The sequence below is a fragment of the Streptomyces sp. PR69 genome (assembly GCF_026420845.1).
GTDB lineage: Bacteria > Actinomycetota > Actinomycetes > Streptomycetales > Streptomycetaceae > Streptomyces.
Genome location: NZ_JAOWCB010000003.1, coordinates 286122 through 342832, shown reverse-complemented (window position 1 = coordinate 342832; position 56711 = coordinate 286122). Strand labels below are relative to the sequence as shown.

At 72.3% G+C, this 56711-nt stretch carries 48 protein-coding genes and 2 pseudogenes (2 of these 50 cut by a window edge); 21 read left to right on the top strand and 29 right to left on the bottom strand.

The window, feature by feature from the left end; translation table 11 throughout:
* The 7 genes from metK to OF819_RS04790 form a co-directional block, all read right to left on the bottom strand.
* Nucleotides 1-701, bottom strand: the 5' portion of a protein-coding gene (gene metK, locus OF819_RS04820) for a methionine adenosyltransferase (RefSeq protein WP_267242064.1). It extends 529 nt beyond the left edge of the window; only the first 701 of its 1230 coding nucleotides appear in the window; its start codon is at nt 699-701; its stop codon lies beyond the left edge, outside the window.
* A gap of 241 nt (nt 702-942) precedes the next feature.
* Nucleotides 943-1677, bottom strand: coding sequence for a class I SAM-dependent methyltransferase (locus OF819_RS04815; RefSeq protein WP_267242063.1), 735 nt, complete (start codon nt 1675-1677; stop codon nt 943-945).
* Entirely contained in the window at nt 1674-2294 is a 621-nt protein-coding gene (locus OF819_RS04810; RefSeq protein ID WP_267242077.1) for a TIGR04282 family arsenosugar biosynthesis glycosyltransferase, read from the bottom strand. Before OF819_RS04810 ends, OF819_RS04815 begins: the two co-directional genes overlap by 4 nt.
* 233 nt (nt 2295-2527) lie before the next feature.
* A complete protein-coding gene (locus OF819_RS04805; RefSeq protein WP_267242062.1) occupies nt 2528-3196 on the bottom strand; it encodes a glycosyltransferase family 2 protein in 669 nt (222 codons plus the stop codon).
* On the bottom strand, nt 3193-4272 hold the full coding sequence (locus tag OF819_RS04800; protein ID WP_267242061.1) for an NAD-dependent epimerase/dehydratase family protein: 1080 nt from the start codon (nt 4270-4272) through the stop codon (nt 3193-3195). The genes OF819_RS04805 and OF819_RS04800 overlap by 4 nt, the downstream gene beginning before the upstream one ends.
* A 109-nt stretch (nt 4273-4381) precedes the next feature.
* The gene (locus OF819_RS04795; RefSeq protein WP_267242060.1) at nt 4382-5731 is read right to left on the bottom strand and encodes a 6-phospho-beta-glucosidase; all 1350 of its coding nucleotides are present in this window, start codon (nt 5729-5731) and stop codon (nt 4382-4384) included.
* A 28-nt stretch (nt 5732-5759) separates the two neighbouring features.
* Nucleotides 5760-7541: a hydroxysqualene dehydroxylase gene (locus OF819_RS04790; RefSeq protein WP_267242059.1), complete on the bottom strand. Its 1782-nt coding sequence runs from the start codon at nt 7539-7541 to the stop codon at nt 5760-5762.
* 153 nt (nt 7542-7694) lie between these two features.
* Between OF819_RS04790 and OF819_RS04785 the strand changes: the two genes are divergently transcribed.
* Complete coding sequence (locus tag OF819_RS04785) at nt 7695-8150, top strand: YchJ family protein (RefSeq protein WP_267242058.1); 456 nt, start codon at nt 7695-7697, stop codon at nt 8148-8150.
* Nucleotides 8151-8156: 6 nt separating this feature from the next.
* On the opposite strand, the gene OF819_RS04780 is transcribed toward OF819_RS04785, so the two are convergent.
* Nucleotides 8157-8603 (bottom strand): hypothetical protein, encoded by a 447-nt coding sequence (locus OF819_RS04780; RefSeq protein WP_267242057.1) that lies wholly within the window; start codon nt 8601-8603, stop codon nt 8157-8159.
* A 218-nt stretch (nt 8604-8821) separates the two neighbouring features.
* Between OF819_RS04780 and OF819_RS04775 the strand changes: the two genes are divergently transcribed.
* Nucleotides 8822-9043: a hypothetical protein gene (locus OF819_RS04775; RefSeq protein WP_416370469.1), complete on the top strand. Its 222-nt coding sequence runs from the start codon at nt 8822-8824 to the stop codon at nt 9041-9043.
* 28 nt (nt 9044-9071) lie between these two features.
* On the opposite strand, the gene OF819_RS04770 is transcribed toward OF819_RS04775, so the two are convergent.
* Nucleotides 9072-9347, bottom strand: a complete 276-nt coding sequence (locus tag OF819_RS04770) for a hypothetical protein (RefSeq protein WP_267242056.1) — start codon at nt 9345-9347, stop codon at nt 9072-9074.
* 232 nt (nt 9348-9579) lie between these two features.
* The gene (locus OF819_RS04765) at nt 9580-10746 is read right to left on the bottom strand and encodes a helix-turn-helix domain-containing protein (protein WP_267242055.1); all 1167 of its coding nucleotides are present in this window, start codon (nt 10744-10746) and stop codon (nt 9580-9582) included.
* 375 nt (nt 10747-11121) lie between these two features.
* Here OF819_RS04765 and OF819_RS04760 point away from each other — a divergent pair, with 375 nt between their 5' ends.
* A complete protein-coding gene (locus OF819_RS04760; protein WP_267242054.1) occupies nt 11122-11772 on the top strand; it encodes a hypothetical protein in 651 nt (216 codons plus the stop codon).
* Nucleotides 11773-11799: 27 nt separating this feature from the next.
* Here the strand turns inward: OF819_RS04760 and OF819_RS04755 are convergent, their stop codons facing one another.
* Complete coding sequence (locus tag OF819_RS04755) at nt 11800-12864, bottom strand: ATP-dependent DNA ligase (protein WP_267242053.1); 1065 nt, start codon at nt 12862-12864, stop codon at nt 11800-11802.
* A gap of 52 nt (nt 12865-12916) precedes the next feature.
* On the opposite strand from OF819_RS04755, the gene ligD reads away from it, so the two are divergent.
* A complete protein-coding gene (gene ligD / locus OF819_RS04750) occupies nt 12917-13930 on the top strand; it encodes a non-homologous end-joining DNA ligase (protein ID WP_267242052.1) in 1014 nt (337 codons plus the stop codon).
* Between the two features lie 529 nt (nt 13931-14459).
* Here the strand turns inward: ligD and OF819_RS04745 are convergent.
* Together OF819_RS04745 and OF819_RS04740 are read right to left on the bottom strand one after the other, a co-directional pair.
* Nucleotides 14460-16408 (bottom strand): annotated as a pseudogene (locus OF819_RS04745) (OmpL47-type beta-barrel domain-containing protein).
* A 92-nt stretch (nt 16409-16500) separates the two neighbouring features.
* The gene (locus tag OF819_RS04740; protein ID WP_267242051.1) at nt 16501-18990 is read right to left on the bottom strand and encodes a ThuA domain-containing protein; all 2490 of its coding nucleotides are present in this window, start codon (nt 18988-18990) and stop codon (nt 16501-16503) included.
* Between the two features lie 195 nt (nt 18991-19185).
* On the opposite strand from OF819_RS04740, the gene OF819_RS04735 reads away from it, so the two are divergent.
* Both OF819_RS04735 and OF819_RS04730 read left to right on the top strand, forming a co-directional pair.
* On the top strand, nt 19186-20154 hold the full coding sequence (locus OF819_RS04735) for a multicopper oxidase domain-containing protein (RefSeq protein ID WP_267242050.1): 969 nt from the start codon (nt 19186-19188) through the stop codon (nt 20152-20154).
* A gap of 129 nt (nt 20155-20283) precedes the next feature.
* Nucleotides 20284-20544, top strand: coding sequence for a WhiB family transcriptional regulator (locus OF819_RS04730; protein WP_267242049.1), 261 nt, complete (start codon nt 20284-20286; stop codon nt 20542-20544).
* A 777-nt stretch (nt 20545-21321) separates the two neighbouring features.
* On the opposite strand, the gene OF819_RS04725 is transcribed toward OF819_RS04730, so the two are convergent.
* The 5 genes from OF819_RS04725 to OF819_RS04705 form a co-directional block, all read right to left on the bottom strand.
* The gene (locus tag OF819_RS04725) at nt 21322-22299 is read right to left on the bottom strand and encodes an acyl-ACP desaturase (RefSeq protein ID WP_267242048.1); all 978 of its coding nucleotides are present in this window, start codon (nt 22297-22299) and stop codon (nt 21322-21324) included.
* A gap of 138 nt (nt 22300-22437) precedes the next feature.
* Complete coding sequence (ddaH, locus tag OF819_RS04720) at nt 22438-23214, bottom strand: dimethylargininase (RefSeq protein WP_267242047.1); 777 nt, start codon at nt 23212-23214, stop codon at nt 22438-22440.
* Between the two features lie 153 nt (nt 23215-23367).
* Nucleotides 23368-25017 (bottom strand): ABC-F family ATP-binding cassette domain-containing protein, encoded by a 1650-nt coding sequence (locus OF819_RS04715; RefSeq protein ID WP_267242046.1) that lies wholly within the window; start codon nt 25015-25017, stop codon nt 23368-23370.
* A 393-nt stretch (nt 25018-25410) separates the two neighbouring features.
* Nucleotides 25411-25827, bottom strand: coding sequence for an SsgA family sporulation/cell division regulator (locus OF819_RS04710; protein ID WP_267242045.1), 417 nt, complete (start codon nt 25825-25827; stop codon nt 25411-25413).
* Between the two features lie 158 nt (nt 25828-25985).
* On the bottom strand, nt 25986-26282 hold the full coding sequence (locus OF819_RS04705; protein WP_267242044.1) for a YciI family protein: 297 nt from the start codon (nt 26280-26282) through the stop codon (nt 25986-25988).
* 63 nt (nt 26283-26345) lie between these two features.
* Here OF819_RS04705 and OF819_RS04700 point away from each other — a divergent pair, with 63 nt between their 5' ends.
* Nucleotides 26346-27047 (top strand): endonuclease V, encoded by a 702-nt coding sequence (locus OF819_RS04700; RefSeq protein ID WP_267242043.1) that lies wholly within the window; start codon nt 26346-26348, stop codon nt 27045-27047.
* A 249-nt stretch (nt 27048-27296) separates the two neighbouring features.
* Here the strand turns inward: OF819_RS04700 and OF819_RS04695 are convergent, their stop codons facing one another.
* On the bottom strand, nt 27297-28487 hold the full coding sequence (locus OF819_RS04695; protein ID WP_267242042.1) for a saccharopine dehydrogenase family protein: 1191 nt from the start codon (nt 28485-28487) through the stop codon (nt 27297-27299).
* 94 nt (nt 28488-28581) lie between these two features.
* Here OF819_RS04695 and OF819_RS04690 point away from each other — a divergent pair, with 94 nt between their 5' ends.
* From OF819_RS04690 to OF819_RS04670, 5 genes are all read left to right on the top strand, one after another.
* Nucleotides 28582-28965, top strand: a complete 384-nt coding sequence (locus OF819_RS04690; RefSeq protein ID WP_267242041.1) for an MmcQ/YjbR family DNA-binding protein — start codon at nt 28582-28584, stop codon at nt 28963-28965.
* A gap of 125 nt (nt 28966-29090) precedes the next feature.
* A complete protein-coding gene (locus OF819_RS04685; RefSeq protein ID WP_267242040.1) occupies nt 29091-30269 on the top strand; it encodes a CaiB/BaiF CoA transferase family protein in 1179 nt (392 codons plus the stop codon).
* The gene (locus OF819_RS04680) at nt 30266-31408 is read left to right on the top strand and encodes an acyl-CoA dehydrogenase family protein (protein WP_267242039.1); all 1143 of its coding nucleotides are present in this window, start codon (nt 30266-30268) and stop codon (nt 31406-31408) included. Before OF819_RS04685 ends, OF819_RS04680 begins: the two co-directional genes overlap by 4 nt.
* Before the next feature lie 47 nt (nt 31409-31455).
* Nucleotides 31456-32670: an acetyl-CoA C-acetyltransferase gene (locus OF819_RS04675; RefSeq protein ID WP_267242038.1), complete on the top strand. Its 1215-nt coding sequence runs from the start codon at nt 31456-31458 to the stop codon at nt 32668-32670.
* 56 nt (nt 32671-32726) lie between these two features.
* Nucleotides 32727-34928, top strand: a complete 2202-nt coding sequence (locus OF819_RS04670) for a 3-hydroxyacyl-CoA dehydrogenase NAD-binding domain-containing protein (protein ID WP_267242037.1) — start codon at nt 32727-32729, stop codon at nt 34926-34928.
* A 28-nt stretch (nt 34929-34956) separates the two neighbouring features.
* On the opposite strand, the gene OF819_RS04665 is transcribed toward OF819_RS04670, so the two are convergent.
* From OF819_RS04665 to sph, 3 genes are all read right to left on the bottom strand, one after another.
* Nucleotides 34957-35682 (bottom strand): MerR family transcriptional regulator, encoded by a 726-nt coding sequence (locus tag OF819_RS04665; protein WP_267242036.1) that lies wholly within the window; start codon nt 35680-35682, stop codon nt 34957-34959.
* Between the two features lie 217 nt (nt 35683-35899).
* Nucleotides 35900-36808, bottom strand: a complete 909-nt coding sequence (locus tag OF819_RS04660; RefSeq protein WP_267242035.1) for a cation diffusion facilitator family transporter — start codon at nt 36806-36808, stop codon at nt 35900-35902.
* 149 nt (nt 36809-36957) lie between these two features.
* Nucleotides 36958-37971 (bottom strand): sphingomyelin phosphodiesterase, encoded by a 1014-nt coding sequence (gene sph, locus OF819_RS04655; RefSeq protein ID WP_267242034.1) that lies wholly within the window; start codon nt 37969-37971, stop codon nt 36958-36960.
* A gap of 194 nt (nt 37972-38165) precedes the next feature.
* Between sph and OF819_RS04650 the strand changes: the two genes are divergently transcribed.
* The gene (locus tag OF819_RS04650; protein ID WP_267242033.1) at nt 38166-39113 is read left to right on the top strand and encodes an oxygenase MpaB family protein; all 948 of its coding nucleotides are present in this window, start codon (nt 38166-38168) and stop codon (nt 39111-39113) included.
* Here the strand turns inward: OF819_RS04650 and OF819_RS04645 are convergent.
* Entirely contained in the window at nt 39076-40140 is a 1065-nt protein-coding gene (locus OF819_RS04645; RefSeq protein WP_416370468.1) for a LacI family DNA-binding transcriptional regulator, read from the bottom strand. The genes OF819_RS04650 and OF819_RS04645 overlap by 38 nt on opposite strands.
* 300 nt (nt 40141-40440) lie before the next feature.
* Here OF819_RS04645 and OF819_RS04640 point away from each other — a divergent pair, with 300 nt between their 5' ends.
* Nucleotides 40441-41742, top strand: a complete 1302-nt coding sequence (locus OF819_RS04640; protein ID WP_267242031.1) for a M14 family metallocarboxypeptidase — start codon at nt 40441-40443, stop codon at nt 41740-41742.
* A gap of 188 nt (nt 41743-41930) precedes the next feature.
* Here the strand turns inward: OF819_RS04640 and OF819_RS04635 are convergent, their stop codons facing one another.
* Nucleotides 41931-42926, bottom strand: coding sequence for an NAD(P)/FAD-dependent oxidoreductase (locus OF819_RS04635; protein ID WP_267242030.1), 996 nt, complete (start codon nt 42924-42926; stop codon nt 41931-41933).
* 52 nt (nt 42927-42978) lie between these two features.
* On the opposite strand from OF819_RS04635, the pseudogene OF819_RS04630 reads away from it, so the two are divergent.
* Nucleotides 42979-43175: pseudogene (locus OF819_RS04630) on the top strand (oxidoreductase); the annotation flags it as partial.
* Between the two features lie 306 nt (nt 43176-43481).
* Nucleotides 43482-45119, top strand: a complete 1638-nt coding sequence (locus OF819_RS04625; RefSeq protein WP_267242029.1) for an ABC-F family ATP-binding cassette domain-containing protein — start codon at nt 43482-43484, stop codon at nt 45117-45119.
* A 337-nt stretch (nt 45120-45456) separates the two neighbouring features.
* Here the strand turns inward: OF819_RS04625 and OF819_RS04620 are convergent, their stop codons facing one another.
* Together OF819_RS04620 and OF819_RS04615 are read right to left on the bottom strand one after the other, a co-directional pair.
* On the bottom strand, nt 45457-47832 hold the full coding sequence (locus tag OF819_RS04620) for a Tex family protein (protein ID WP_267242028.1): 2376 nt from the start codon (nt 47830-47832) through the stop codon (nt 45457-45459).
* A 108-nt stretch (nt 47833-47940) separates the two neighbouring features.
* On the bottom strand, nt 47941-48804 hold the full coding sequence (locus tag OF819_RS04615) for an SCO6745 family protein (protein ID WP_267242027.1): 864 nt from the start codon (nt 48802-48804) through the stop codon (nt 47941-47943).
* Nucleotides 48805-48943: 139 nt separating this feature from the next.
* On the opposite strand from OF819_RS04615, the gene OF819_RS04610 reads away from it, so the two are divergent.
* A complete protein-coding gene (locus OF819_RS04610; protein WP_267242026.1) occupies nt 48944-49930 on the top strand; it encodes a GlxA family transcriptional regulator in 987 nt (328 codons plus the stop codon).
* A gap of 30 nt (nt 49931-49960) precedes the next feature.
* Entirely contained in the window at nt 49961-50623 is a 663-nt protein-coding gene (locus OF819_RS04605) for a DJ-1/PfpI family protein (protein WP_267242025.1), read from the top strand.
* Between the two features lie 82 nt (nt 50624-50705).
* On the opposite strand, the gene OF819_RS04600 is transcribed toward OF819_RS04605, so the two are convergent.
* Nucleotides 50706-51449 (bottom strand): enoyl-CoA hydratase/isomerase family protein, encoded by a 744-nt coding sequence (locus tag OF819_RS04600; RefSeq protein WP_267242024.1) that lies wholly within the window; start codon nt 51447-51449, stop codon nt 50706-50708.
* Between the two features lie 73 nt (nt 51450-51522).
* On the opposite strand from OF819_RS04600, the gene OF819_RS04595 reads away from it, so the two are divergent.
* Nucleotides 51523-52122 carry an HdeD family acid-resistance protein gene (locus OF819_RS04595; RefSeq protein ID WP_267242023.1) on the top strand — a complete coding sequence of 200 codons (600 nt, stop codon included), beginning with the start codon at nt 51523-51525 and terminating at the stop codon, nt 52120-52122.
* Between the two features lie 164 nt (nt 52123-52286).
* Nucleotides 52287-52793 carry an ATP-binding protein gene (locus tag OF819_RS04590; RefSeq protein WP_267242022.1) on the top strand — a complete coding sequence of 169 codons (507 nt, stop codon included), beginning with the start codon at nt 52287-52289 and terminating at the stop codon, nt 52791-52793.
* Here the strand turns inward: OF819_RS04590 and idi are convergent.
* Together idi and OF819_RS04580 are read right to left on the bottom strand one after the other, a co-directional pair.
* The gene (idi, locus tag OF819_RS04585; RefSeq protein ID WP_267242021.1) at nt 52759-53352 is read right to left on the bottom strand and encodes an isopentenyl-diphosphate Delta-isomerase; all 594 of its coding nucleotides are present in this window, start codon (nt 53350-53352) and stop codon (nt 52759-52761) included. The genes OF819_RS04590 and idi overlap by 35 nt on opposite strands.
* A gap of 190 nt (nt 53353-53542) precedes the next feature.
* A complete protein-coding gene (locus OF819_RS04580; protein WP_267242020.1) occupies nt 53543-54484 on the bottom strand; it encodes a cation diffusion facilitator family transporter in 942 nt (313 codons plus the stop codon).
* Between the two features lie 428 nt (nt 54485-54912).
* Between OF819_RS04580 and OF819_RS04575 the strand changes: the two genes are divergently transcribed.
* Nucleotides 54913-56711: the 5' portion of a DUF5941 domain-containing protein gene (locus tag OF819_RS04575; RefSeq protein WP_416370472.1), read on the top strand. 340 nt of this gene lie beyond the right edge of the window; only the first 1799 of its 2139 coding nucleotides appear in the window; it begins with the start codon at nt 54913-54915; its stop codon lies off the right edge, out of view.

Here is a 56711-nt window from a genome sequence, read left to right as displayed (position 1 = left end):
TCCTCGGCGAGCTGGTGGAGCACGGGCTGGACGACGCAGTCACGGATGTCGGGGATCAGCAGCGAGTCCAGGTCGATGCCGGGAGCGTGCTGCGAGGAGACGACGACGGTGTCGAGTTCGACGGCGCGGTCCCCGTCGTAGGCGATGGTGACCTGGGTCTTGCCGTCGGGGCGCAGATAGGGGACGGTCCCGTTCTTGCGCACTTCGGCGAGTCGGGCGGAGAGCCGGTGGGCGAGGGTGATGGGCAGCGGCATCAACTCGGGCGTCTCGTCGCACGCGTAGCCGAACATCAGGCCCTGGTCGCCGGCGCCCTGCTTGTCCAGCTCATCGGCTTCCTCACCTGCGGCGGCACCCTCCACCCGGGACTCGTACGCCGTGTCCACGCCCTGGGCGATGTCGGGCGACTGCGCGCCGATGGAGACCGAGACGCCGCAGGACGCGCCGTCGAAGCCCTTGGAGGAGGAGTCGTAACCGATCTTCAGCACGGTCTCGCGGACCAGGTGCTGGATCTCGGCATAGCCCTGGGTGGTGACCTCTCCGGCCACATGGACCTGACCGGTGGTGATCAGGGTTTCCACGGCCACCCGCGAAGCGGGGTCCTGCGCCAGCAGCGCGTCGAGGATCGCATCGCTGATCTGGTCGGCGATCTTGTCGGGATGGCCCTCGGTGACGGACTCCGAGGTGAACAGTCGTAGGGACACGGAACCTCCAAGTGCGGCGCGGGGTGTGCCGGATAGTCCTGCGGGCACCTTGCGCGCGGTGGCTGCAGGGGGGCTCAAAGCCGGCTATACACCTCGCGACCCGCCGTGCGGACGTACGAAGGGGCCGCGCACGTTCCTGCGCAGCCGGCCGGCGGCCCCCGCTGGAGGAGGACCGCCGACTCCAGGTCGCCCGGATGGCCGAGGCGGGCGATCGAGCGCATGGCGAGTGCGGATGCGGGTGCTACGCCCCCCAGGGCATAGGACCCGCAGAGGAAGACACCCGCCGCAGCGCCACGAACGCGCGGCCGCCCGCCTCCCACCGGGCCACGCGGTGTTCCGGCGGGGTCGCCCACCCCGTGTCGCGGGCGTAGCGGAGCAGCGCCGGAGCGCCCACGCGGGCCCAGGGGAACGCCGCGCCCTGGGCGTGGCCGCCGTCGGAGACGCGGACCCGGGCGCGTTCGTCGACGTCCTGGGGCGCCGTCTCCGCGAGCAGCACCCCGTCGGGGGCGACGAGTGAGGCCACGCGCTCAAGGAGGGCCCGTGGGTCGCCGCCGATGCCGATGTTGCCGTCGATCAGGAGGGCGGTGCCCCAACGGCCCTCCCTCGGCAGGGGGTCGAACACAGAGCGGCGCAGCGCGAGGCCGCCGAGGCGCACCGTGCGCTCCACCGCCGCGGGGGAGACGTCGATGCCGAGCGTCGGCCGGCCCAGCTCGGCGAGCGCCGCGACCAGCCGGCCGGGGCCGCAGCCGATGTCGAGGACCTTGCCCCGGCAGCGGTGCAGCACGGTGAGATCCGCGGCGTCCGGGGCCGCGCACCACCGCTCCACCTCCAGCGGCAGCAGCCGGCCGTCGGCCCGCCGCAGATACAGCGGCCCGCGGCCGGTGCGCAGCGCGTCCGCGTACGGGTCGGCCTGCCAGGCGTCGGTCTGTCGGGTGTCGGTCTGTCGGGTGTCTGCCTGTCGGGCGGGCGCGGTCATCGCACCCCGCTCGGCGTCCCCGCCAGCCCGGCGAGCGCCGCGGCGAACCGCGTCCACGGGGCCTCGGCGGCCACCAGCCACGCGTCGTGGGGGGTGTCGACGTCCCGCAGGACGGGCAGCTCGCCCACCGTGAGGCCGGCGCGCACCAGCCGCTCCCGCTGTACGGCCCCGGTGTCGGCTGTCGACATCGGCACCCCCAGCAGCAGCTCCGGGGCCGGCCGGGCCAGGCCCAGCGCCCAGAAGCCGCCGTCGGCGGCCGGGCCGAAGCAGGCGCCGCGGGCGGCCGCCCGAAGGCCCTCGGTGAGCAGTTCGCAGGTGATCTGCGGGGTGTCCATCCCGACCAGGAGGGCCGGTCCTTCGCACTGCCCGAAGGCGTGGGCGAGCCTGACGTCCAGGCTGCCCGGGCACTGCGGCACCACCTCGAAGCCGCCGGGCAGCCAGTCGCCCGGCTGCCCGTCGAGGACGAGGACCCGCCGCGCCGCCGGGGTGGCGCGCACCGTCTCCAGCGTGTCGGCCAGCGCCGCCTCGGCCAGCCACGCCGCCTCGCGCGCCGAGAACTGTGCCGTCAGCCGGGTCTTCACCCGCCCCGGCACCGGCGCCTTGGCGATGACCAGCAGGGCGCCGGCCGCCCGACCGTCGGCTGCCTGCCTCCCGGTCGTCTGCTCGTTGGCTGCGTGCGCTTCGGTCGTCTGCTCGTTGGCTGCGTGCGCTTCGGTCGTCTGCTCGTTGGCTGCGTGCGCTTCGGTCGTCTGCTCGTTGGCTGCCTGCACTTCAGCCGTCTGCCCGTCGGCCGCCTGCACTCCGGCCGTCTGACCGCCGCCCGCCTGCCTCCCGGCTGCCTGACCCCCCGTCACCGGACCACGTCTCCCGGCTCCGCCAGGACCGCGCGCATGTCGTGCACCGCCTGCCAGGTGCCCCGCCAGGTCCCGGTGACCTTCGACCTGCCCGCGCGGGGCAGATACGGCACATCCCGCTCCGTGACCCGCCAGCCCGCGTCGGCGGCGCGCACCACCATCTGCAGGGGATAGCCGCTGCGCCGGTCGGTCAGCTCCAGGGACAGCAGGTCCGTGCGGCGAGCGGCCCGCAGCGGACCCAGGTCGTGCAGCCGCAGCCCGGTGCGGCGGCGCAGCATCCGGGAGAGCGCCAGATTCCCGGCGCGGGCGTGCAACGGCCATGCGCCCCGCCCCCGCGGCCGCCGCCGCCCCAGCACCAGATCACTCTCGCCGTCCGCCACCTGCCGGACGAAATCCCGCAGCAGGCCCGGATCGAGCGAGGCGTCGCAGTCGCAGAAGCAGACGACGTCCGCGTCAGCCGCCAGCAGCCCCGCATGGCACGCCGCCCCGAAGCCGCGCCGCCCCTCGTACACCACGCGCGCGCCGAGCCGGTGCGCGATCCTGTCGGAGCCGTCCGTCGAACCGTTGTCGACGACGATCGCCCGCCAGCCGGCCGGGATCCGTTCCAGCACCCAGGGCAGCGCCTGAGCCTCGTTGAGACAGGGCAGCACCACATCCGCCGTCATGCCGGGGTCTCCGCCGTACGACCCGGTTCGCCGCGCAGGGCGCTCGCCGCGAACTCCGCCATGCCCTCGGCGAAGCCGACCCGCGCCTTCCAGCCCAGGTCCGCGGCGAGCAGGGACGAGTCCGCGGTGATATGCCGTACATCGCCCAGCCGGTACTCGCCGGTGATCTCCGGCGCGGGCCCGCCGTACGCGCGCGCCAGCGCCGCCGCCATCTCGCCGACGGTGTGCGGGACGCCGCTGCCGGTGTTGTACGGGGTGAGCACTCCGGGCGCGCGCCCGCGCAGCGCCTCCAGGGCGGTGGCGTTGGCCTCCGCCACATCCCGGACGTGGACGAAATCCCGCCGCTGCCGCCCGTCCTCGAATACGCGGGGGGCCTCGCCGCGGGCCAGCGCGGACCGGAAGAACGAGGCCACGCCCGCATACGGGGTGTCCTTGGGCATCCCGGGGCCGTACACATTGTGGTACCGCAGGGCTACCGCCCGGCCGCCCGTGGCGCGGGCCCACGCCGCCGCCAGATGCTCCTGGGACAGCTTGGTCGCCGCATACACATTGCGCGGGTCGGCCGGCGCGTCCTCGCCGACCAGTCCGGGTGTCAGCGCCGCTTCGCACCCCGGGCACCGCGGCTCGAACCGCCCCGCGTCGAGGTCCGCGGCCGCCCGCGGGCCCGGCCGCACCGGCCCGCAGCGCGCGCAGTCGTAGCGGCCCTCGCCGTAGATGACCATCGAACCCGCCAGCACCAGCTCCGCCACCCCCGTCTCGGCCATCGCCGCCAGCAGCACCGCCGTGCCCAGGTCATTGCAGCCGACATACGCGGGCGCGTCGGCGAAGTCCCTGCCGAGCCCTACCATGGCCGCTTGGTGACACACCGCGTCCACACCGCGCAGCGCCCGCAGGACCGTCGCCGGATCCCGTACGTCCCCGTGGATCTGCTCGGCGGCGGGGTGCGGCGGAGGGGGCTCGGGATGGGCCGAGGGGAGCAGGGCGTCGAGCACGACCGGATCGTGCCCGCGTGCCGCCAGGGCCGCCACCGCCTGCGAGCCGATGAAGCCCGCGCCTCCTGTGACAAGTACACGCATATCGCTGACGCTACGGGTCCGGGCCCCGCAGGGCGGCGTCGCACGCCGACCCGTCACAGGTACGTAAGGACTCGGCTGCTGCGGACGGGTGAGATCGCCGTCGGCTGTGTCAGCCGCCCGCGGCCAGATGGGCCAGCTCGCGATGCCCGGCGGCATAGGCGTCGACGAGCCGCCGCGCTGTCGTCACCGAGTCGATGAGCGGATGCAGCGCGAACGCCTTGACCGCGCTCACCCGCGACCGGTCCGCCACGGCCGTGAGCACCTCACGCTCGACCGCCTTCACCGCGGTCACCAGCCCCGCCGCGTGGTACGGCAGCGGATCGACCGACACCGGATGCGCGCCGTTGGCGTCCACCAGACACGGCACCTCGATCACCGCGTCGTCGTCGAGCACCGGCAGAGTGCCGCGGTTGCGCACATTGAGGATCAGGGTGCTGCGCTCGTCGCGTGCGATCGCCCGCATCAGCGCGAGCGCGACCTTCTCGTAGCCGCCGGACTCCAGATCCTGCGCGGCGCGTTCCCCGGCCCCGGCGGCCGCGCGGTTCGCGGCCATATAGGTGGCCTCGCGTTCGGCGAGGGTGTCGCGCCAGGCCGCCAGCGCGGGCGTGTCCGGCCGCCGCATCCGCTCGTAGAAGCCGGACTGCTGGTCCAGCAGAAACGCCCCGCGGGTGCGCTTCGCCTCCTGATAGGCGCGCACCGTCTCCCGGTTGAAGTAGTAGTAGTGGAGATACTCGTTGGGGATCGCGCCCAGTGACCGAAGCCACTCGGACCCGAAGAGCCGGCCCTCCTCGAAGGACCCCAGGGCCTTGTCGTCGGCGAGCAGCCGGGGCAGCTCATCGCGCCCGCCGACACGCAGCCCGCGCAGCCAGCCGAGATGGTTGAGGCCGGCGTAATCAATCCACGCCGTGTCCGGATCGGCCCCCAGGACGCGCGCGACGCGCCGGCCGAGGCCCACCGGCGAGTCGCAGATGCCGATCACCCGCTCCCCGAGAATCCGTGACATGGCCTCCGTCACCAGGCCCGCCGGATTGGTGAAGTTGATGACCCAGGCGTCCGGGGCGAGTGCGGCCACCCGGCCGGCGATCCGCACGGCGGCGGGCACGGTGCGCAGCCCATAGGCGATCCCGCCCGCGCCGACCGTCTCCTGCCCCAGCACCCCCTCGGCCAGCGCGATCCGCTCATCCGCCGCCCGGCCCGCGAGCCCGCCGACCCGGATCGCCGAGAACACGAAGTCCGCGCCGCGCAGGGCCTCGTCGAGATCGTGCGCGACGGCAACCTCGGGCGCGTCGGCGTGCCCGGAGGCCTGTTCGGCGAGGACCCGCGCCACCGCCGCGACCCGGTCCGCGTCCACATCGTGCAGGGTGACCCGGGTGACCCGGCCCTCGCCGCGGTCGCCGAGGAGCGCCCCGTAGACCAGGGGCACCCGGAACCCTCCGCCGCCGAGAATGGTGAGCTTCATGCCTCCGTACGCTACCGGCAGCCGGCCGTCAGCCCAGGTCGAAGATATTGCGCAGCCCCAGCCGGTAGCGGAAGCGGTCATGCCGTTTGGCGGCTTCCAGCTCCCGCGGACGGTAGAGGGGGGTGACCGTGCAGCGTTCGGCCGGTGATCCGGTCCGCTCCAGCAGCGCGTTGACCGCCTGGCGCGCCGAGGCGTTCGCCCCCTCCATCGTCGCCAGATCGATGTCGACGGCCACATAGTCCCCGGACAGGTAGAAGTTGGGGATGCGGGTCTTGGCGGAGGGCCGGTTGTGGAAGGTGCCGACCGGATGGATGAGCAGCTCGTCCTCGTTCGTGGGGTTCGGGGTGCCCAGGCCGTCCACGCCCGGGTCGAGGTACCACGAGTGCAGCGCGCTGTCCTTGAGCACCGGCTTTCCGGTGTCGTTGACGGCGGCCTTGAGCTGTGCCCACACCTCGCGGGCGACCTCGGCGCGGGTGCACTGCTTGGCCGTCCTGCCGTACAGGATGCCGGGCCTGTCCCACTCGGAGATGTCTGCCGACAGACAGTCCACGGCCGTGCCGTCGCCGTAGTCCGCCGCGAAGGCGCGGCCGGGCCAGTGCCGGGCCTGGGCGATCGCGGTCAGCGACCAGGGGGAGTCGATGCAGTTGAAGTGACCGCGCACGGTCGGCGGCACCTCGGTCAGATAGAACTGAATGCCCGTCATCCAGTCCGTCTGCAGCAGGTCGCAGCGGCCCAGCTGGGGGTCGGCCGCCCGCAGCGCCGCGCCCCAGGTGCGCCGGGCGCCTTCCACGGGCATCGCCGAGATGTAGTGGTCGGCGGTGACGGTACGGCGTACGCCGCCGGGGTCGTCGACCGCGACGCCGGTCACGCGCCCGTCCCCGTACAGCACCTCCCGCACCGTCCAGCCGATTCTGAACTCCACGCCGAGCGAGAGCAGATGCGCGGCCCAAGGGTCGATCCACGCCTCGTTGGTGGGCGCGTTCAGCAGCCGGTCGGGCGGGCCGTCCGCGCCGAGGCCCAGGGCGTTGAAGACGAAGGCCTCGCCGAGGGCGCCGACCGTGCGGGTGCTGGCCTCCTCGGCCTTGGTGGCCACGATGTTGCGGGTGACTCCGACGGCCAGGATGCGCTGGTAGTCGTACGACATCTCCGCGGCACGGGTGAAACCCCACCAGGGCGTGCGCTCCCAAGGCCCGTTGCGGCGCTCGTCACAGCTGGTGAGGAAGACCAGAGCGCGATTGACGAAGTACGCCGTCTCATGGAAGGGGAGGTGGAAGGCGGTGTCGAGGACCGCCGTCAGGGCGCGGCGGAGCTCTTCCGGGGTCAGCTCCTCCGGCCGGTGGCCGGGGTAGGGGATCGGCAGCCGGATGTCCTCACGGCCGCCCGACCTGGCGAACATCATCTCGCCGGGGGAGACCAGGTTGTCCCACACGCCGTGGGCGTTGCCGGGGAAGGGGATGCGCCGCATCGTGTCCGGCAGATTGTGGTAGATGCCGGGGATGAAGCGGAAGCCGTGCTCGGCGGGCAGCGGCCGTCGGCCGCCCTTCGCGCTGCCGGGGACGTCCATGCTGCGCGCCTTGCCGCCCAGCGCCCGCCGCTCGTACACGGTGACGTGGAAGCCGCGCTCGGCGAGTTCATGTGCGGCGGTCAGCCCCGCGACCCCGCCCCCGAGCACCGCTGCGGACGGGCGGCCGGCCTTCCGGGGCAGTCCCCGCTCCCTGGCCTGCGCGGCGCCTGCGCCCGCCGTGCCGAGCGCCGCCGTGCCGCCGGCCGCCGCGGCCCCCGCTATGAACGTGCGTCGTGTGCTGCCCACCCGTAGCCTCCCCGTGCGCGTAAGGTCATGCTCATGACAGTCGCAGTTGTTTACCGGCGGTAACGCGGTGTCCGGCGCAGGAGCATACGGTTGACCCGCGCGCCCCGGAAGGCACACGTGGGCCCCCGCGGCTCAATGGCGGAAAATGGAGCCATGTCTCGACGCAGCCGCCTCCGCCCCGGACGCACCCGCCCCCCGGAGCACGCCGCCGAATCGCCCTGCCCCTGCGGACTGCCGGAGTCATACGGGAAATGCTGCGGACGATTCCACTCGGGCGAGTCGGCCGCCCCCACCGCCGAGGCTCTGATGCGCTCCCGCTACAGCGCCTTCGTCGTCCGCGACGCGGCGTATCTGCTGCGCACCTGGCATCCGCGCACCAGGCCCGAGCAGCTGGAGCTTGACCCGGGCATCCACTGGACCGGCCTGGAGATCGAGGGCGTCGAGGACGGCACCGCCTTCCACACCGCCGGGACCGTGACCTTCCGCGCCCGCTTCCGGCACCACGGCAAGCGGGGCGCGCTGCATGAGCGCAGCTCCTTCGAGCGGCATGAGGGCGCCTGGGTGTATGTGGACGGGATCTTCCTGAACCCCGCGGACGACGCCGGCTGACCGCCGTCAGGCCCCGGTCGTGGACCCCGGGCGGACGATCATCAGCACGGTGACCGTGGCCCACAGCAGGTTGAACACCCCGGTGTACATGGCCAGCCGGCCCGCGACCGCCGCGCCCGGATCATCGAGCACCGCGCTCTGGCCGGGCAGGATCAGCGCCCCGAGGACCACGGCCGCGACCGCCGTCAGCGCCATGGACGCGATCAGCCAGGCATCGCCCAGCACGCCCATGTTCTTCGCGGTGGCCAGCCCGAAGACCGGCACCGTCACCCCTACGACGGCGTAGACCCGGCAGATCCGGTGGAGATTGCGTACGACCCCGAGCGCCTGGCCGTCCTCGGGTGAGCCCTGAACCCGGCGGGCCGCGGGCGGAAAAGCGCTGGCGGCGACCGCCACCGGCCCGATCGCGACGATCGCCGCCAGGACGTGGACGGCGAGCAGGAACGTGGTCATACGGGTGGACTCTCCTCGTCTGTGCCGCCGCGTGCGGGCACTGCGGGGACGACGCTAGGCGGGCGGCGCGGGGCCGGACCACTGGCGTGAATGCCAACTGTCAACGGATTCGCGCCAGTGCGGCATGCCGGGACACCGGGACACCGGTGTCCCGGCCCCGGCCGAATCGCGCCGGTCAGGCGGTTGGCGGGAACAGGCGGCATGGCTGTGCACGGGCCGTGCACACCGTCGCCTTACTCGCTCTGGACGGCGTCATCGCCTTCGGCCTCGCCACCCCGCTGGAGGCCTTCGCCCTGGCGCGGCTGCCGGACGGCCGTGCCGCCTGCCGGGTGCTCGTCTGCTCACCGCCCGGCGAGATCGACGCCGGGACCTTGACCCGGGTCGGCGCCAGCCCGCACGCCTGTCGCCGTGCCTTCGGGTCGTCGTCGGCGGTGGCGTAGGCGGCGCGCAGGCGGGGTGTGGCGGAGGTCACACCCCGTAGGGGGTGCTGCCGGAGCGCCGAGGCCGGACCGTCAGGCCCGGGTTGTAGGCGGCGAGGACCTTGTTGGCGGCGGCCAGGGCCGACAGGGCGCGCTCGCGGGCGGCCCGGGACTCGGCGGACAGCGGGTCGGGCAGCCGGTGCACCTCACGTGCGGCGCACTCCGCGTCGACCTCGGCCTGGAGCACGTGGATCGGCATACAGGCCCCGATCATCGCGGCGACGCGATCGGGGATCGGCACGGGGACGAGGGGCGACGCGGTCACATGAAGTCCTTCGGGGTCTCGCTCTGCTGTGGCCGGCTCCGGGCGGTACGGGCCGCCGGCCTCGCCGGACGCAACCGCCCCGAGGTGGTCAGGGGAACGGCTCGTACGGGAGACGGCGCACAGCCGGGCTCGCTGCACCCCCCACAGCCAGGCAGCACCGTCGGCCCACCATACGCGACCCCGGGCCCCGTACCCCAATCGATCTAGTCCGCGCAGCCGCAGCGGCGTCCCGTCACCGCCGCTGGGTCGCCCGCAGCGCCGCCTCCATGGCGAACCGCCGCTCCGGGTCCGCCAGTTGATCGCCGAAGAGGGACTCAAGGCTGCGCATCCGGTAGCGCACGGTCTGCGGATGGACATCGAGCAGCTCGCCCATGCGCACGGCCGTGCCGCGGGTGTCCAGCCAGACCCGCAGGGTCTCAATGAGCCGGCCCCGGCGTGCGGGCGTCAGCCCGGCGATCGGGGCCAGCTCCCGCTCGGCCAGCCGGACGAGCAGGGCCGGGTCGGAGTGCAGCCACAGCGGTACGAGATGGTCCGCGGCGTGGACCAGCGGGCCCGCCTCGATGACGCCCGTGTCGACCAGCTCCAGCGTGCGGCGCGCCCAGCGCAGCGAGTGAGGGGCCTCGGCGGTCGCGACGGTGAGGCCGACGGCGGCGCGGGCGCCGAACAGCGCGGTGTCCAGCATGCGCCGCCGGCCGGGGCCGAGGGGCCCCGGGATCAGCAGATACGGCTGGGGGTCGTCGAGATCGGTGAGGACATCGTTGTCCAGATCCGACCGCTCCAGCTCGGCCGGGGCGCGCAGCGCGACCGGGGTCACCTGGTCGGGCAGCGGCCAGGCGGACTGCTCCGCCAGCTCCGCGACCGCCGCGCCGGGCGCCGGCGGCCCCGCGAGCAGCAGATGCAGCAGCCGCCGGCGCAGCACCTCGGACCGCTCTCCGGCCTGTGCCCGCACCTCCAGATAGCCCTCGCGGGACAGCGCCTCCAACTCCTCGACATAGGCGAACAGGGCGTCCGCGAAGCTCAGCATCATCGTGGGGGAGAGGTGGTGGCTGCGGCCCACCTTCTTGGCCCGGCGCAGCGCGATACGCGCCCCGAGCCGGTACGCGCCCTGGAGTGATTCCAGGCTGCGCCCCTCGTATGCCTCGAACCTGCCGAACCTCCGGCACATCTCATCGCGCAGGGGAGACGGCGCCGAGGGCTCGGCGACCCGGTCGACGAAGGCGGAGATGGACTGCTCGACGCCGACGCGGATGCCATGGCCGTAAGGGCCGTCGAGCAGCCGGGCGTACTCGGGATAGGCGTGGACGACCTCGATCCCGATCTCCTTGATCAGGCTGGGCAGTTCCGGACGGATGAGCGCGGCGAACTCCGGGGGCAACGGGCCGAGTGCGTGTGAGGGCATGGGGGTCTTCCCGGGACTGGCAGGCGGGGCGGCATCGGCGCCGAACATAGACCAAGTCCGTACCAGTGCACACCGGTTGGGAACGCGGGGCAGGCCGCGAGGGAGCGCATCCGGACATGACCGTTCCACCGGCGTGCCGCCGGATTGCGCACCCTTTGACAAAGCGGCCGGAAGAATTGCTTATCTGAAGCGAGGAAGTTCCGCACTCCGGAAAATCTTGAACGGCGGCATTGTGCAGCAAAGTTTCCCGCAAGTAACGTCACGGATCGTCACGGCGCGCATGTGACCGAAACGCCACAGCGGAATACCGCAATGCCGCGGCGCCCTGAGCCGTTCGCGTCGCGCAGCCATTCCGACCCATCGGAGGAACGTCCCGTGGATACGTCCAGAAAGCAGCCGTTAGGAACGCTCGCGGCAGTCACCGCCGCCGCTGCCGCCGCCCTCGCCCTCGCCGCGGCCCCCGCCTCCGCGGCGCCGTCCGAGTGGACCGTCGGACCCGGCTCGCCCACCGCCTACACCGCCCTGTCCACGGACACCGTGCTGTCCGTCAACGGCTTCGATCTCGCCTGCCCCACGGCCGACGCCGCCGGGAAGCTGTTCGACGCGACCGGCAACCCAGCCCATGTCGGCGACATTGACGAGGCGCGCTTCGGCAGCGACTCCCAGCCCTGCGTCAGCCCTGTGGGCCCGGTGACCCCCGTCGCCGACACCGACCCCGGCTGGCGCATCCAGGCGGTGACACATGAGGCCGAGGCCGGTGTCACCACCGGGTTCATCGAGGGGATCAGCGCGCATATCACCATCGTCACCTGCGACTTCGATGTCACGGGCGAGGTCGCGGTGAGCTACGTCAACGCCACCGGCACGCTGAGCATCTCCAATGACGACACCCGTCAGCTCACTGTCTCGAACGCCACGCCGGGCTGCATCGCCCTGGTGGAGGACGGCGACCACCCGACCTTCACGGGCTCCTACGTCCTGGACGCGGACGGGGTGCACCCCACCATCACCGGCACCGGCACTTAAGCAGCCCCGGCCGGCCGCGGGGGCGGGTCAGGGTGCTGACAGCACCTCGGCGAGGTCATAGCCGACCGGCTCCTCCAGCTGCGCATAGGTGCAGCTCTCCGGCGTACGGTCCGGCCGCCAGCGGCGGAACTGGGCCGTATGCCGGAACCGGTCCCCCTCCATGTGGTCATAGGCCACCTCGACCACCCGCTCCGGCCTCAGCGCCACCCAGGACAGATCCTTCTTGCCCGACCAGCGGCTCGGCGCACCCGGCAGCCGCGCCGTCTCATGGGCGCTCTCCTGGGTCCACGAGGCCCAAGGGTGCTCCGAGGCGTCCGCCATCCGCAGCGGCTCCAGCTCGGCCGCCAGCTCCTCGCGCCGCTTCATGGAGAACGCCGCGCACACGCCCACGTGCTGGAGCCTGCCCCGGTCGTCGTACAGTCCGAGGAGCAGCGAGCCGACCACCGGGCCGCTCTTGTGGAAGCGGTAGCCCGCCACGACCGCGTCCGCGGTCCGCTCATGCTTGACCTTGAACATCAGCCGGGCGTCCGGCCGGTACGGCAGATCCAGCGGCTTGGCCACGATCCCGTCCAGGCCCGCCCCCTCGTACTGCTCGAACCACCGGGCCGCCACGGCCTCGTCCGTCGTGGCGGGCGCGAGATGGACCGGCGGACGCGCCCCCGCCAGCACCTCCGCCAGCCTGGCCCGGCGCTCTGCCAGCGGGGTGTCGAGCAGGGACTCATCGCCCAGCGCGAGCAGATCGAAGGCGATGAAGCTGGCGGGCGTCCGCTCGGCGAGCATCCGCACCCGCGAGTCCGCCGGATGGATGCGCTCGGTGAGCCGGTCGAAGTCCAGCCGTCCGCCGTGCACGATCACGATCTCGCCGTCCAGCACACAGCGGGGCGGCAGCTGCTCCGCCAGGACGGCGGCCAGCTCGGGAAAGTAGCGGGTGAGCGGCTTCCCGGTGCGGGAGCCGAGCACGACCTCGGCCCCGTCCCGGTGGACGATCGCCCGGAAGCCGTCCCACTTCGCCTCGTACTGCATGCCGGGCGGAATCGTCTTCACCGACTTGGCCAGCATCGGCTTGACCGGAGGCATCACGGGCAGATCCATAAGCAGATTGTCCAATATGCGATAAATGTCGGCACGGCATACGCTGACGCCCATGGCCGGAGCCGTGGAACTGGAGGTGGGGGAGCGGACCGTACGCGTCTCCAACCCCGACAAGATCTACTTTCCGGAGCGCGGCTACACCAAGCTCGACATGGTCCGCTACTACCTCGCGGTCGGTGACGGGATCACCCGGGCCCTGCGCAACCGCCCCACCACCCTGGAGCGCTACCCCGAAGGAGTGAACGGCGAGTCCTTCTTCCAGAAGCGCGCCCCGAAATACCTCCCCGACTGGATCCCCACCGCGCACATCACCTTCCCCAGCGGCCGCTCCGCTGACGAGATGTGCCCGACCGAGCCCGCGGCCGTCATCTGGGCCGCCAACCTCGGCGCCGTCACCTTCCACCCCTGGCCGGTACGGCGCGACGACACCGACCACCCCGACGAACTGCGCCTCGACCTCGACCCACAGCCCGGCACCGACTACGCGGACGCCGTCCACGCCGCCCATGAGCTGCGCGCCGTCCTCGACGAACACGGACTGCGCGGCTGGCCCAAGACCTCCGGAGGACGCGGCCTCCATGTCTTCGTGCCCATCGAGCCCCGCTGGACCTTCACCCAGGTGCGGCGCGCCGCGATCGCCTGCGGCCGGGCGCTCGAACGCCGGATGCCGGACCGGGTCACCATCAAATGGTGGAAGGAGGAGCGCGGCCAGCGGATCTTCGTCGACTACAACCAGACCGCGCGGGACCGCACTATCGCCTCCGCCTACTCCGTGCGCCCCCGCCCCCACGCGCCCGTCTCCGCGCCGCTGCGGTGGGACGAGGTCGACGACGCGGTGCCGGAGGACTTCGACATCACGACCATGCCCGCCCGCTACGCCGAAGCGGGCGACGTCCACGCGGACATGGACGACACCCGCTTCAGCCTGGAGAGCCTGCTGGAGCTGGCCCGCCGGGACGAGGCCGAACACGGCCTCGGCGATCTGCCGTACCCGCCGGACCACCCGAAGATGCCGGGCGAGCCGAAGCGGGTCCAGCCGAGCCGGGCCCGACGCGACGAGCCCTGAACACCGGGGGCTCCGCCCCCGGACCCCCGCGCCTCAACCTCCCCCAGACTCCTCCCCCGGCTACCTCCCCCAGACTCCGTCCGGGGGGACCCCCACGGAGGTGCCCCCAGGGGTACCCCCACGAGGCTGGGTTTCCGGCTCTTGCGCCTCAAGCGCCGGCGGGGCTGGAATGTGCTGCCCCTTGCGCCTCAAGCGCCGGCGGGCTGGGTTTCCGGCCCCCGCGCCTCAAGCTCCCCCAGTTACGGCTGGGAGGTACCGCCAGGCGGGGCTGAATGTGGGCTGCCAACGTCGGCGGGGCTGGGATGTGGCGCAGCTGAATCCCAGCCCGTTGGGGGCACCTCCGTGGGGTGCCCCTGGGGGAGTTGGAGGACACGGCCTTCAGGCCGTACTGGGGCGGCGGCGCGAAGCTGCCGCCCGCCGGGGGTGCGGGGCGCCAGCCCCGCACCCCCTCCCCCCCCGGAGGGGGTCTGGGGGCTTAAGCCCCCAGCGGGCCCGCCCCAGGGCGGGGAAAAGACCCGCCCCGCGGCGACTACAGCTCCTTGATCCGGATGTCCCGGTACGAGATCACGTCCGCCGTGCCATGCACCTGCAATCCGATGTACCCCGTCGCATACCTCCGGCCGTCCGTCCCGGGATCCCCCGCCCGCGGCGGATAGAACCGCTGACCACGGTCATTGTCGAACTCATTGACCAGCACACCGTTGCGGTAGACCTCATAGCGCTGGCCTGCCACCCGGATCTCATAGTCGTTCCAGGTGCCCTTGGGCGTCACCCCGGCGCCCCCGAGCCCCACCCGGTCGAACCCGTACACCGAACCCGTCTTGTACATATCGCCGTCAGGCCGGTCGAGCACCTGCACCTCGTGGCCGTACTTGATGGCGACCCACTCGGGACGCGGCTCCTCCGGATGGCCGTGGACATAAGGGAAGCGCACAAACACCCCGCTGTTGGCGTTGGCGTCGCCCGCCGCGTCGTCACGCCACTGGAGCCTGAGGGAGAAGTCCCCGTACTGGCGCTGCGGGAACCACAGCATCCCGAGCCCTTGCTCGGTCACGCCGCTGGTCATCGACCCGTCGGCGTTCAGCGCGAAGGAACCGCCGCCGACGTGCTGCCACTTCGCGAACGACGACGCGGTGCCGTCGAACAGCGCGCGGTAGCCGGTGTGCTGGCCCGGTTTGCCGATGCCGGAGTCCTTGGCCGCCCGGTAGACCGCCCGGTGCTCCCGCTGGTCGAGCACCCCGTCCGCGAGCAGCCGGTCGAGCACCTCGTCGACATGCTTGAGGAACAGGGCGTGCGAGGACCAGTCCTTCTCGTCCTCGATCAGCTCATTGACCGTGCAGCGGCGGTTGGTCATCCGGTTCGGCACCCCCGAGTCGACCGTGCCCACGATGACGGTGAGCCGCTCGTCGTACTCGGGGCAGTGGGGCGCGGGCACGCCCCCGCCCTCGGCGACCGTGAAGGAGACCTTCCGCGGCTCGGAGGTGTTGCCCGCCTTGTCGGTCGCCCGGTGCAGCACCGAGTGGTAGCCGACCCGATCGACGACGACCGGCGTCGTGTACGCCAGATAGGGGCCGCCGTCGAGCGAGTACTCGACCCTCTCCACGCCCGAGTCGTCATCGGCCGCCGTCAGCCGCACCGTGGCGCTTGTGATGTACGCGCCGTCCGAGTTCCGCTGGCCGCTCACGGCGGCGGACGTCGTGGGCGGCGTGGAGTCCGGCGTCGGCGGGGTGACCACGGTGAAGGCGACCTCCTTGGGCGAGGACGCGTTGCCCGCCCTGTCGGTCGCCTTGTAGCGGACCTTATGGGCGCCTGTGGCATGGACCGTCACCGGTGCGGTGTACGGCTGCCAGTCACCGTCCGCGCCGAGCGCGTAATCGATCGTGTTGACGCCGGAGCCGGTGTCGGAGGCGGTCACGGTGACGGTGGCCATCCCGAGATACTCGCCCTGTCCGTTCTGCTCGCCGCTCACCGTCGCCGAGGTGTCGGGGGGCGTGGTGTCAGGGTGAGTGTCGCCTGCCCGACATAAGCGCCGTCGGCGTTGCGGTCGCCCTCGACCTTCGCCGAGGCGACGGGCGGCTCGGCGTCCCCGCCGCCGTCCTCGGCGACGGTGAGGACGCCCTGCATCGCGCCATGGCCGGGGATGGCGCAGTAGTAGCGGTAGCGGCCCGGAGTGAGCGTCACCTCCGCCGTGTACCGGCCCCCTTGGGCGTCGCCCGGGTTGGCCAGGATGTTGAGGGAGACGTCGTTGTTGTACTCGGGGTCGGAGACGTCGAAGGTGAGCGTGTGCGGCATGCCGGTGGTGTTTCCGGTCGCCGCGCTGTTCTCGAAGACGATGGTCGCCGGGCCCGCCGCAGCCGTCGTGGGGAAGGACAGATAGCGGTCGATCGGGTCGCCGGCGGTCCAGGTCAGCGTCTGCGCTGCCGGGCGTGTCGCGTCCGCCTTGCCGTACGCGGCCGCGGACATCAGCCCCACCACCATGGCGAAGGCGGAGACGACAGCCGTCCAGAAGTCCGCCGGCCGCCGTCGTCGCGCCGGCCGCCGTTGTGTCAGGCGCCGTGCCGTCAAGCGCTTCACCGGGCCCCCTCACGTACGACGTGGTCGGCCGAGGGCGTCGGCCCGCCGCCCGTGTAGGTGATCCGCCACAGCGCCGACGCCGAGTGGGAGGTGAAGAACCCGCGGCCGTAGTCGAGCACGTACAGCGACCCGTCCGGTGCGAACTTCCAGTCCATGAGGTTGCGGATGCCGCCCTCACCGACCGGGACGATCCTCTTGAGGGTTTCGGCGTGCACCGGGAGCCCGCCCTCGCCGGACGCCCCGGGGGCGGTCAGCACCGCATGACGCGGCTGGCCGCCGTCGTAGAAGTCGCCGACGAACCACTTCCCGTCCCAGTACGCGGGCCACTTCACCGTCGAGTCGCTGTCCGCGTCATAGCGGTACACCGGTCCGTTCATGGCCGCCTGGGCGCCGCCTTTGAGCCAGGGCAGCAGCAGCCTCTGGTCCTGGAGCCGGTAGCTGGGCACGCCGTCCGCGTCGCGCGGGAAGTCCGGCGCGCCGCCCTGGGGCGCGTACCAGACGGTGTTCGGCGTGACGGGCGGCAGCCGCACCAGTCCGTCGTTGTGGGGCGACTCGTTCCGCGGCGCGTCGCAGTCGTACCAGCCGAGCGGCTTGCCGGGGTCGGGCAGATTGCGGTCCCGGTAGGGCTGGTTGTTGCCCATGCAGTACGGCCAGCCGTGATTGCCCGCCTTTGTGATCGCGGCGAAGGTGTCGTACTTGGCCGGGCCCCAGGTCGTCGACGGCGCGCCCGCGTCCGGGCCGACCCACCCCGCGTACAGGACGTCGGTCGTCTTGTCGACGAAGATGCGGGCGGGGTTGCGCACCCCCATCACATAGATCTCGCCGCGGGTCTTGCCGCCGCCCTCGTCCGGCTCCTTCCCGGTGAACAGGTTCTCCGCGGGCAGGGTGTATGTCCCGTCGTCCTCAGGGTGGATGCGCAGGATCTTGCCGTTGAGGTTGTTGGTGTTGCCCGAAGTGCGGCGGGCGTCGGCGAACGCGACGCCCTTGAAGGCGGGCTCCGGGTTGTTCCCGGAGTAACCGCCGCTGAAGCCGGAGGAGTTGTTGTCCCCGGTGGCGATGTAGAGATTGCCCCGGGAGTCAAAGGCAAGCCCGCCGCCCGCATGACAGCAGCTGTGGATCTGCACCGGCCACTTCAACAGCACCTTCTCGCTGGCCGGGTCGAGTCGGCCGGCGGCCCGGTCGAAGGTGAAGCGGGAGACATATCGCTCGGCCATACGGGTGTCGCGGTTGATCCGGGAGTGCGGCGTGTAGTGCAGATACACCCAGCCGTTGGTCAGGAAGTCCGGGTCCAGCGCGATTCCGAGGAGCCCTTCCTCGTTCTTGATCAGCTCACCGCCGCCGCCTTTGTTGCCGAAGACCGTGAGCGCGCCCGCCAGTGTGACCTGCCGTGTCGACGGGTCATAGACATGGATCTCGCCCCGGCCCTTGCCGATGTCCGGGTCGTCCCAGTCGGTGACCACGGGCTGCGAGGGGCCCCCGCCGCCGCGCCCGATATAGAACACGCGCCCGTCGGGCGCGATGTCCAGACCGTGCGGCTCGCCGATCTGGTCATGCCGTCCCGGCTGGTTGGGCTTGGTGACCCGGGTTGCCGTGTAGTGGGCGTCGATCGTCGCCTTGCAGTCCGCGCGCGCGAGGCGGGCAGTCCAGGCCAGCGCTCCGCGCAGATGCTCGCGGAAGTCGGTCTCCGCGAAGCCGGCGGCGGTGCCGCCCATCGCGGTGTAGAAGGAGCGCCCGCCGTCGTAGTCACGGCACCAGGACACCGGGTGGTCCCAGCCGTTGGCGCCCGCGGCCGGGGTGTAGCTGCTCTCCCTGACCCGGGCCACGGTGTGGACGGCGCCGGACGGGTTCTCCGCCCAGTTGAACCACTTGTCGGGACGCCTCCATTCGAGTGGCAGCGTGGCGGCAGCCGGGTGGCTGCGGTCGCCCACCTCGACGACCGCCCGCTGCACCGTGCTCGGCGCGCCGGCAGGCCGGGCGCCGATGAGTCCGGTGAACCACTCGGAGTACGGCTCCGTGCGCGCCGCCTCATGGATGCCGAGGAAGCCGCCGCCGGCCTCCATATAGGCCTCAAGTCCCAGCTCCTGCTCCGGGTCCAGGACATCCCCGCCGCCGGTCAGGAAGACGACCGCGTTGTAGCGGCCCAGCTTCCGCTCGTCGGTGAAGACGGACGCGTCGTCGGTGGCGTCCGTGCGGAACCGCCCGGCGGCCGGGCCGCTCAGTCCGATCGACTCGATCGCGGCGATCCCGGCGTCCACGGTCGGGGACTCCTCGGTCGCCGAAGCGTGGAAGATCAGCACCCTGACGTCGTCCCCGCCGGGCGGCGAGGGCAGGGACAACGTTGTCGCAGCCGTTCCCGGATGGGGCTGCGCCACGGCGGACGCACCGCCTCCGGTGAACAGGGACGCGGTCAGTGCGCCGATGCCGAGGGTCAGGGCCAGACGGTGTCGTAAGCGGCGCCGGGGCCGTACGGTGCGAGCGCGCTGCATAAGGTCACTCACCCCTCTGTGGTCACAATGGCAGCCGTTGAAACTAGACCCCTTTTCGCCGTTCGCCAATAGGAACTACCGCAATGGCATGAACTTTGTCCCGGGCGTGGATAAACAAAGATCATTTCACTACCGTGCGATCGTTGTGTTCGTCGGTCTCCGGACGAGAGCCGGACGAGAGTGGGGGGTTCCGGCATGGACAGACGGAGCTTCAGCCGCCGGCTGCTCGCGGGAAGCGCGGTCGCGGCCGCCGGTGTGACATCGTTATCCATCCCCTCCGCCTCATCGGCCGACACGGCCGGAACCGGCCCCCTCAGAAGGGCCCCGGCGGGCGGCCGGGTGCGCCATCTGAAGGTCTTCGCCGAGAAACTGCCGGACGGTCAGCTCGGATATGGCCTGGAGAAGGGCAAACCGGCCATTCCCGGACCGCTCATCGAACTGGTCGAAGGCGACACCCTGCACATCGAGTTCGAGAATCTGCTGGATGTGCCGGTGAGCCTGCACCCCCACGGGGTCGACTACGACATCGCAAGCGACGGCACCAAGCACAACCGCAGCCATGTCCCCGCAGGCGGCGTTCGCACCTACACCTGGCGCACCCATGTCCCCGGCAGACGCAAGGACGGCACCTGGCGCCCCGGCAGCGCGGGCTACTGGCACTACCACGACCATGTGGTGGGCACCGAGCACGGCACCGGCGGCATACGCAAGGGGCTGTACGGCCCGCTGGTGGTGCGCCGGGAAGGCGACATCCTGCCGGACAGGCAGTTCACTGTCGTCTTCAACGACATGACGATCAACAACAGGCCCGCGGACGATCCTCCCGAGTTCCGTGCGGCGGTCGGCGACCGCGTCGAGATCGTCATGATCACGCACGGCGAGTTCTACCACACCTTCCATATGCACGGTCACCGCTGGGCGGACAACAGGACCGGCCTCCTCGAAGGCCCCGACGACGTCAGCCGCGTCATCGACAACAAGATCACCGGCCCGGCGGACTCCTTCGGCTTCCAGATCATCGCGGGGGAGGGGGTGGGGGCAGGAGCCTGGATGTACCACTGCCATGTGCAGAGCCACTCCGACATGGGCATGGCCGGACTGTTCCTGGTGGCCAAGCCGGACGGCACGATTCCGGGGTACGACCCCCACGGCGGCCATGGGTGACGTCCGCCGTGAGCGGCCACGGCGGGCCCCTGCCGCGGACCGCCCGCGGTCAAGGCGGCGCGACCGGCGGACGTACACGTCAATGGTTCGTTGATCGGCCGTTTATCGGCGGTGAGCAGTCTGGCGCGTATGCCGATCAACACCACTGCCGACCACACCGCCGACGGCCGCGAGCTGTCCTGGCCGGAGACCGCCCTGTGTGCCCAGGTCGGGCCGGAGTTCTTCTTCCCGGCCCCCGGGTCGTCCACCCGCGAGGCCAAGCGGCTCTGCGGGGCGTGCGAGGGGCGGGTGGCCTGTCTGGAGTACGCCCTCGCTCACGACGAGAGGTTCGGCGTATGGGGCGGGCTCTCGGAGAAGGAGCGGCACCGTCTCAAGCACGGCAAGGGCTGACCGCGCCCGAGGACCCGCCGCGCCTGCGGGCGGTCATCCGGCAGGCGGAAGCCCTGCCGCGGCCCCCGGAGCCGACCCCGTACGCGGTCAAGCCCATGACCCCTGCCCCGGCGAGGTCGGCGGACACGGCGCTCGACGCCTCCGTCCGGGTCGCTGCCCAGCCCCTTTGCCACCCCGCCGGCACCCGCCGCATGGGCGTCGAACGGGTGCCGATCCCGCCGCGGCGGTCGCCGGCCCCCGGCTCAGGGACCGGGTAGCTGGGGGCCTGCGCGTCGTGGACGCCTCCGTCATACCGTCGATCACCGCGGCCATGCGCGCGCGCCCGACGGCGGCCCTTGCCGAGAGGACGGCGGACCTCACCCGCGGACCTCACCCGCGGACCTCATCCGCGCAGCGGCCGGGCCTCTGCCCGTCGTTGACCGGCCCGGCCGCGGGAGCCGGTTGCTCACCCGCTGAGGGGGTGTGCGACTGTGGAGCGGCGGGTCTGCCTGCCGCCGACTGGCCCGGCCGGGGGAGCCGGTCACCCATCCGCGGATGGGGTGCGCGACCGCGGAGCGGTCGGGCCTCTGCCCGTCGTCGACCGGCCCGGCCGCCGGAGCCGGTCACTCACCCGCGGAGGCGGTACGCGACCGCGACCCGGCCGCCGGAGCCGGTGGCGCGCAGTCGGCCGGCCGTCATCTGTCGTGTGCCGCACACATCGGCGGAGTCCCGGCCGCCGGGGCGGGGGCGTCCCGCCGGGCAGCGCCGCCGGGCATCCCGCCGGGGGCGCGTCCCGCGTCAGCCCGCAGCCGCGCGGGCCGCCAACCGGGCCTTGCGGGCGGCCAGCTTCTCGTCAAACCTCGTCGCCTCGGTCTGCAGCCCGCCCATGTAGTAGCCGAGCTCCTCCTGCGCCTTGAGGCCCTCGGGCCCCAGCCCGCCGATCTCCATGACCTTCAGATAGCGCAGCACCGGCTGCAGCACATCGTCGTGGTGGATGCGCAGGTTGTAGATCTCGCCGATCGCCATCTGCGCGGCCGCCCGCTCGAAACCGGGCATCCCGTGACCGGGCATACGGAAGTTGACGACGACGTCGCGCACGGCCTGCATGGTCAGATCCGGGGCCAGCTCGAACGCCGCGCTGAGCAGATTCCGGTAGAAGATCATGTGCAGGTTCTCGTCGATCGCGATCCGCGCGAGCATCCGGTCGCAGACGGGGTCGCCCGACTGGTGTCCGGTGTTGCGGTGCGAGACGCGGGTCGCCAGCTCCTGGAAGGAGACATACGCGACCGAGTGCAGCATCGAGTGGCGGTTGTCGGACTCGAAGCCCTCCGACATATGGGCCATCCGGAACTGCTCCAGCTGGTCCGGGTCCACGGCGCGCGAGGTCAGCAGATAGTCGCGCATCACGATGCCGTGTCTGCCCTCCTCCGCGGTCCAGCGGTGCACCCAGGTGCCCCATGCGCCGTCCCGGCCGAAGAGCGTGGCGATCTCATGGTGGTAGCTCGGCAGGTTGTCCTCGGTCAGCAGATTGACCACAAGCGCGATCCGGCCGACCTCGCTGACCTTGGACTGCCCTGGTTCCCATGCCTCTCCGTCCTCGAAGAAGGCGGGGAAGTTCCGGCCGTCGCCGAAGGGCACGTACTCGTGGGGCATCCAGTCCCTGACGACCGTCAGATGGCGGTTGAGCTCCTTCTCGACCACCTCCTCCAGTGCGTACAGCAGCCGGGCGTCGGTCCACGCATCCGAACTGCCGAGGTGGGGGGAGATGATCGTCACGAGGGCTCCTGGGGGCGGGAGGGGGAACGTTTTACCTGCGGGGGCGTTACCTACGAGGTCGTAGGTTACGAAACCGTAGGTTAAACGCGCGGCAAGCCGCCGTCCAAGCCCGCCGGAGAGATATCCGGTTACGTTCTGTTATGTGTACAGGTGGCGCAGGCGTACCGAGAGACAGGTCACGCAGCCTTCGAGCTTCTCGAACTCGCTGATGTCCACCGGAACCGGCTCATACCCCAAGTCCGCATACAGCTCCGCCGTCTTGGGCGCGCTCGCCGCCATCAGCAGCTTTCCGCCGCCGAGGAGCACCACATGTGCGCCCGACTCCTCCGGAACCGGCAGAAAGCGCTCGAACGCCGAAGGGTTGTCGACCAGCGGCGGATGGCCCACAACCGTAGAGTCGGGCAGCGCTGTCACGGCGGACTTCAGATGCAGCACCTGGCTCACCGGCACCGCTGTCACCCGCGCCCCCAGCGGCTCGAACGCGGCCCGCAGCTGCTGGACCCCCGCCGCGTTCGTCCGGCCCCCGCGGCCGACATAGACGGTGTTGCCGATCTTGAGCACATCCCCGCCGTCCAGGGTGCCCGGCGCCCACACCCAGTTCACGGAACAGCCCAGCTCCGCCAGGGTCTGCTCCACGGCCGCCGTCTCCGGCCGGCGGGACTGCGCCCCCGGCCGGGCGATCAGCGCGACATTGCGGAACATGACCACGGTGTCCTCGATGAACACGCCGTCCGGGCAGTCGTCGGCCGGATCGACCTCGACCGTCTCCCAGCCGTGTGCCCGCAGCGCCGCCGCATAGCCCTCCCACTGTTCGAGCGCCAGCGCCGCATCGACGGGACGGCGCTCGATATGGGTGACCAGCCCCTCGGCGAGGCGTGGGCTCGGACGGCGGATCAGGGCTTTCCTGCTCGGCACGGCGGCGGTCTCCAGGTCGTACTCGGGGGTAGGAAGTGCCGCCCATCTTTAGCCGCTGTCCCCGGGGCGCGTAAAGACCCATCCGGGCGCGAGCTCGCACCGGGCCCGGCACGGGGGCCGGGTCCGAGCCCGGCCCCGCTGACCGGCCCCCGGTCAGCCGAACGCCGCCCGCACCTCGTCGGCCGACCTATCGCGCAGCTCCCCGTCGAGCATCAGCCACCGGGTGATCCCGACCGACTCCAGGAACGGCATGTCGTGACTCGCCACGATCAGCGCCCCTTCATACGACTCCAGGGCGGCCGTGAGCTGCCGCACGCTCGCCATGTCCAGATTGTTGGTCGGCTCATCCAGCATCAGCAGCCGCGGCGCGGGCTCGGCGAGCAGCAGCGCGGCCAGCGAGGCCCGGAACCGCTCCCCGCCCGACAGCGTCCCGGCGAGCTGATCGGCGCGCGCCCCGCGGAACAGAAAGCGCGCCAGCCGCGCACGGACGCGGTTGTTGTCCGCGTCCGGCGCGAACCGCGCCACGTTCTGCGCCACGGTCAGCCCGTCGTCGAGGACGTCGAGCCGCTGCGGCAGAAAGCGCAGCGGCACTTCGGCCCGCGCCTCGCCCGCCAGCGGGGCCAGCTCGCCTGCGATGGTGCGCAGCAGGGTCGTCTTGCCCGCGCCGTTCCGGCCGAGCAGCGCGATCCGCTCCGGTCCCCGTACCTCCAACTCGCCCTTCACCTCGGCCCCGTAGCACAGCGTCAGCTCACTGAGGCGGAGCACGCCGAGCCCCGGATGGACCGTGGTCGCGGGCAGTTCGATGCGGATCTCGTCGTCGTCGCGCACCGCCTCCACGGCCTCGCCGAGCCGCTCCTTCGCCTCGGCGAGCTTCTCGGCGTGCATGATGCGGTGCTTGCCGGCGGACACCTGGGCCTGCCGCTTGCGTTCCTTCATCACCGCTCTGGGTTCGCGTTTGGTGTCGTACATCTTCTGGCCGTATCGCTTGCGGCGGGCCAATGTGACGTGTGCGTGGGCCAGTTCGCGTTTCTGTCGCTGGACATCGGCCTCCGCGACCCGCACCATCCGCTCGGCGGCCTCCTGTTCGGCCGCGAGCGCCTGCTCGTACGCGGTGAAGTTCCCGCCGTACCAGGCGACGTCGCCGTCGCGCAGATCGGCGATCTGGTCGACGTGCTCCAGCAGTTCGCGGTCATGGCTGACCACGACCATCACCCCCGACCAGTCGGCCACCGCTTCATAGAGCCGCCGCCGCGCATACAGATCCAGGTTGTTGGTGGGTTCGTCGAGCAGCAGCACATCGGGCCGGGCCAGCAGCAGTGCGGCCAGCCGCAGCAGCACGCCCTCCCCGCCGGAGACCTCGCCTATGGTGCGGTCGAGGCCGATGTGACCGAGCCCCAGCTGATCCAGCGAGGCCCGCGCCCGCTCCTCGACGTCCCAGTCGTCGCCGATCGCCGTGAAGTGCTCCTCACGTGTGTCTCCGGCTTCGATCGCGTGCAGCGCGGCGCGCTTGCCTGCGATGCCCAGCGCCTCGTCCACGCGCAGTGCGGTGTCGAGCACCAGGTTCTGCGGCAGATAGCCGATCCGGCCCGTCGCGCGCACCGCCCCTTCGGACGGGGGCAGCTCACCGGCGATCAGCCGCAGCAGCGTCGACTTGCCGCACCCGTTGAGGCCGACGAGCCCGGTTCTGCCGGAGCCGACCGCCAGCTGGAAGCCGTCGAAGACGACGGTGCCGTCCGGCCAGGAGAAGCCAAGCGAGGTGCAGACGATGTGCGCGGAAGTGTGAGCAGCAGAATGAGCAGACATAGAGGTGACTCCCCGGTTGCGAGTAGAGATGGTGCGAGGGCAACGGGTGGAGACACCGGATCGCGTGCCCCGGCCGGGCGTCGGCCACAGAGGGCGGAAAGCCGGCGAGGATGCGGCTGAGGACGGCTGACGCCCCAACGTCACGGGGGCGCGATGGCCGCCATGGGCAGGGGGACGTTCGGATACTCGTCCGCCGAGGTCGCACGCGATGCACGGCACAGCCTTGTGTCGGCTGTGGCACACGGTGTCTCAAGACCTCAGACGAGCAACGTCCTTCTCCAATCGGCGGCAACAGAACCGGTGTAGACCGTAGGGGGGCGTGCGGCGGCCGTCAACGCATTTATGCGCCGGTGCTTGTCACAGTGCGCATCAGGTAGCGAGGCGGTCGGGCGGTCAGGCGGCGTCGCGCATCAGCTCGGCCAGATCGTGGTCGAGGTCGAGATGCAGATGCTCGCGGCCGGCCGGCACCAGAGCCTGGGCGCGCCTGAGGAAACGGCGCAGCTCGGCGGTGCGGATATGGACCATCGCCACACCCTGCGGGGCGTGGAACTCGATCACCGTGCGGTCGTAGCCGTAGGGGTGTACGCGCACGTCCCCGACCCCCATGGGGGCGTCGACCCCGGCCAGCAGCAGCTCACGGGAGAACACCCAGGCCACCTCGGCCCCCTCAAGGGTCGCGGGCGGCGGAAAGGCCATGCGGACCGCGAAGGGGTCCTCGCGGTCATAGCGGAGAGTGACGGGAATGGTTTCCATCCGGGGCGCCGAGGCGACCAGCCGCGCCTGCACGGTCTGCTCGATGACGGTGGACAAGGCCGTGCTCCTTGCTGCGCTGCGCTGATTCGCTGACGTCTCCCTGACGCCCGGGAAGACGGCGGATGAAGCGATTCAGTGCATCGGCGGCGAGCGTGACCTGTGTCACCCGGGGGCGGCGGCGCGAAGCTGCGGCCCCTGTGGGGTGCGGGGCGCGGCTATGGCCTCCGCTCCCGGTACTCGGCGAGCGCGGCCGCGGTCTTCGTCGCATGGAACTCCGTGATCCGGTACGCGCACACCCCGCCGATCACGAACGGATCCGCCGCGGCGATCTTCTCGATCTGCCCGCGGTCGTCCCCGACGGCGAGGATCACCCCGCCGTCCCGCGGATTCTTGCGGCCGGAGGCGATGAAGACACCCTCGTCGTAATACGTGTCCAGCCACTCCCGATGCGCTTCGAGGAGCTCGTCGACCCGCTCGACGGGCGCGGTGTAGGTCAATTCGAGTACGAACATGATCGCCAGGCTAGCGGCCGGGGCTGACATCGCACGTGGGGCCCGCCGTAGGCTGACGGCATCATGAAGATCATCGAAACGCCCGCGGACTGGCCGGCCGACGAAGCCGCGGCCCTCGCCGTGCAGGACCGGCTGCGCGCCCGCGTCATCCTGGACGAGCCGGGCCCGCCGGTGGGGGAGGGGCGGGTGACCGGGGTGGACGTCGCGTACGACGACGCGCGCGACATCGTCGCCGCGGCGGCCGTCGTGCTGGACGCCGCGACCCTGGACGTGGTCGAGGAGGCCACCGCGGTGGGCCGGGTGGCCTTCCCGTACATCCCGGGGCTGCTCGCGTTCCGGGAGATCCCGACGGTGCTGGCCGCGCTGTCCTCGCTCTCCGGCGACCCGGGCCTGGTCGTCTGCGACGGCTACGGCGTGGCGCATCCACGGCGGTTCGGTCTCGCGAGCCATCTGGGCGTGCTGACGGGGCTCCCGGCCATCGGCGTCGCCAAGAATCCGTTCGTCTTCTCCTACGACGCCCTCGGTCCGCGCCGCGGGGACAGCGCCCCGCTCCTCGCCGAGGACGGCGAGGAGGTCGGCCGGGCCCTGCGCACGCGTGACGGCGTGAAACCGGTCTTCGTCTCGGCGGGCCATCGCGTCACCCTCGACGTGGCCTGCGCCCACACCCTGCACCTCGCCCGCCGCTTCCGCATCCCCGAATCCACGCGCCGCGCGGACACCCTGTGCCGCACCGCCCTGGCCGAGGCGCGCACCGCCGTCGCATGAACCCGGGGCGAAACCCCCGGTCACCGGGGTTGGAGCGGAGGCGGCCCCCGGTGGGGGCGGACCAAGCTCCCCCCGGCAGGCGCGCGCCCTGCCGCGCGCCCTGAGCGGCTGCGGTGGAGTCCAGCGCGGTTCGGATGCGCCCCGCAGGGCGCGGGGCTGTATCGATGCGCGGCTCCGCCGCGTGGGCGTGACCAGCCACGACGCACCGTCAGCCGACAGGGTGTCCGCAGCGGCATTCCCGCGGAGCGCTCAGCGCGTGGCCGCGACGCGAAAGGTCAGGCCCGCTCCCTGCAGCCGGGTCAGCAGCGCGTCGCCCATCGCCGCGGCCGTGGTGACCTGGCCGGACGTCGGGGGGAGGTCGTCGAGGGCGAGGCACAGCGCCGACTCCGCGAGCATTTTGGCCGTATCGCCGTAGCCGGGGTCGCCGCCGGCGACCTCGGTGAAGACGCGCCGGCCGCCGCCCTCGCCGACGAAGCGGACCGTGAACCAGCTCGCCGCCCGGCGCTCGGCATCGGGGCCCTCGCCCGCGGGGTAGCGGTCCATCAGCCAGCGTCGCGCGGGCGGGAGCTGGGCGAGCGCGACGCCCGCGCCCATCGCCGCCGCACCGCCGAGCGCCACCGGCAGCCACTTGACCGCGGCGTAGTGGCGGTAGCGGAAGTCGGGTCCGTACCGCCGCAGCGCACGGGCGGAGCGCGCCACGATCTGCGGGTCGACCGTCGGCAGCGGCATCGCCCACATGCCGGTCTCCCGGCTGAAGCGGGGGGCGGACAGCGGAGCGCGCGCCCGCCGGTCCACCAGCCGCGGCTCGTGCAGCCGTCGCTCGTGCGCGGCGCGCCGCACCTGCCGGCCGCGGCTCATGACGGTGAGCGCGGAGGCCAGCGTGCCTCCGGAGAACATGGCGCTGGAGCGTACGAAGCCGTCCACCCGCAGCGGGACGTCCTGCGGCAGCTGCTGCACCGTGAAGTACACGCCGAGGTCGTGCGGCACCGAGTCGAAGCCGCAGGCGTGGACGAGCCGTGCGCCGCTCTCCCGGGCCCGGGCGTCATGTCGTACGTACATCAGATCGATGAACTCCGACTCGCCCGTGAGATCGGCGTAGTCCGTCCCGGCCTCGGCGCAGGCCGCGACGAGCGGCTCGCCGTACCAGAGGTACGGCCCCACCGTCGTGGCCACGACACGCGTGGACTGGGCGAGTTCGCGCAGCGCCGCGGGGTCGTCGGCGTCGGCGACGAGCAGCGGAAGGTCCGCGCAGTCCGGATTGAGGGCCGTCAGCCGCTCCCGGAGCCGCTCCAGCCTCTCCCGGCTGCGGCCCGCGACCGCCCACCGGCAGTCCTTCGGACCGTGCTCGGCGAGGTAGCGCGCGGTCAGTTCGCCCACGAACCCTGTGGCTCCGTAGAGCACGATGTCGTGCTCACGCTCTGCCCCGACCCGTCTGTTCATGCCGCCCTCCCGGACATCCTCGCCGCGCCGCGCCGTTGTCGGCAGCCGAGGCTAGCGTGAGTTCCCGAGAGCCGTGCGATCAGGGAGGTGGACGATGGCCGCCGTGCCGAAGGGTCCGTTGAAGAAGCGTGAGCGGGTGCTGGCCTTTGCCCTCGGGCTGCCGGGGGCGTACGAGGACCATCCGTGGGGCGAGACGGTCGTCAAGGTGAACAAGAAGATTTTCGTCTTTCTGGGGGTCGGGGACGGCAGCCACCCGCTCGGCGTCGGCGTCAAGCTCAGGGACGAGGCCGTGCACGCCCACGCCCTGTCGTCGCCGGGCGCGACGCCGTCGGGGTACGGCCTGGGCAAGGCGGGGTGGGTGCAGATCCCGCTGGAGGAGAAGGGCGCGCCCGCCGCCGAGCTGCTCTGCGAGTGGGTGGAGGAGAGCTATCGCGCCATCGCGACGAAGAAGCTCGTCGCCGAACTCGACGCCCGCTGACCGACGCGTGAGCCGGCGCCGGGAGCACCTGCGTCCACAGGCCTTGTGCCGGGTGGAACGTGTTCTTACCATCACTGGTGTTACATCAGTTGTGTCATAGCTGGCCGGAGAGCGCTGGGGGCGCGATGGCGGGAACAGACAGTGCAGCTCAGACGCCCGGGAGCGGGGGCCCGCTGGCCGGGGTGCGCGTGGTGGAGCTGGCGGGCATCGGCCCCGGCCCCTTTGCGGCCATGCTCCTCGCCGACCTCGGCGCCGACGTCGTGCGGGTCGACCGCCCCGGCGGCGCAGGGCTCGCCATCGACCCCGCGTACGACCTGACCAACCGCAACAAGCGGTCCGTGCTGGTCGACCTCAAGGCCGAGGACGGCCCCGGACGGGTCCTCGACCTCGTCGAGCGGGCCGACATCCTGATCGAGGGCTATCGGCCCGGCGTCGCCGAGCGGCTCGGCGTCGGCCCCGACGCCTGCCTGGCCCGCAATCCACAGCTGGTGTACGGGCGGATGACCGGCTGGGGCCAGGAGGGGCCGCTCGCCCAGCGGGCCGGCCATGACATCGCGTATATCGCCGTCACCGGCGCCCTCGGGATGATCGGCAAGGCCGGGGAGCCGCCCGCCGTCCCCGCCAACCTCGTCGGGGACTACGCGGGAGGCTCCCTCTATCTCGTCGTCGGCGTGCTGGCCGCACTCCAGCACGCCCGCGCCGAAGGCGGCAGCGGCCAGGTGGTGGACGCCGCCATCGTCGACGGCGCGGCCCATCTCGCCACGATGATCCACGGCATGATGGCGGCCGGGGGCTGGCAGGACCGGCGCGGGGCGAATCTGCTGGACGGCGGCTGTCCCTTCTACGGCGCCTATGAGACGGCCGACGGCCAGTACATGGCGGTCGGGGCGCTGGAGCAGCAGTTCTACGACCGGTTCATCGAGCTGCTCGGCCTTGCGGAGCAGGTCCCGGCCCGTAAGGACTTCGCCCGCTGGGGCGAGCTGCGCGACGCCGTGGCCGCCCGCTTCAAGACCCGGACACGCGACGAGTGGACCGCGGTCTTCGAGCACTCGGACGCCTGCGTCGCGCCCGTGCTGTCGCTGCGCGAGGCACCCGCCCACCCCCATCTCGCCGCCCGCGCCACCTTCGTCGAGCACGGCGGCATCACCCAGCCCGCGCCCGCGCCGCGCTTCGCCGCCACGCCCGTCTCCGTGCGCCGCGGGCCCGCCCTGCCGGGTGCGGACGCGGCAGAGGTGGCCCGCGACTGGAATGTGCCGTCCGCCGCTCCCGGGAGCCGGAGCCGACAGCCGGGGGGCCTGAGGTGAAGCGCCAGATCTTCACCGCCGAGCATGACGCGTTCCGTGAGACCGTGCGCGCCTTCCTCGCCAAGGAGGTGCTGCCGCACTACGAGCAGTGGGAGAGGGACGGCATCGTCAGCCGGGCGGCCTGGCGCGCGGCCGGCCGGCAGGGACTCCTCGGCCTTGCCGTCCCGGAGGAGTACGGGGGCGGCGGAGAGCCCGACTTCCGGTATGCCGCCGTCCTGGCCGAGGAGTTCACGCGCGCCGGCGCCGCGGGCCTCGCCGTGGGACTCCACAACGACATCGTCGGCCCGTATCTGACCTCTCTCGCCACAGACGAGCAGAAGCGCCGCTGGCTGCCCGGCTTCTGCAGCGGCGAGACGATCACCGCGATCGCCATGACGGAGCCGGGCGCGGGCTCCGACCTCCAGGCCGTCCGCACCTCGGCCGAGGACCGCGGCGACCACTGGGTGCTCAACGGCGCGAAGACCTTCATCTCCAACGGCATCCTCGCCGACCTGGTGGTCGTCGTCGCGAAGACGACCCCCGAGGGCGGCGCCAAGGGGCTGTCCCTGCTGGTCGTCGAGCGCGGCGCCGAGGGCTTCGAACGCGGCCGCAACCTCGACAAGATCGGCCAGAAGGCCCAGGACACCGCGGAGCTGTTCTTCCAGGACGTCCGGGTGCCCAAGGAGAATCTGCTGGGCGAGCTGAACGGCGCGTTCGGCCATCTGATGACCAACCTCGCGCAGGAGCGCATGGCCATCGCCGTCTCCGGCATCGCCGCCGCCGAACATCTGCTGGAGATCACCACGCAGTACGTCAAGGAGCGCGAGGCCTTCGGGCGGCCGCTGGCCCGGCTCCAGCACATCCGCTTCGAGATCGCCGAGATGGCCACCGAGTGCGCCGTCACCCGTACGTTCATCGACCGCTGCATCGTCGATCACTCGAACGGGGAACTCGACGCCGTACACGCCTCGATGGCCAAGTGGTGGGCCACCGAGCTGCAGAAGCGGGTCGCCGACCGCTGTCTGCAACTGCACGGCGGCTACGGCTATATGAGCGAGTACCCGGTGGCCAGGGCCTTTGTCGACGGCCGCATCCAGACCATCTACGGCGGCACTACCGAGATCATGAAGGAGATCATCGGCCGCTCCCTGCTCGGCTGACCCTCCTGACCGCCGACTCCCACCGACTTCCCGGAAAGGCTTGACCAGTGAGCACCGAAGCGTATGTGTACGAGGCGATCCGCACCCCGCGCGGCCGCGGCAAGGCGGGCGGGTCCCTGCACGGCACCAAGCCGATCGACCTGGTGACCGGGCTCATCCAGGAGCTGCGGGGCCGCTTCCCCGGCCTCGACCCGGCCGCGATCGACGACATCGTCCTCGGCGTCGTCGGCCCGGTCGGCGACCAGGGCTCCGACATCGCCCGGATCGCCGCCATCGCCGCCGGACTGCCCGACACCGTCGCCGGGGTCCAGGAGAACCGCTTCTGCGCCTCCGGGCTCGAAGCGGTCAACATGGCGGCCATGAAGGTCCGCTCCGGCTGGGAGGATCTGGTGCTGGCCGGCGGCGTCGAGTCGATGTCGCGGGTCCCGATGGCCTCCGACGGCGGCGCGTGGTTCGCGGACCCGATGACCAACTTCGACACCGGATTCGTCCCCCAGGGCATCGGCGCCGACCTGATCGCCACCATCGAGGGCTTCAGCCGCCGCGATGTCGACGAGTACGCGGCGCTGTCCCAGGAGCGCGCCGCGACCGCCTGGAAGGACGGCCGCTTCGACCGCTCGGTCGTGCCCGTCCGCGACCGCAGCGGCCTCGTCGTCCTCGACCACGACGAGCATATGCGCCCCGGCACCACGGCCGACACCCTCGCCGGGCTCAAGCCCTCCTTCGCCGGCATCGGCGAGATGGGCGGCTTTGACGCGGTGGCGCTGCAGAAGTACCACTGGGTGGAGCGGATCGACCATGTCCACCACGCGGGCAACTCCTCCGGCATCGTCGACGGCGCGGCCCTCGTCGCCATCGGCTCCCGGGCGGTCGGTGAGCGGTACGGGCTCACCCCGCGCGCCCGCGTCGTCTCCGCCGCGGTCTCCGGCTCCGAGCCGACCATCATGCTCACCGGGCCCGCGCCCGCCACCCGCAAGGCGCTCGCCAAGGCCGGTCTGACCATGGACGACATCGATCTGGTCGAGATCAATGAGGCGTTCGCCGGCGTGGTGCTGCGCTTCGCCCGCGATATGGACCTCTCCCTCGACAAGGTCAACGTCAACGGCGGCGCCATCGCGATGGGCCACCCGCTGGGCGCGACAGGCGCGATGATCCTGGGCACCCTCGTCGATGAACTGGAGCGCCAGGACAAGCGGTACGGCCTGGTCACGCTGTGCGTGGGCGGAGGAATGGGAATCGCCACGGTCGTCGAACGCCTCTGAGGCCGCCCGCCCGTCCGCCCGCCACAGCCGCACCGCACACCTCACGGAGACATCGCATGACCGAGACCACCGCCAGCCAGGAAGAAACCATCGGCGTCATCCGCTGGGAGCAGGACGACGACGGCGTCGTCACCCTCGTCCTGGACGACCCGGACCAGTCCGCCAACACCATGAACCACGCCTTCCGGGAATCCCTCGCCGCGGTCGCCGACCGCGCGGAGGCGGAGAAGGACGCCATCCGCGGCATCGTCATCACCTCCGCGAAGAAGACCTTCTTCGCGGGCGGCGACCTCAAGGACATGATCAAGGCCGGCCCCGGCGACGCCCAGCGCATCTTCGACGCGGGCATGGACGTCAAGCGCGCTCTGCGCCGTATCGAGACCCTCGGCAAGCCCGTCGTCGCGGCGATCAACGGCGCGGCGCTCGGCGGCGGTTACGAGATCGCGCTCGCCTGCCACCACCGCATCGCCCTCGACGCGCCCGGCTCCAAGATCGGCCTGCCCGAGGTGACCCTCGGCCTGCTGCCCGGCGGCGGGGGAGTCACCCGCACCGTACGCCTCATGGGCATCGCCGACGCCCTGCTGAAGGTGCTGGTGCAGGGCACCCAGTACAGCCCGCGGCGCGCCCTCGCGAGCGGCCTCGTCGATGAAGTGGCCGAGACCCGCGAGGAGATGCTCGCCCGGGCGCGCGCCTTCATCGACGCACACCCCCAGTCGCAGCAGCCCTGGGACGTCAAGGGCTACAAGATCCCGGGAGGGACGCCGTCCAATCCCCGGTTCGCCGCCGACCTCCCCGCCTTCCCGGCGAACCTGAAGAAGCAGACGGCAGGCGCGCCCTACCCCGCCCCGCGCAACATCCTCGCCGCGGCGGTGGAGGGCTCGCAGGTCGACTTCGAGACCGCGCAGACCATCGAGGCCCGGTACTTCACCGAGCTGGTCACCGGGCAGACCGCCAAGAACATGATCCAGGCGTTCTTCTTCGACCTCCAGGCCGTCAACTCCGGGGCCAGCCGGCCCCAGGGCGTCGAGCCGCGCCGGGTCCGCAAGGTCGCCGTGCTCGGCGCGGGCATGATGGGCGCGGGCATCGCCTACTCCTGCGCACGCGCCGGGATCGACGTCATCCTCAAGGACGTCTCCCTTGAGGCCGCCGAGAAGGGCCGGGCGTACTCGGAGAAGCTGCTGGACAAGGCGGTGGCCAAGGGCCGCAGGACCGAGGCCGAGCGGGACGCGCTGCTCGCGCGCATCACGCCTGCCGCGGACGCGGCGGAGCTGGCGGGCTGTGACGCCGTGATCGAGGCGGTCTTCGAGGACACCGCCCTGAAACACCGGGTGTTCCAGGAGATCCAGGACATCGTGGAGCCCGACGCGCTGCTCTGCTCCAACACCTCCACACTGCCGATCACCCTGCTCGCCAAGGGCGTGGCGCGGCCGGCGGACTTCATCGGGCTGCACTTCTTCTCACCGGTCGACAAGATGCCCCTGGTGGAGATCATCAAGGGGGAGCGGACCGGGGACGAGGCCCTGGCCCGCGCCTTCGATCTGGTCCGCCAGATCAACAAGACGCCGATCGTCGTCCATGACTCCCGCGGCTTCTTCACCTCCCGCGTCATCGGCCGGTTCATCAACGAGGGCGTCGCCATGGTGGGCGAGGGCGTCGAGCCCGCGTCGGTCGAGCAGGCCGCGGCCCAGGCGGGCTACCCGGCGAAGGTGCTGTCCCTGATGGACGAGCTGACCCTCACCCTGCCCCGCAAGATCCGCGACGAGACGCGCCGGGCGGTCGAGGAGGCCGGCGGCGCCTGGCCTGGCCACCCCGCGGACGCCGTGATCGACCGGATGGTCGACGAGTTCGGCCGTACCGGACGCAGCGGCGGCGCCGGCTTCTACGACTACGCGGAGGACGGCAGCCGGGCGGGCCTGTGGCCGGGCCTGCGCGAGCACTTCGGCAGGGCGGACGCCGCGGTCCCCTTTGAGGACATGCAGGAGCGGATGCTCTTCTCCGAGGCCCTGGACACGGTCCGCTGCCTGGAGGAGGGGGTGCTGACGTCGGTGGCAGACGCCAACATCGGCTCGATCATGGGCATCGGCTTCCCGGCGTGGACCGGCGGCGTGCTGCAGTACATCAACGGCTACGAGGGCGGACTGCCGGGCTTTGTCGCCCGCGCTCAAGAGCTGGCGGAGCGCTACGGCGAGAGGTTCGAGCCCCCGGCGCTGCTGCTTCGGAAGGCGGAGAAGGGAGAGCGGTTCACCGACGACCGGTGAACGGTGTGCCCGCGCCCGCGGGAGGCGTTCACCGAGCGGTGAACGCCTCCCGCAGCTCCTCCTTCAGAAACCGCTGAAAAGCGGTCACCAGCGCCTGCACCACGATCGGCTGCATATGGGCCGACAGCGACTTCATCGCGGCCACCTGCCCGGGGTCCCACACCTCGTCGCGGAAGAGCCGGGTGAGTTCCTGGGCGGCCGCCCGCGAGTGCTCCAGCAGCACGCTGCGGGCGGCCAGGATCGTCTCGTGCGCGATGGGCACGTCGAGCAGCTCCACACCGAGCCGCAGCAGCCCCGGATCGAGGCGGTAACCCTCCTCGCCCTCCCCGGTGCGCTGGAGGACGCCCATCGCCGCGAGCCGCTCGACGTCCTGCCCGGACAGCTCCCGCCCGGCACGCCGCTCCAGCTCGGCCCGGGTGGCCTCCTCGGGCGAGTCCGGCGCCCAGGAGGCCACCACCGCACGGTGGATCGCCAGGTCATGGGCGCTCAGATCGTCCGGCAGCTGCTCCAGATAGCGTTCGATCGCGGCAAGCGTCATGCCCTGGTGCTGGAGCTCCTCGATCAGCGCCAGCCGGGCGAGATGGGCCGGGCCGTAGCGGCCCACGCGCCGGGGCCCGATCGACGGCGGGGGCAGCAGTCCGCGGGTGCCGTAGAACCGTACGGTCCGCACGGTCACCCCGGCCCGCGCGGCCAGCTCGTCGACGGTGAGCGTCATCTCCTCGCCGTGCACACCGGCGTCGGCCTCGGTCGCCATCTGCCTCGCGCCTCACTTCCCGGCTGCCGCCTCCTCGCCTTGAGTCCAACAGTATTGCTGTCTCACCACTGGTGAGAAACCCTGCGGCGGTTGTCGGCTCTCCCGCCGGGCGGCTGACGGCGCGGGGCATCGCGATGGCGGTGTACGACCCCGACGCGGACGGAGCCTGTTGAGCCGGGGGGCGGCTGAGCCGGGGCCGACCGCCCCCGACGAGACGTCAGGGACGGACCTGGACCGTCGCCGCCGTCAGGCGGCGGACGCCGCGGACTAGAGCGTGCTCCGCCGCCTGTGCCACCGCATGGGCCTGTGCGACCGTCAGCGCCGGATCCACGCGGATCGAGGTCTCGGCGCGCAGTCCGTGGCCCAGCCAGCGCAGCCGCACCGCGCTCACCGCCCGCACGCCCTCCACCCCCGTCAGCGCGGTCTCCGCCTGGTCGACCAGCGCCGGGTCCACGGCATCCATCAGCCGGTGCCAGATGTCCCGGGCCGCGCCCCGGAGCACCGCCGCGATGGCCGCTGTGATCGCCAGGCCGATCAGCGGGTCCGCCCAGCGCCAGCCCAGCGCCGCGCCGCCCGCGCCCAGCAGCACGGCGAGCGAGGTGAAACCGTCGGTGCGGGCGTGCAGCCCATCGGCGACCAGCGCCGCGGAGCCGATCTTCTTGCCGGTGCGTATCCGGGCACGGGCCACCCACTCGTTCCCGGCGAAGCCCACAAGACCGGCCGCCGCCACCGCCGGCAGATGGGTCACGTCCTGCGGCTCGATGAGCCTGCGCACCGCCTCATATCCGGCGAAGAGCGCGGAGGAGGCGATCACCAGCACCACGAAGACGCCCGCCAGGTCCTCGGCGCGCCCGAAGCCGTAGGTGTAGCGGCGGGTGGCGGCGCGCCGCCCCAGGACGAAGGCGAGGGCCAGCGGCAGCGCGGTGAGCGCGTCCGTCGCGTTGTGCACGGTGTCGCCCAGCAGCGCCACCGAACCCGACGCCGCCGCGATCACCGCCTGCACCAGCGTGGTCGCCGCCAGCACCGCGAAAGAGAACCAGAGCGTCCGCAGCCCCTGCGCGGACCCCTCCAGCACCTGATCATGGTGGTGATGGTGGTGGCCATGGACGTGCCCGAGACCCGTCATGGCCACCACCGTGGCACAGACAACCCCTTGCGGCCACTGCCGAAAAACGGCCTCTGACCAGCTGCGAAGGGCTTGCGATTACGGCCCGGCGGCTACTGCCCGCCGGTCACCGCCTCGCGGTCAATGCCTCGCGGTCAACGCCCGCCCGGTCAGCGCCCGGAGGCGACGACGGGGTAGTGGTCGGAGAGGTTGGTGTAGGTGTAGTCCACACCCCAGCTGGTGACCGTCCAGGGCGCGGACGACTCCTTGATCACCTCATTGGTCCAGCCGGCCGGCCGGGCGTGCCCCGCCCGGTGCAGCACATAGTCCAGATCCTCACGCGGGTCGTCCGGGTAGCGGTAGGAGGCGATCGAGTTCTCCTCCGTGTCGAAGGAGTACGGGTGCCCGGTGCGCGCGTCCGCGTCCGCCAGACCGGCGTCGGACAGCATCGAGGCGTACTCCGCGGTGCGCGAATCCACGTTGAAGTCGCCCGCGACCAGCACCTGCTCCGAGGCCGGGATGTTCTTGCCGTCCAGGAACGCGTCCATGGCCCGGAACTGACGGCTGCGCATCTCGGCGGCCTCGCCCGGGTCGCAGCCCGGGTCGGTCGACTGCGCATGGGTGCCCACCACATGCACCTTGGCGCCGTTCACATCGAGCACCGCGTAGACGAAGCCCTTGTTGGACCACCAGTCGGCGCCGCACGCGTCCTTGTAGACGTACTGCTCCTTGCGGATGATCGGCCACTTGCTGAGCACCGTCACCCCGCCGTCCTCCGGCGTCAGGGAGGAGTACGCGCCGCCCGTGGCGTCCCAGCCGCTCTTGGACCGGCCCATCACCGGCGTCTGGTACGGGTATTCGGCCGCGGCCCGGCTCATCAGCGCGTCCGACGAGGAGTTGTCGAACGCCTCCTGCAGCACGACCACGTCATTGCCCTTGAAGAAGGAGGTCTTCGGTATCTCGGCGGCACGGTGGTCCTGCCCCCAGTTCGGGTACAGGTTCTTGCTGAACAGGAACGCGTTGTACGACAGCACTTTCAGCCGGGGAGTCTCCGCGGCCGTCGCGCCAGGCGCGGCCGAGGCAGCTGTCGCGCCCGGCGCGGCGACGGCGAGGAGCGCGGCGGCGAGCGCCGAGGACAGGGCTGCGCCGCGGATTTTGCGCAGCGCGGAGTATGAGTGCGGCACGGATTCTCCTGGGTTCGGACTGTGGGGGGCGGGACCGGCGCGCCACATCAAATCAGCCACAGTTACCTTCTGGTAATGCTCAGGAGGCGGCTTTCTTTCCTGCGCCGCACGATCACCCCAACACCTCACCCGCCCCCGCACCGGCGCATACTGGAAGATGCATCGAGCACGTACAGGCACGGGGAGCAGACCGCATGAGCAGCGCCGCAACCGACCCCGTGCCGCCCCCGCCCGGCGGGGTGCTGTGGACGCTGGCCGGGGATGTGCGGGCGCTGCTGATGCTGCCCGCCGCCCTGACGATGCAGGTGGCCCACCCGGCCGTGGGCGCCGGCGTCGACGAGCACTCCGTCTTCCGCACCGACCCCTGGGGCCGCGGCGAACGCTCGCTGCGCTCCCTCCAACTGTGGGTGTACGGAGGTCCGGACGCCGCCGCCGAAGGCCGCAGACTCCGCGACCTGCACAGGACCATCCAGGGCGTCGACGCGCACGGCCGCCGCTACCACGCGCTCGACCCCGCCTACTACGCGTGGGTCCACGCCACCGGCTTCCCCGTCTACCAGCACGCTGCCCGCTATCTGGTCCGGCCGCTCACCGAGGCGCAGGAGCGCGCCCTGTACGCGGAGTGGCTCCGGGTCGGGCGCATCCTGGGCCTTCGGGACCGGGACATGCCGCAGACCCTGGAGGAATTCTGGCCGTACTACCGCACGGTCCTCGCCGAAGAGATCGAGGCCACTGCCGTCGTACGCGAACTCGTCTCCCTCGACGCGCCCGTGCGGCCGCCCGACCGCGGGCCGCTGGCGCTGCGGCTGGCGCTGCGCGCGCTCTGGCCGCTGCTGCTGCCGCGCATTCTGCGCTTCCGGCGCTTTATGACCATCGGGCTGATGCCGCCCGAGGCCCGTGAGGCGATCGGCCTTGAGTGGAGTGACCGGCAGGAGCGTGCGCTGCGCCGCTTCGGCCGGGTGGTACGGGCCGTGGTGCCGGCGCTTCCCGAGCGGCTGCGCTATCTGCCGCTGGCCCGGCGCGCCCGGCAGCAGGCGCGGCGCGACGGCACGCTCCCGCGGAAGACCCTCATCCGGAGCGCGCCCCCGCCCGCACGCAACGAGCTCAGGCGGAAGCCCGCACGACGAGCGTCGTCGGAGTGATGATCGAGGCGGGACCGCCGGACCGCGACCCATTCGCGCCCCGGTCGTCGAGCACGCGCATCAGCAGCCGCACCATCAACCGTCCCATGCCCTCGATGTCCTGACGGACGGTCGTCAGCGGCGGATCGACGGCCTCCACGACCGAGCGCATATCGTCGAAACCCACCAGCGCCACATCCTGCGGCACCCTCCGGCCGCTCTCGCGCAGCACGCGCAGGGCGCCCGACGCCATCAGATCGTTGGCGGCGAACACCGCGTCCACATCGGGCCGGTGCTCAAGCAGCTCCGCCATGGCGCGCGCGCCGCTCTCCGCCGTGAAGTCCCCCTGCCGGATCAGCTCCGGGTCGGGGTCCACCAGCACATCGTGGTATCCGGCGATCCGGTCGAGCGCGGAGGTCTGGTCGCGCGGCCCGGCGATATGCGCGATGCCGGTGCGGCCGAGTGAGACCAGATGGCGCACCGCCTCACGTGCCCCGCCGCGGTTGTCGGCGTCGACATAGGGGACCTCGGGCTCGCCGCCCCCGTCCGGACGGAAGGGGCGCCCCCCGAACACGGCGGGCACCCGCGCCCGGCGGATGACGGAGGGCAGTGCGTCGTCATGGTGGAGCGAGAAGGCGAGCGCGCCGTCCACATGGCCGCCGCCCAGATAGCGGGCGATACGGCCGTGATCGCCCGGCCCCTCCACCCACAGCAGCACCAACTGCACGTCATAGGCGATCAGTTCCCTGCTGATCCCGCGGACCTGCTGCTCGAAGAACGGGTCCGAGAAGATCCGGAACTCCGGCTCGGCGATGATCACGGCGATCGCGCCGTTGCGCCGGGTCACCAGGGTGCGGGCCGCGTGGTTGGGCACATAACCCAGCTCCTCCACGGCCTGCCGCACCTTGTCCACGAGCGGGGGACGCACGCCCGCGCCGCCGTTGACGACCCGTGAGGCGGTGGCGCGGGAGACTCCGGCGCGGGCCGCGACGGCTTCGAGAGTGGGACGCGAACCAGCGGTCTGCTCCGGCAACACGGCGCTCCTCATCTGCTTGCCAGCCTGTTCAGCGGCCTCCCGCCCAGGGTATCGGCGCGAGGCCGGGCAGCGGGAGAGCGCTCTCCCCGCCCAGGCGCGTCCTCGCGGCACGCGAGTGCCCGCTCCCGTCCCGTCCCGCGCCGCGGCCGCTTCCCGTCACCCCCGTGGCCGAACGACGCCCTGTCGCACGGCAGTCGCCAGGAGTACCGTCCCCGCTCATGCCGAGGCGCGCGTCCCCGCACCCCGCGATGCGCGGCCAGCCGTGCAGTCACCTCGTCGCGCACCCTGTCGTCATCCGGGAGGCAGCAGCAGATGTTCGCCCGTGTCCGGCTCCGCACCCTCGCCCTGACCGCGGCCGCCGCCGCACTCGCCGCGCCGCTGGTCACCGCGCCCGCACAGGCCGCACACCCCAAGCCCCGCACGGGCTTTGAGACCAGCGGGGGAGCGCGCTGGACCAGCGGGGCGGAGGAACAGGCCTTCCTCACGGCGGTCGACCGCGGGGCGCCGGGCCCCGGCGACCGGGTGTCGGTCCGCAGGATCGGCACGACCGCGCAGGGCCGTCCGCTCCAGCTCGTACGGGTCGGGGCCCGGCACGCCCCGGTCACCGTGCTCCTGGTGTGCAGCCAGCACGGCGACGAACCGGCCGGGCGCGACGCCTGCCTGAGCGCCGTGCGGGATCTGGCGTACGCGCGCGACGGCGCGACCCGCAGCCTTCTGGACCGTACGCGCGTCCTCGTCGTCCCCACCGCCAACCCCGACGGGCGGGCAGCCGGCACCCGCGGCAACGCGGACGGCGTGGACGTCAACCGCGACCACATCGCGCTGCGCACCGCCGAAGGCCGCGCGCTGGCCGCCGTCCTGCGCGACGAACGCCCCGACGTCGTCTACGACCTGCACGAGTACGGGGCCACCCCGCCGTACTACGACAAGGACCTGTTCGACCTGTGGCCGCGCAACCTCAATGCCGACGCCGGAATCCACCGGGAGGCGCGGATCCTGTCCGGCCGCCATGTGCGGCCCGCCGCACACCGCCACGGCTTCACCACAGGCACCTACGGCATCTGGACCGACCCGGTCACCGGCGAACCGGTCAGACAGACCGCGGGCGACGGCCAGGAACGCATCCTCCGCAACGCCTCGGGCGTCAAGAACGCCGTCGGCCTGCTCATCGAGAGCCGTGTCGACCCTCTGACGGACGAGGAACAGCACGACCAGGCCGCCAACAAGCGGCGTCGTGTGGCCAGTCAGCGCGCCGCCCTGGACGGGCTCCTCGACTACGCCGGAGAACGCCGTCTCCGCATCGCGGCCACCACGGCCGCCGCCCGGCTGTCGGGCCTGCTGGACCACGGACCGGTCTACTTCGGCGGCGCGGACAACGACCCGCCCACCCCGGACGAGACCCTCCGGAACCCGCCCTGCGGCTACCGGCTGAGCGCCGGACAGTACGCCGACGTGCACGACGAACTCGCCCTGCACGGCGTCGTCTCCCGCCCGGACCCGGCGGGCGGCGCGACGGTGCCCCTGCGGCAGTCGCAGCGCGAACTCGTGCCCCTGCTGCTCGACGCCCGCGCCCCGTACCACCTGACGGAGGGCCAGCCGCTCGCCCGCTGCTGATGCCTGGGACCTGTGCGCCGAGCACGCCTTCCCGTGAACATGTCCCCTTCGCCGCGCAGCGCCAGGGCTCCCCTGGCGCTCACGGCTGCTGTGACGCCGGCCGCGACCGCCTGCGGCGGCGCCGGTGCGGGCTCGGGAAGCGGGCGCGAAGACAACGGCCGTCCCGCCAGGGCAGAGCTTGCCGGGAGCTAGGGAAGGGCCGCTGAGGCCAGCTCCGCCGCCGCCTCCGCGCACCCCCAGGCGACCGTCACCCCCGCGCCCCCGTGTCCGTAATTGTGGACCAGCAGCCCGCCGTCCGGGCGGCGCACCGCCTCCAGACGTACGCCGCCCGAGCGGACCGGGCGCAGCCCCACCCGGTGGGCCAGCACACGGGCGTGCGCGATCTCGGGGCGGATCCGTGCACAGCGGGCCACGATCGCCTCGGCCGTCGCCGGGTCGGGGGAGGTGCGCCAGTCGTCCTCCTCCGCGGTGCCGCCCAGGACCAGCCCGCCCGGCTGCGGGAAGAAGTAGGTCGCGCCGGCCGCCGTGTCCACGGCCGTGAACCATTCGTCGATCCCCGGGTTCTCCACCACCGTCAACTGCCCGCGCACCGGCCGTATCCGCTCATCCGGCACCAGCCGCCGCGCACCCAGCCCGGTGCAGTTGACCACCGTCCCCGCCGCGGCCGCCGCCTCGTCGAGCGAGGCCAGCTCCCGGGTCTGGACCTGCCCGCCCGCCGCGGCCAGCCGGCCGCGCAGCCACTCCAGATGCACCGGCATGTCGATCAGCGGCAGCCGGGCAGCGAGCCCTGAGCCGCAGCCCGGCGGCAGTTCCGGCGCACCCGGCCCCAGCTCCCGCAGGCCGGCCACCTGCCCCGCCCACGGCCCAAGACCGGAGAGCGCCATATCCGCGTGGACGCCGGGGACGAACCGCACCCCCGTCTCGCCGGGGCGGGCGGCGAGCCGCTCGTACACCCGCAGGGAGGCCAGCGACCAGGCGCCCACCAGGTCCTCCGGCTCGATGCGGTACGGCCACCACAGCGCGCCCGCGACCGCGGAGACCGTGTCCGCCGGGGCGTCGCGCGCCCAGACCCGTACGCGCCGCCGCCCGCCGCCCCGCTCGGCCAGCGTCACGGCCGTCGTCAACCCGATGACCCCGCCGCCCACCACGATCACATCGCTGTCGTTCATCTCGCTGCCGCTCATGCCCGCACCGTAACGCGGCGATGCTCCCGGCACGCCTGCCGGGACCAGGTCATACGCCGCCTTCGACCCCGCCCCGGCGACGCGCGCGGGGGCGCGGTCCTCGCCGACGGCGGGCGGCCGCTGCCGTTCCGGCCCTGCGACCTCGCTGCCGTGCCGCCGCCGCTCGCCTCAGACGTCCCACCGGCGATCTTCACCGACCGGGTGCGCACCCTGCTCCCGCACACGCCGCCGCCCCTGCCCGGCCGACGGTGTGCCCCGCCCCCCTTCGTCCCTCCCCCCCCATGCGCGTCGCACAGATCGAACAGGCCCCGCAGCTCAGCCCGGCCGCCCGACGTCGCCTGACGGGCCCGACGGCGCAGGGCGGCGGGGGCGCTGCTGAGGATCGCGCCGCCGAGTGCCGGGTCCGGCCGACTGCGACGCACCGCCCGCCGCGGCCCTTCCGGCGCACGCGGCGGGCCCGCGGGTCTACGGGCGGCCCGCACGGCGGGCGGCGTGCCCGTCGCGCGCATATCTCGGTGACGCGCCGGCGCCCGCGCCCGTAGGATCAGCGCTCTGATGACTGCCACCCTCGTCGCCAAGGATCTCGCCGCGGGCCACGGCGAACGCTCGCTGTTCACCGCTCTCGACCTCGTCGTCGCGCCGGGAGACGTCGTCGGACTCGTCGGCGTCAACGGCGCGGGCAAGTCGACGCTGCTCCGGCTGCTCGCCGGCCTCGACACGCCCGAACAGGGCGAGGTGCGGCTCTCGCCGCCCACCGCCGCGGTCGGCCATCTGCCGCAGGAGCCCGAGCGGCGGGCGGGCGAGACGGTCCGGGAGTTCCTCGCCCGCCGCACCGGCGTGGCCGCGGCCCAGGCGGCGATGGACGAAGCCACCGAAGGGCTCGTGGCAGGCACGCCCGGCGCGGACGACGCCTATGCCACCGCCCTGGAGCGCTGGCTCCACCTCGGCGGCGCGGACCTCGACGAGCGTGCCGAGGAGATCGCGGGCTCGCTCGGTCTGACGATCGGCCTCGACCTGCCCATGACCGCGCTCTCCGGCGGCCAGGCGGCACGCGCCTCGCTCGCCTCGCTGCTGCTGTCCCGCTATGACGTCTTCCTCCTCGACGAACCCACCAACGACCTCGACCTGGACGGGCTTCAGCGGCTGGAGTCCTTCGTCACCGGACTCCGGGCGGGCGCCGTCGTCGTCAGCCATGACCGCGAGTTCCTCACCCGCACCGTGACCAAGGTCCTCGAACTGGACCTCGCCCAGCGGCAGATCACCCTCTACGGCGGCGGCTACGCGTCCTACCTGGAAGAACGCCGGACCGTGCGGCGGCACGCCCGTGAGGAGTACGAGGAGTACGCGGACAAGAAGGCCGCCCTGGAGACGCGGGCGCGCACCCAGCGCGCCTGGATGGACAAGGGCGTCAAGAACGCCCGGCGCAAGGCCCCCGACGGCGACAAGGCCGGCCGGAAGTTCCGCAGCGAGGCGAGCGAGAAGCAGGCGGCCAAGGCACGCCAGACCCAGCGGATGATCGAGCGCCTGGAGACCGTCGAGGAGCCCCGCAAGGAGTGGGAGCTGCGGATGGAGATCGCCGCGGCGCCCCGCTCGGGCGCGGTGGCCGCGACCTTGCGCGCCGCCGAGGTGCGGCGCGGGGACTTCCGACTCGGCCCCGTCTCACTCCAGATCGACTGGGCCGACCGGGTCGCCGTCACCGGCCCCAACGGCTCCGGCAAGTCCACCCTGCTGGCCGCCCTGCTCGGCCGGCTCCCGCTGGCCGCGGGCCACGCCGCGCTCGGCTCGGGCGTCGTGGTCGGCGAGATCGACCAGGCCCGGGCGCTCTTCCACGGCACCGACACCCTGCTCGACGCGTTCTGCGCGGCCGCCCCCGAAACCGAACCGGCCGACGTCCGCACCCTGCTGGCCAAGTTCGGCCTCACCGCGCACCACGTTCTGCGCCCGGCGACCACCCTCTCCCCGGGCGAACGCACCCGCGCGGCCCTCGCCCTGCTCCAGGGCCGCGGGGTCAACCTCCTCGTCCTCGACGAGCCGACCAACCACCTCGACCTGCCGGCCATCGAGCAGCTGGAGTCCGCGCTCGACTCCTACGCGGGGACGCTGCTGTTGGTCACTCATGACCGGAGGATGCTGGATGCGGTGCGGGTGACGAGGCGGGTCGAGGTGACGGAGGGCAAGGTCCTTGAGCACTGAGGCGCCGCGCTTTCCCCTCTACGCCCCTGGGGTTCCCGTAACCGGGGGCTCCGCCCCCAGACCCCCGTACGGCCTGAAGGCCGTGTCCTCAAACTCCCCCAGACCCGGTCCGGGAGGCGCCCCCAACGCGCTTGATTCGGCTGCGCCCAACCCCAGCCCCGCCGCCATTGGCAGCGCACATCCAGCCTCGTCGGCGATTGAGGCGCAGGGGCCAGAAGTCCAGCCCCGCCGGCGATTGAGGCGCGGGAGCCAGCACATCAGCCCCGCCTGGGGGTACCCCCAGCGGTAGCTGGGGGAGTTTGAGGCGCGGGGGGCCGGGGGGCGGAGCCCCCGCATCTCAGCGGCGGCCGCGCCCCCGGCCCCCGTCCAGCAGACCCGCCTTGCGCAGCGCGTCGGCCATCGCGCTGTTCGCGGGCGCGGGCCCCGGCCGCCCGCCGCCTCCGCCGCCGGAGCCAGTGCCGCCGCGGCGGTCGCGCTCGCGCCCCCCGCCGCCCTGCCGCTGCTTCGGCGGACGGCCGCCGCCTCCCGCCCCCGCGGCCTCGTCGTCGAGCCGCAGCGTCAGCGAGATCCGCTTGCGCGGGATGTCGACGTCCAGGACCTTCACCTTGACGACGTCGCCGGGCTTGACCACATCCCGCGGGTCCTTCACAAAGGTCTTGGACATCGCGGAGACATGGACCAGCCCGTCCTGGTGCACACCGACGTCCACGAACGCCCCGAAGGCCGCGACGTTCGTCACGACGCCCTCCAGGACCATCCCCGGCGTCAGATCGCCGATCTTCTCCACGCCCTCCTTGAAGGAGGCCGTCTTGAAGGCGGGCCGCGGGTCGCGGCCCGGCTTCTCCAGCTCGCGGAGGATGTCCGTCACCGTCGGCAGGCCGAAGGTGTCGTCCACGAAGTCGCCCGGCTTCAGCGACCGCAGCACCGCCGTGTTGCCGATCAGCGAGGCGACCTCGCCGCCCGACTTCTTCACCATCGACCGCACCACCGGGTATGCCTCCGGGTGCACGCTGGACGCGTCCAGCGGATCGTCCCCGCCGCGGATGCGCAGAAAGCCCGCGCACTGCTCGTACGCCTTCGGGCCCAGCCGCGCCACGTCCTTCAGCGCCTTCCGGGAGCGGAAGGGTCCGTTCGAGTCGCGGTGGGCGACGATGTTCTCCGCGAGGCCCGCCCCGATGCCGGACACCCGGGACAGCAGCGGCGCGGACGCGGTGTTGACGTCGACGCCGACGCCGTTCACACAGTCCTCCACCACCGCGTCAAGCGAGCGCGACAGCTTCACCTCGGACAGGTCGTGCTGATACTGGCCCACGCCGATCGACTTGGGGTCGATCTTCACCAGCTCGGCCAGCGGGTCCTGCAGCCGCCGGGCGATCGACACGGCCCCGCGCAGTGAAACATCGAGGTCCGGCAGCTCCTGCGAGGCGAACGCGGAGGCCGAATAGACGGACGCTCCCGCCTCCGAGACCATCACCTTGGTGAGCTTCAGCTCCGGGTGCCGGGCGCACAGTTCGCCCGCCAGCTTGTCGGTCTCCCGCGACGCCGTGCCGTTGCCGATCGCCACCAGTTCGACCGCGTGCTGCTTCGCCAGCCGCGCCAGCGTCGCCAGGGACTCGTCCCACTTGTTGGCCGGAACGTGCGGGTAGATGGTGTCCGTGGCCACGACCTTGCCGGTCGCGTCGACCACGGCGACCTTGACGCCGGTGCGGAAGCCGGGGTCGAGGCCCAGCGTGGCGCGCGTGCCCGCGGGCGCGGCGAGCAGCAGATCCCGCAGGTTCGCGGCGAAGACCCGTACCGCCTCGTCCTCGGCGGCCGTACGCAGCCGCGTCCGCAGATCGATCCCCAGGTGCACCTGGATCTTCGTCCGCCAGGCCCACCGCACCGTGTCCTTCAGCCACTTGTCGGCCGGACGCCCCCGGTCGGCGATGGAGAAGCGGGCGGCGACGATTGCCTCGTACGCCGACCCCTCGGCAGGCCCGTCACCGGGCTCCTCCGGCTCCAGCACCAGGTCGAGGATCTCCTCCTTCTCGCCGCGGAACATCGCGAGCACCCGGTGCGAGGGCAGTTCGGTGAACGGCTCGGCGAAGTCGAAGTAGTCGGCGAACTTCGCGCCCGCCTCCTCTTTGCCCTCCCGCACCTTCGCCGCGAGCCGCCCGTGCGTCCACATCCGCTCACGCAGCTCGCCGATCAGATCGGCGTCCTCGGAGAAACGCTCCGTCAGAATCGCCCGTGCGCCCTCCAGCGCGGCGGCCGCGTCCGCGACGCCCTTGTCCGCGTCCACGAACGCCGCCGCGGCGGCGAGCGGCTCCACGGACGGATCGCCCAGCAGGCCCTCGGCCAGCGGCTCAAGACCCGCCTCCCGCGCGATCTGCGCCTTGGTCCGCCGCTTCGGCTTGAACGGCAGATAGATGTCCTCCAGCCGCGCCTTGGTCTCGGCGGCCAGGATCTGCGCCTGCAGCGCATCGTCCAGCTTGCCCTGCTCACGGATGGAGTCGAGGATCGCGGTCCGCCGCTCCTGAAGCTCCCGCAGATACCGCAGCCGCTCCTCAAGCGTGCGCAGCTGCGCATCGTCGAGCATCTCGGTCGCTTCCTTGCGGTAGCGCGCGATGAACGGCACGGTCGCCCCGCCGTCGAGCAGCTCGACGGCCGCCTTCACCTGCCGCTCCCGTACGCCGAGCTCCTCGGCGATCCTGCCTTCGATGGACGTCGTCACGGTGTCCCGACTCGCCTTCTCACGCTGGCTGTGCTTGAGAGTGCATTGTGCCGCGCGGCAGGGCGGCGTGTCGCGCGCCCCCGTCCGCGCGGCCCGTCGCGCCCGGCGTCAGCCCTTGCCGAGCAGATCCTCCGGGAACGCCCCGGCCGCCGCGGCCGTCACCAGATAACCGCGCCCCAGCTCGGTCAGCCGCTCCACGCCGTCCGTGCCCAGGTGCTCGTACGGAGCCGCGTCCAACCGGTCCGTCAGGTCCTCCAGCTCCGCCCGCAGGGCCGTGCCCTCGTCCGTCAGCTCGCCGTCGCCGTCGAGCAGTCCGCGCGCCCGCAGCCGCTCCTGCGCGGCCTCCCAGTCGGCGGACTGCCAGCCGCGGGTCGTCAGGACCCACTGAGGGTTCATGCCCTTGCCGGTGGCGGTGTGGCTCACCAGCGCCTCCAGGGGATCGAGGCCGAGGGACATCAGCGCGGCGACATGGCCGTCCCCGCGGTGCTCGCGCAGCAGGGTGGCGGCGTGCCAGTACGCGAGATGGGGCTCGGTGGGCACGGGCAGGTCGGCGTGCGCCGCGTACAGCGGGCGGGCGTGGCGGGTGCACGCCTCGGCGGCGCGCAGCGCGAGCCGCGCGGCCTCGGCGAGCTCGGGGGAGGAGATGACGTCCTCGCCGAGCAGCCGCCGCAGGGTGGCGTCCACGGCGCGCAGCCGGGCGGCGAGCACCTCTTCGGGGGCGGCCTGCGACCAGGCGGCGGGCAGGTGCCGGGCGATCGCCTCATGGCTGAAGTTGTAGAAGGCCGCGGTGACCGCGCCAGGCCCGACCGCGCCCATGGCGGCGGACCGCGACGCGAAGTAGGCGGGACCCCAGCCCTCAAGTCCGAGCCGGGCCATCTCCTTCTCGTAGTCGGGCGAGAAGTACACGGTCGAGTGCAGCGGGTTGAGCACATTGTGGCAGCGCCGTCCGGCGCGCGCGGGCAGAGTGGTCATGACTGCACGCTACCGACTGGTTGGTACGGTCGGAAGCCCCCCGGAAGCCGCCCGGAGGCGCTGCGGGCACGCGAGGGACGGCAGGAAAGGTGGGGTCTTCGTCATTGCGGCCATCCACGCGCCCGCGAAGGATGAAGCCATGACGAAGCGACCCGTCCTCGTCGTCCTCTTCGACGATGTGCAGAGCCTGGATGTCACGGGGCCCGTGGAGGTGTTCTCCGCCGCCGGCCACTTCACCGGCGACGCCGACGCCGACGCGTACCCGATCCGCACCGCCTCGCTCGACGGAGCGCCCGTCCGCACCGCCAGCGGACTGCGGCTGACGCCGGACATGCCGCTCGCCGAGGCCGAGGTGGAGCACACGCTGCTCGTCCCCGGAGGCGAGGGCACCCGTACGCCCGACCCGCGGCTGATCGACTGGCTGCGCGAACACGCCCCCCGGGCCCAGCGGTTGCTGTCCGTGTGCACCGGGGCCCTGCTGCTGGCCGAGGCGGGGCTGCTCGACGGCCGCCGGGCGACCACTCACTGGGCGCACTGCGACCGCCTCGCACGCCGCCATCCGGAGGTGGACGTGCACCCGGACCCGATCTTCGTCAGGGACGGGGAGATCGCCACCTCCGCCGGGGTCACCGCGGGCATCGATCTGGCTCTCGCCCTGGTCGAGGAGGACCACGGCCGGGAGGCGGCGCTCGCCGTCGCCCGCGTCCTGGTGGTCTTTCTGCGCAGACCGGGCAACCAGGCGCAGTTCAGCGCCCAGCTCGCCGCGCAGACCGCCCGCCGGGAGCCGCTGCGCGAGGTGCAGCGCTGGATCAGCGAGCATCCCGGGGGCGATCTGTCGGTCGAGGCGCTGGCCGCCCGTGCGCGGCTCTCGCCCCGGCACTTCGCCCGCGCCTTCCAGGCCGAGACCGGCATGACGCCGGGGCGCTATGTCGAGCGGGTCCGTCTTGAACACGCCAGGAGGCTGCTGGAGGACTCCCGCGACGGCGTCGAGGAGATCTCGCGGGCCTGCGGCTACGGCACGCCGGAGGCGATGCGCCGCGCTTTCGTCAGAACCCTCGGGGCCGCGCCCGCGGAGTACCGCCGCCGCTTCCGCGGCCCCGTCCCCGCACACGCCGAATCCCCTTGAACCGATGACCGCTGAACCGAAAGGAACGCGATGCAGATCGCCATACTGCTGTACGACAGGTTCACTGCCCTCGATGCCGTCGGCCCCTATGAGCTGCTGGGCCGGCTGCCCGGCTCCGAAACCGTGTTCACCGCCAAGGAGAGGGGGCCGGTCCGGGGCGACCAGGGCAGCCTGGCGCTGGTCGCCGACCGCGCCCTCGACGAGGTGGGATCCCCGGACATCGTGCTGGTGCCGGGCGGCCCCGGCTCCCGTGCGGCCATGCGCGACAAGACCGTCACGGACTGGCTGAAGGCGGTCGACGCCACCTCGGCCTGGACCACCTCGGTGTGCACCGGCTCCCTGGTGCTGGCCGGGGCGGGCCTGCTGACCGGCCGCCGGGCCACCACACACTGGCTGGCGATGGACGAGCTGCGCCGCTTCGGCGTCGAGGCCACGGGGGAGCGGGTGGTCTTCGACGGCAGGTACGTCACGGCCGCCGGCGTCTCCTCGGGCATCGACATGGCCCTGCACCTCCTCGGCCGGGTCTCCGGGGACTTCACCGCCCAGTCCGTGCAGCTGCTCACCGAGTACGACCCGCAGCCCCCGTATGACGCGGGCTCACCGGAGAAGGCCCCGGCCGAGGTCGTCGACTACTGGCGGCGCAGGGCCGAGGCGGGGAAGGACGAGAAGGAGGCGGCGGCCGCGCGGGGCTGAGCAGGGGCGGCGGCCCCGGCCGCCGGGCCGTCACAGGGGAGCGACCCGCCGGACGGCGGCCGCCGCAGCCGTGTGGACGGTCTCACACAGACCAGTCGAAGCGCGGCGCCCGGCGCTCCAGGAACGCGGCGACGCCCTCCGCGGTGTCGCCGCTGCCGCGGGCCTGCTCCGCCCAGTGCGCCTCGCGGTCGTCCCGGCCCGCCGCGAACTCCTTGGCGGCCGCCTGGGTGAGCTGGGAGCGCGCGGTCAGCACCCGGGTGAACTCCGCGACCCGCTTGTCCAGCGCGCCGGACGGCAGCACCTCGTCCACCAGGCCGGTCCGCAGCGCCCGCTCGACGCCGATCAACTCGCCCGAGAAGAGCAGATACTTGGCGGCGGAAGGACCCACCAGCGCGACCAGCCGCCGGGTCGACGAGGCGGGATAGACGATCCCCAGCTTGGCCGGGGTCACCCCGAACAGCGCCCCCTCCTCGGCGAACCGCAGATCGCAGGCCGCCGCGAGCTGGCTGCCGCCGCCCACGCAGTAGCCCCGCACCGCGGCCAGCGTGGGCTTGGGGAAGGCGGCCAGCGCCTCCTCGGCCAGCACCGCCAGCCGCTGCTGCTCCTCGCCGGGTGCGCGCAGCGCCGAGATGTCGGCCCCGGCGCAGAAGGTGTCGCCCGCGCCGGTCAGCACGAGCGCCCGCACACGGCGGTCCGCGGCGAGCCCGTCGAGCAGCGGGGGCAGGGCGCGCCACATGCCGGCGGTCATGGCGTTGCGCTTCGCTGGGTTGCTGATGACGACGGTGGCCGTGCCGTCGGCGACGGTGTGCTGCAGCTCGGGCTCCATGCGCCGGATGCTATCCGGGCGATGTGATCGTACGATCAGGAAGGGGCTGGTGCGCTGCTGCGAGGAGGCGTCGATGGCTGACCCCGTGACCGATTCCGCCTGGGACGGCAGAAGGCTCAGCCGCAGCTTCGGCTGGCTTGCGCTGCTCGGCGCGATCCTGGTGATCGGCGGGCTCGTGGGGCTCGTCTACACCGCTGCGGCGACTCTGACCTCGATGCTGCTCTTCGGCTGGCTGCTGCTGATCGGCGGACTGGTCGGACTGCTCCAGGCGGTGCAGTCGCGCGGCAGCAGCTTCTTCTGGCTGGCCGTGGTGGTCGCGGCGCTCAATATCGCGGCCGGTGTGGTCGTCATCCGCCATCCGGAGGGTTCGGCGGAGGCGCTGACGATGTTCGCCGCCCTGCTCTTCCTCACCGGCGGCCTCTTCCGGCTGGTGGGCAGCGTGGTGGTGCGCGGGCCGCAGTTCGGCTGGACGCTGGTGCAGGGCGCCTTCGGGCTGCTGCTGGGCATTCTGGTGCTCGGCAACTGGCCGGAGAGCAGCCGCTATGTGCTGGGCACCTTCTTCTCGCTCGCGCTGCTGTTCGACGGGCTCGGGCTGATCGCGGTCGGCCTCGGCGGACGGCGGGTCATCGGCATGGTCGAGCGACCGGATAAACCAATCAATCCGGAGCGATGAGAAGACGACCAACATCGGTCGCGCAACTCGCCCTGTCGTACACACCTGATCAAAAGGCGTCGATAGACGCTGACTTCTGTTCAGGTGCCCGGTATGGACCAACACCCTCCCAACACTTGTTACCCGGTGGTCAGTGGCCTCGAAGCGAGGGTGGGTGCCAGACGATGGAGAGCCGCGGGAGCGTCCCAGCCCGGCCGTCGGCGGACGAGGGAGTGTGGCGGTTCACCGTCCCCGCGGTCGAGGTGTCCGTCCCCCATGCCAGACACGCCGTACGGGATCTGCTGGCCCGCCAGGCCGTGCCCGTCCGGGACGACCTCCTCCAGGGGCTGCTGCTGATCCTCTCCGAGCTGGTCACCAACGCCGTACGGCACGCGGCTCTGCTGTCGCCCCAGATCGCGGTGGAGGTCGCCGTCTCGCCCGACTGGATCAGGGTGGCCGTCGAGGACAACCACCCCTACCGGCCCAAACCACTGGAGACGGACTACGGCCAGACGGGCGGCCGCGGGCTGCTGCTCGTCCGTGAGATCACCCTTGAGGCGGGCGGCACCTGCGATGTCGAGCACACGGCGAACGGTGGCAAGATCATCTGGGCGGCGCTGCCGCTCGCGGCCGCGCCGTCTCGTACGGCGGACCCGCTCACCAGCCCCCGGACGGCCCCGTCAGCTCCCTGATCGCCGGCCGCGCCGCATCGAGCACGGTCATGAACCACGCCGAGAACGGGGCGTCGGCATGCAGCTCGGCCAGCTCCCCCGGGGTGACGAAGGCCGTCTCGCCGACCTCGTCCGGGTCGGGTCGCGGAGGGGACTGCACCAGACCCACGAAGAGATGGTTGAACTCCTGCTCCACCAGCCCCGAATCCGGGTCGGGGTGGTTGTAGCGGACCGTGCCCGCCTCCGCCAGCAGCGACGGCGACACCCGCAGCTCCTCGAAGGTGCGCCGGGCGGCCGCCGTGAACGGCGCCTCGCCGGGATAGGGGTGCCCGCAGCAGGTGTTCGACCAGACGCCGGGGGAGTGGTACTTCCCCAGTGCGCGGCGCTGGAGCAGCAGCCGCCCCTGTTCGTCGAAGAGGAACACGGAGAACGCCCGGTGCAGCTGCCCGGGCGCCCGATGCGCGGCGAGCTTCTCCGCGGTGCCGATGGTGTTGCCGTGCTCATCGACCAGTTCGAGCAGGATCGCTTCCGGTGCGCCGTTCGACGGACTGTTCGCCGCGGTGGCTGGTGTGGTCGGCATACCCATCCTTCACTTCGGTCCTGGGGCCCGCTCAGTCTGCCGTACAAAAGCGGCTTGTCCGTACTTCGACAGTGCGGGAAACCGCACCGGTTTCACCGTCCCGGGTGGTGTGAGAGACGCGCAGTTGACGCTTGTGCGGTCGTCGTCGGCCGTCGGTGACAGAACCGGCCGTTGGTGACGGAACCGGCCGTCAGTGACAGAGCCGCGCCTCATGGGCCGCATGACCGGCTGGCTCAAGCTGGAAGGTGCAGTGTTCCACGTCGAAGTGGTCGCCCAGACAGCCCTGAAGATCATGCAGCATCTTCTCGTGGCCGATCGCGTCGAGAACCTCGGGGCTGACCACCACATGGGCGGAGAGCACCGGCATACCCGAGGTGATTGTCCAGGCGTGCAGATCGTGCAGACCCTCCACCCCGGGCAGCTGAAGGATGTGCTCCCGCACCTCGGCCATGTCGACGCCCTTCGGAGCCGCCTCCAGCAGGACGTCTATCGTCTCGCGCAGCAGCTTGAGCGTGCGCGGAACGATCATCAGACCGATGACGAGAGAGGCGATCGGGTCGGCCGCCTGCCAGCCGGTGGCGAGGATGACCCCGGCCGAGATCAGCACGGCCACCGAGCCCAGGGCGTCGGCGAGCACCTCCAGATAGGCCCCGCGGACGTTGAGGCTCTCCTTCTGCCCCCGTACCAGCAGGGAGAGCGAGATCATATTGGCGACCAGGCCGACCGCGGCGAACGCGATCGTCAGCCCGCCCTTGGTCTCCGCCGGAGTGATGAACCGCTGCACCGCCTCGTACAGCAGATAGCCGCCGACGCCGAGCAGCAGCAGGCAGTTCGCCAGAGCGGCGAGGATCTCCGCCCGTGCGAAGCCGAAGGTGCGGTTCAGCCCTGCGGGCCGGTTGGCGAAGTGGATCGCGAGCAGCGCCATGCCGAGCCCCACCGCGTCCGTCGCCATATGGGCCGCGTCCGCGATCAGGGCGAGAGAGTTGGCCAGCACACCGCCGACGACCTCGACGACCATCACACTGAGTGTGATCGCGAGCGCGATGCGCAGCCGGCTCCGGTAAGCGGCGCCCGCGGTGCCGCTGGGCGGCCGCCCGTCGTGCGTATGCCCGTGATCGTGCCCAGCCCCCATGAGGCCGCCTCCCCGGTCGTCGGAAATGATCTGCCGGAACCTCAGTGAACTACGGGTGGGGGGTATCCGCCAAACATGGCGCTGAACACCGTTGTCATCTCCTCTGACCTGCGGAGACGTCTCCAGGTCAGCTCCGTGTGACGACACCCGTCCGACTTCCGTCCGACTTCCGGCCGACTCCCGGCCGACGGCCGCGCCAGGCCGCCGCGCCAGGCGGCCGCGGGGAAGGCGCGCGGCGGCCGTACGGGGGCGGTTTGGAGGCCGGGGTGATCATCGACGATGATGAGCCGGCGGGCCTCCAGGGCGTGAACGACCGGTGAACCCCCGCCCGTGTTCATCCGATAGCCTCAGCCGGCGCGCGTCCTCCCGTGGCACGGCCCCGAGCCGCACCGCGCACCAGCACCGCCAGCTCCAAGGAGTGAGTTCGTCTGTCGACCGCCATCCTCACCGGCACGCCGGTACCCGGATCGTCGCTCGAGGGCGATCTGCGGTCGCTGGGCTTCGACGTGCGGTTCGCCTCCGGCGCACAGGAGGCGGCCGCGCAGCTCGCCGCCGTGCCGGCCGCGGAGCGGGTCGCCGTCGTCGACCCGTGCTTCGTGGGCCATGTGCACGCCCTGCGTCTGGGGCTGACCGACCCGCGCTTCCCCGCGGCCGCGGTCCCCGGCGCCGTGACGGCCCAGCCCGCGGCCCGCGCATCGCTGCTGCGCGCCCTGCGGGAAGCCGCCGCCCCGCACCGGGCCGACCGCAGCGGCTCCCTGCCCGCGGACGGCACGGGGCCGGTCGGCCCGCCGCGCGCCGACACTCTGAGAACGGACCCGCCTGACGGCGCCGACGCGCCCTCGGCTGCTCCGGCCGCCGACAGTGTGCCCGGCAGCGGCGCTCGCGAGTACGCGGCCCGCGGCGTGGCCGACGCCTCGGCGGCGAGCACGCGTCCGCACGACAGTGCCCCGCCCTCCGGCGCGGGCACCGCTGGGCCGGCGTCCCCGGCCGTGGGCGGCGTGACGTCGGTGCACGGCGGGAACGAGCCCGCGGACCCGTCCGGCCCCGTCGCGCGGTCGGCCGTGCGCGAGAGCCTGCCCGAGCTGCTCGCGCAGGCCATGGAGGCGGGCGGAACCGCCGTGCACCGGCCCGAGCTGGGGTCGCTCGTCGCCTCCGTGCCGACCGGGCTGGAGGCACGCCACCAGGCGCGCGCCGCCGTCGAGGCCGTCGACGAGGAGGACGTACGGCTCCGTTCCGCCGTCAAGGCCCGCGACGGCTTCTTCACGACCTTCTGCATCAGCCCCTACTCGCGCTACCTCGCCCGCTGGTGCGCCCGCCGTGGACTGACCCCCAATCAGGTCACCACCGCCTCCCTGCTCACCGCGCTGCTCGCGGCCGCCTGCGCGGCCACCGGCACCCGCGCCGGGTTCATCGCCGCCGGACTGCTGCTGATCTTCTCCTTTGTGCTGGACTGCACCGACGGGCAGCTGGCCCGCTACTCGCTGCAGTACTCCACGATGGGCGCCTGGCTCGACGCCACGTTCGACCGTGCGAAGGAGTACGCCTACTACGCGGGCCTGGCCCTCGGCGCCGCCCGCGGCGGCGACGATGTATGGGCGCTCGCGCTCGGCGCGATGGTCCTCCAGACCTGCCGCCATGTCGTGGACTTCTCCTTCAACGAGGCCAACCACGACGCGACCGGGAACACTTCGCCGACCGCCGCGCTCTCCGACCGCCTCGACGGCGTCGGCTGGACGGTCTGGGCGCGCCGGATGATCGTGCTGCCGATCGGCGAACGCTGGGCGATGATCGCCGTGCTGACCGCCGCGGCCACCCCGAGGATCGTCTTCTACGCGCTGCTCGCCGGCTGCGGCTTCGCCGCCTGCTACACCACCGCCGGCCGGGTGCTGCGCTCGCTGACCCGCAGAACTGGGCCCCTCCTGCCCGATGGCGGGCAAGGAGGGCGGACTCCGCGCGCCGCCGCGGCCCTCGCGGCCCTCGCCGACACCGGCCCCCTCGCGGGCCCGGTGACACTTCGACTGCCCGGCTTGCCCGGCTTGATACCCCTCGCCGCGGCCGCCGCGGGCGCGGCCGCCGTCACCCTCGCCGCCGCGCTCACCCCGTACGGCTCCTTCTGGCCCGTCGCGGCCGCCGCGCTGTACGTCCTCACCTCCGCCGCCGCGGTCGCCCGCCCGCTGACGGGCAGCCTCGACTGGCTGGTTCCCCCGGTGTTCCGGGCGGCCGAATA

Coding starts and splice junctions, on each gene's coding strand:
- OF819_RS04815 (WP_267242063.1), bottom strand. CDS start 1,677: ATGACCGCGCCCGCCCGACAGGCAGACACCCGACAGACCGACACCCGA.
- OF819_RS04805 (WP_267242062.1), bottom strand. CDS start 3,196: ATGACGGCGGATGTGGTGCTGCCCTGTCTCAACGAGGCTCAGGCGCTG.
- OF819_RS04800 (WP_267242061.1), bottom strand. CDS start 4,272: ATGCGTGTACTTGTCACAGGAGGCGCGGGCTTCATCGGCTCGCAGGCG.
- OF819_RS04795 (WP_267242060.1), bottom strand. CDS start 5,731: ATGAAGCTCACCATTCTCGGCGGCGGAGGGTTCCGGGTGCCCCTGGTC.
- OF819_RS04785 (WP_267242058.1), top strand. CDS start 7,695: ATGTCTCGACGCAGCCGCCTCCGCCCCGGACGCACCCGCCCCCCGGAG.
- OF819_RS04780 (WP_267242057.1), bottom strand. CDS start 8,603: ATGACCACGTTCCTGCTCGCCGTCCACGTCCTGGCGGCGATCGTCGCG.
- OF819_RS04765 (WP_267242055.1), bottom strand. CDS start 10,746: ATGCCCTCACACGCACTCGGCCCGTTGCCCCCGGAGTTCGCCGCGCTC.
- OF819_RS04755 (WP_267242053.1), bottom strand. CDS start 12,864: ATGGATCTGCCCGTGATGCCTCCGGTCAAGCCGATGCTGGCCAAGTCG.
- ligD (WP_267242052.1), top strand. CDS start 12,917: ATGGCCGGAGCCGTGGAACTGGAGGTGGGGGAGCGGACCGTACGCGTC.
- OF819_RS04740 (WP_267242051.1), bottom strand. CDS start 18,990: ATGCAGCGCGCTCGCACCGTACGGCCCCGGCGCCGCTTACGACACCGT.
- OF819_RS04735 (WP_267242050.1), top strand. CDS start 19,186: ATGGACAGACGGAGCTTCAGCCGCCGGCTGCTCGCGGGAAGCGCGGTC.
- OF819_RS04730 (WP_267242049.1), top strand. CDS start 20,284: ATGCCGATCAACACCACTGCCGACCACACCGCCGACGGCCGCGAGCTG.
- OF819_RS04715 (WP_267242046.1), bottom strand. CDS start 25,017: ATGTCTGCTCATTCTGCTGCTCACACTTCCGCGCACATCGTCTGCACC.
- OF819_RS04705 (WP_267242044.1), bottom strand. CDS start 26,282: ATGTTCGTACTCGAATTGACCTACACCGCGCCCGTCGAGCGGGTCGAC.
- OF819_RS04700 (WP_267242043.1), top strand. CDS start 26,346: ATGAAGATCATCGAAACGCCCGCGGACTGGCCGGCCGACGAAGCCGCG.
- OF819_RS04695 (WP_267242042.1), bottom strand. CDS start 28,487: ATGAACAGACGGGTCGGGGCAGAGCGTGAGCACGACATCGTGCTCTAC.
- OF819_RS04690 (WP_267242041.1), top strand. CDS start 28,582: ATGGCCGCCGTGCCGAAGGGTCCGTTGAAGAAGCGTGAGCGGGTGCTG.
- OF819_RS04685 (WP_267242040.1), top strand. CDS start 29,091: ATGGCGGGAACAGACAGTGCAGCTCAGACGCCCGGGAGCGGGGGCCCG.
- OF819_RS04670 (WP_267242037.1), top strand. CDS start 32,727: ATGACCGAGACCACCGCCAGCCAGGAAGAAACCATCGGCGTCATCCGC.
- OF819_RS04665 (WP_267242036.1), bottom strand. CDS start 35,682: ATGGCGACCGAGGCCGACGCCGGTGTGCACGGCGAGGAGATGACGCTC.
- OF819_RS04660 (WP_267242035.1), bottom strand. CDS start 36,808: ATGACGGGTCTCGGGCACGTCCATGGCCACCACCATCACCACCATGAT.
- OF819_RS04650 (WP_267242033.1), top strand. CDS start 38,166: ATGAGCAGCGCCGCAACCGACCCCGTGCCGCCCCCGCCCGGCGGGGTG.
- OF819_RS04645 (WP_416370468.1), bottom strand. CDS start 40,140: ATGAGGAGCGCCGTGTTGCCGGAGCAGACCGCTGGTTCGCGTCCCACT.
- OF819_RS04640 (WP_267242031.1), top strand. CDS start 40,441: ATGTTCGCCCGTGTCCGGCTCCGCACCCTCGCCCTGACCGCGGCCGCC.
- OF819_RS04635 (WP_267242030.1), bottom strand. CDS start 42,926: ATGAGCGGCAGCGAGATGAACGACAGCGATGTGATCGTGGTGGGCGGC.
- OF819_RS04625 (WP_267242029.1), top strand. CDS start 43,482: ATGACTGCCACCCTCGTCGCCAAGGATCTCGCCGCGGGCCACGGCGAA.
- OF819_RS04615 (WP_267242027.1), bottom strand. CDS start 48,804: ATGACCACTCTGCCCGCGCGCGCCGGACGGCGCTGCCACAATGTGCTC.
- OF819_RS04610 (WP_267242026.1), top strand. CDS start 48,944: ATGACGAAGCGACCCGTCCTCGTCGTCCTCTTCGACGATGTGCAGAGC.
- OF819_RS04605 (WP_267242025.1), top strand. CDS start 49,961: ATGCAGATCGCCATACTGCTGTACGACAGGTTCACTGCCCTCGATGCC.
- OF819_RS04600 (WP_267242024.1), bottom strand. CDS start 51,449: ATGGAGCCCGAGCTGCAGCACACCGTCGCCGACGGCACGGCCACCGTC.
- OF819_RS04595 (WP_267242023.1), top strand. CDS start 51,523: ATGGCTGACCCCGTGACCGATTCCGCCTGGGACGGCAGAAGGCTCAGC.
- OF819_RS04590 (WP_267242022.1), top strand. CDS start 52,287: ATGGAGAGCCGCGGGAGCGTCCCAGCCCGGCCGTCGGCGGACGAGGGA.
- idi (WP_267242021.1), bottom strand. CDS start 53,352: ATGCCGACCACACCAGCCACCGCGGCGAACAGTCCGTCGAACGGCGCA.
- OF819_RS04580 (WP_267242020.1), bottom strand. CDS start 54,484: ATGGGGGCTGGGCACGATCACGGGCATACGCACGACGGGCGGCCGCCC.